Genomic DNA, 44,821 nt, shown 5'->3' on the forward strand with positions numbered 1-44,821 from the left:
ACACTACCAGTTGGCGCTGGAAATACTTGATGAATCGCCTCCAACACCTCATGGACACCCTGACCAGTTTTGGCTGAGATGTGGAAAATCTTAGCTTTAGAAAATTCCGCGCCAAGTGCCCGAATCTCGCGCTCGGTTTTCTCAATCTCTGCCGCAGCGTTATCGATTTTATTGATTACCGGCAAGATAGTGAGATGATTTTCACGTGCTAAGCGGAGATTGGCTACTGTCTGGGCCTGTACGCCTTGGGTGGCATCAACTAAGAGAATCGCACCATCGCTGGCAGCGAGACTTTTCGATACTTCATACGAAAAATCAACGTGACCCGGTGTATCGATTAAATTATATTCATATTCAATGCCGTTATCGGCTTGATAGAAGTTGCGTACGGTTCGTGATTTGACAGTTACCCCGTGTGCTTGTTCTACTTGCATGTCATCCAGTAATTGAGCTTTGCTTTCTCGTTCACTCACGGTTTGGGTTTGTTCCATAATACGGTCGGCCAGCGTAGATTTACCGTGGTCGATATGTGCAATGATTGCAAAATTTCGAATTTGATTCTGTTTCATGATTAATTACCTCTTGAATGTTTCGGGATACCTACCTGTTAAATAATTACGAAATACACTAACTGCATCATCAATGAGATCAATTTGAAAATTTTCAAAGTTAACCTTTGTCAACGGATGATGATTGAAGGCGTTCAAACTAGACATATTCATGAGCCACTGATGATGGCACTTTGAACCAACATTAACTGACTAACTTCTTTGACGGTCAATGATGGAATGCGTTCAATAACGGCCTCACCTAGTTCTTGGTTTTTAGCGTAGAGCTTTTCTCGGTATGAAACGGTTTGTTCCATGTTTGCGCCTTGTTCAAGTACGGGACCTCGTAATGCGTTTAAGCGTACCAATGTTGGTCGCGTCTCAATCAGTACTTTAGTTTGACTCAGTAGTAAGTCCATAAACGCCTTGGTGGACAATGTTGCTTGAGCTTCGATTAACTTAATGACATCATCAAAATACTGTTGGTAGCCTGTCAATAACAACGTCATAAAGAGACTCTCTTTACAGTCAAAATAGTTAAAAAGGGTGCCTTTTGATACATTAGCGTTTTTGGCAATTTCAGCCATTGTGATTTTGGTAAAGGGTCGCGTTTCAAAGAGTTGCCATGCTGCTTCGGCAATTTTGTTAGCGCGAACTGCTTTTTGCTTTTTAGTTAGGATGTTCATTCAAATTCCCCCAAAAATGACTTTCGGTCAATATGCGTATAAATAAAAATGACCAGTGGTCACTTTTACTGTACAGTAACTAAAATGAAATGTCAACGATCGGTAAAAAAGATGTAGGTGTGCTATTTGAAAAATAAAACGCTAAATCAGAAACCGAATAACTTAATCAGATGATGATTCGTCCAATCAGTGATCGTAGTTTGTGATGCCCCCTCCTAAGCAGGGAGGCACTGAATTTAGTTGCTTATCTGCTGAAGCGTGCGTGAAAAACTGCAGAGAAATGAGCATACGGACTCGTATCCAGAGTGAAGCACTCAAATAAAAACCAGATAACCATCGAGCAATAATTCGCTCAATGATCATCTGGTTTTTAGTTTATTTACGATCGGCATCCAGCAACACAATGCCATCGTCAGGATTGTGGTCGATGGCGCCGACAACTTTGTGTGGGAGATAAGCTTCTTCAAGGTACGCAATCTCGTTAGGAGAGAGTGTGACGTCAAATGCACCCGCCGCATCGGTAAGGTACTTTGACTTCGTCGCCCCGATAATTGGTGCGGCAACTCCCTTGGCCCATTCCCAAGCAATGCTGATTTGCGCCATGGTTGCGTGATGTTGTGCTGCCAGTTCCGCAACCCGTTGGGTGATCAGCAAATCAGTTGCTTTGGTGTGGTCGTATTTACCGGCTGCGACCCGGTCCGTGCGACTGCGCTTGGTATCCGTTGACCAGTTTGGACGAGCTAAGCGGCCAGCAGCTAGCGGGCTGTATGGCATCAACGAGACACCCATTTGTTGACATAGGGGAATCATTTCGCGTTCGTCTTCGCGATACAACAGGTTGTAATGATTTTCCATTGCTACAAAGGGTACCCAACCGTGGTCACGAGCTGCTAACTGCATATTGTAGAATTGGTAGCCATACATCGCAGAAGCGCCAAGTGCCCGGACTTTGCCGGCCCTCACGAGGTCGTTAAGTGCGGACATGGTTTCTTCGATTGGCGTATCGTAATCGAACCGGTGAATGATGTAGAGATCAAGATAGTCTGTTCCAAGCCGTTTCAAGGTTCCGTCAATTTCGCGGTTGATTGCCGCTTTAGAAAGACGGCCAGGATTGAAGTAGACTTTAGAGGCCAAGACGACCTTATCCCGGGTAGTTAGCCGTTTGATTGCTGCGCCTAGGTATTCTTCGCTGGTCCCAGCCGAATAGACGTTGGCGGTGTCAAAAAAATTGATACCGAGGTCTAAAGCGTGCTTGATGACGGCTTCACTTTGAGTCGGATCAAGCGTCCAATCGTGCATCGTGCCGGCCTGGCCGAAGCTCATGGCGCCGACGCAAAGTTTAGAAATGTTAATGTCTGTGTTGCCGAGTTTAGTATAGTTCATGGTTGATTCTCCTTAAATAGCGCGTTGATGATTGTAAAGGTTGCTTACAACTAGTAGTTTAGTGCAACTTTTTTGATGAGTACAATGCTTATCAACTATTTGCTTAAATGCTTAAAAAGCATATTAGTAGGAGGGGGGTAATGATGAGCAAAGCCCCAATCGGCCACTTGGCATTTTTCTTGGCGTTGTGATTGTTTACTTTGGTGTCAAAATGTTGATAACTGTGTAAGACCAATGTTCATTAGATGACTAATCCATTCGCTAATATTGTCCGTAGAATTTTGGACATTTCTTCAGGTGTTTGGCGCGGTGTTTCTTGAAGCCAATGCTGCAAGAAACCGAAAATGGCACTGGCATAAAAGTGTGCAGCATATTCTGCTGTCATTGGGTCCATAGCTGTGGTGGTTTGAAGTTGTGGCAACATCTTGGCTTGGAAGAAGCTCGCCATTTTTTCGCGAATCTGCATTTGCAAAGTTAAGGTCCCATGCTCGGATAGAAGTGCACCAAGCAGTTCAGCGTTGTTATCCAAATAACGGGCGAGGCGTTCAAAATACGTGAGAAGATCATGGTCGCTATTGGTCATTAAACGGTAAATTTGCGCCATGATGATTTTCTGATAGGCCACCACGATATCTTCTTTAGTTGCGTAATGGTGATAGAAAGTGGCTCTGCTGATGTGTGCTTCTTTGCAGATTGCTGCCACGGAAATTGTGTCGAATTCTTGTGATTGCATCAGGTTGGCAAAAGCTTCGAAAATTTTAGCACGAGTTTTTTGAATCCGGACATCTTCGTAATCAGTCATATAATCCTCCAATTTTAATTGACACATGTTGGTGTTGTGTATCGTAAATCGCAAGTCGTCGGTTGTGGCGTCTGTAGTTTGCTATACTAAGGCCATTCAAGATATTGTACACATTGTACAATAAGAAATGGGGAATTAATATGAAATTTTTACGCCAACATTGGTATGACATAGGCGCAGTTGTTATGGTTATTGCCGCTATTTTAACCGCAATTTATTGGCATGATATGAGCGTTCTACGTCGATTGGCAGCGATGAACTTTGTGGTGATTTTGTGGCACATGTTCGAAGAATATCGCTTGCCTGGTGGTGAAGGGGCCATCACGAATATGTTGATGCAGCCAAGCGACAAAGGTCCAGTCGATCGCTATCCACTGAATCAGAATAATGCGATGTTTATTAACGTTGTTGCGGCATATATCGTTTATTTATTCCCAGTTATCTGGCCAAACGTCATGTGGTTAAGTTTCATGCCAGTTCTCTTCGGAATGACACAAGTAATCATGCATGCCTTTATGACACCACGCAAAATGCACACGCTATATTCACCAGGTGAGTTAGCCTGTGTCCTTGGTCATTTGCCAATTGGGATTTACTGGTTCTACTACACGATTAGCACCGGTCGTTTGGACTGGGCGAATGTGATTGGTGGCGTGATCTATCAAGTTTTGTTTATTGTGGTCATCATGATGAAAGTTGGTTATGGTGTACTGGCAGACCCAGACTCAAAATACCCATTTCCAAAAGCAGAATTTGAACGTAGTGGTTATGCAGAACGTATTCGGAATTTGAAATAATTGAAAAGAGTGGCATTCACGTCGTGCAGGAGGATGTGACCGATAGTGTTGCGGACCTCGTTGTTAAATTGATTAATCAACCAGGTCAATTGATTGGAGAATCAGTTGGGATTCTTAAATCTCATACAGAAGGGCCTGCACCGTGTTGGTATCGAAATTAGTTTTCATGGATAAACAAAACCAGCATCTGGCAGATTTGTCAGATGCTGGTTTTTGTTGTTATCGGGTTAATACTAGCGCAGCCAATTGCTAATTTTCAAAAAGAATCTTACGTTAACGCTTCAATGCTTTAATCACAAGCTCGATAGACTGATTAATTGTCGCTTCGTCAACCACTGTGTTTGCCGTCTGTAAAACCAGCTGCGGCACGGTCGCAAAACTCGCCACGATGACCTCGGGTGCATCAATAAAGTCGGACGAAGCGGCAATTTGTTGATACAACTTCACTAGTGGCCCAGCCGCAGTTTGGCCATAGGCGCGAGCAGCATCGTCCAATAACTCTTGATTCGTCCATAGTGCGGAAACGAAGTGGGATTCTTTAGGATACTGCTGCGTCTGAGTGATTGAATAGCGCAACATTGCCCGGATCTGAGCTTCTAGGTCCGAACCGGCAGCCGCAATTGTCCCAGCGAGTCCTTTATGCAGATCATCTTTGACTTCCTCGTATAAGCGACTCAATAGGTCGGTTTTGTCTTGATAGTAGAGGTAGATGGTTGCGGGACTAACACCGGCGCGCTTGGCGACTTTGGCCGTGGTCAGGTTGGTGAAGCCGTCTGCTTCGCACAACGCGATGACGGCTTCTTTAATGGCTTTGATTTTATTTTCGTCTTTTGTTCTCATAGGCTAACCTTAACTGATTAATCAGTTTTCGTCAATCCAAGGTTGGATTTTGGCCATGCAGTAGTTCCACAGCATCAATTCTTTAGCAGGGGAGTATTCGCGGGTTGCGGGCTGAATTTGCCGCTTTTTATTATCAAAGAATTTGCCGTTAACGCCTTTTACTGCGTCATCAGAAGCTAGATAGACGTTGGTAACAGCGCCTTGCTCTGGGGTAGCAATGTGGAAAGTTTTACCAATTTTGATGGCGACTTTATAAATCAGGTTGTCCCAAAAGCCATTATCACTGTCTTGGCCGAAGTTGGTCGTTGCCATGCCAGGGTGCGAAACGTTAACCGTCACGTTGGTGATGCCAGCCTGTTGCAGTTGAGCGGCCAGGTGTTGCGTGTTCCAGATGACAAATAACTTGCTGATGCCGTAACGCGTTTGGCCCGAATCAACGTGTTCCAAGTTAAGGTCGTGCATATCAGGGCGTGCCATACGGTGAGTGCCGGAAGACATGTTGATGATCCGACCGTCAGTTGATTTGCGTAACTGCGGTAACAATAATTCGGCTAACAGCAGTGGCGCCATCACGTTTAAGGCCATCGTGCCTTCAATCCCATCTACGGTTTCAAACCGTTTGGCATCGAGAACCGCACCGGCGTTGTTGATCAAAACGTCAAGGTGGTCAAACTGGGCATTAAATTCAGTGACCATGTGCTTAATCGCCTTCATTGAGAAGAGGTCGGCAATCAAATAACTTACGTTTTGATTGCCAGTTGCGGCTTTGATTTCATCAACTACGCGTTGGGCTTTTTGTTCATTACGCCCGTGGATGATCACTTGGTTGCCTTTAGCAGCGAGTTCTTGAGCGGTGATTTTACCGATTCCATCGGTGGCACCGGTAATTAACATAATTTTAGACATAAAGTTACTCCTTGTTTGTTTGTGAGTTGGGGAAAGTTAATTGAATTGGGTGAGCTAATGAAACTAGGGGGATGTTAGATGATGGGGTGTTGTTGCGTTAAGGTCCAACGTTGATCAGTGTCATCGCTGGCTGGTTGTAGGACCAGTCGATCGTCAACGGTACTTGAGGTGCTGGTGATATACAGGTCACTACCAGCAAGTTGGATGGTGTAGGTACCATCATCTTGTCGGTTGAATTGCCAGTGTTGGTGCTTGTCGCCACCGATTGGGCGTTGTGCTAATTGGGTACCGGCAACGGGTTCACCAACCGGCGCAAATGATTTTTGAGTATAGAGATCCTTGAGGAGGTAGGTCTCCTCGTCAATTTTAATCATCTGCCAAGTGGTGCATTCCCAGTTTTGCGGCGTGTATTGAATGATTGGGACGCCATCAGCGATTCCGGCATCCTTTGGCCGAATAACTAGCCAGATTTCACGTTTTTGATCATGTAAGCGTCTGGGGTTTCAACTTTGCGGTGATAATTTTTGATGAGTCGGTGGCCAAAGACGGCTGCCAAACCGGCGACAATAACGGCGTCGGCGACTAGAATGGTGCTTGCGTGCATATGATTTTCTCCTATAACTGATTAGTTAGTCTTTTAAGGCTTAAAATAAATGGCGAGTTAATACTCACCGAATTAAGTAAAACTGTTTAAGTTATTTGTCGATGAATCAATAGTAACTGATTAGTCAGTTAAATGCAATGATTTTTTTTAATTAATGTTCAAAGAATCATTGTACCTAAAAAAGCCTAGTCCCCCAATGACCAGACTTTTTCAAATGACGTTATTTCAAATGGAACGTATTATTAGCCGTATACACCCCACAGATAATCACCACAGCACCAATTAACTGGGTGCTACTGAAGGCCTCACCAAGTAGCAGAATGCCAGCCACAATTGACACAACGGTTGATACCCCAATGAACGAGGCGGTCTTATTCACACCGATTTTAGCGATGGCGTAATTTGATAAAAACAGGGCTAGTACTGAACTGCTGATTCCTTGATATAAGACGGCGATGGTGAAACGCTTGTTGGTCATTGGCAGGCTCAGCAAAGATTGGAGGTTACCGTGAATCAGTGATTCACCAAGTGCCATGACGACAAAGACGATTGCACCAGCCGCCAGCATGATGTAGGTGATTTCGATACCAGTGTAAGCTTCGGCCTTTTCAACGTAGACGCTGTATAGCGCATAGGTGACGACCGCTAGAAATAAGAACAGGTAGCCAATGATAGACAGGCTAGCACTGGCCCCGGCGGCAATCACGGTGATGATCACCCCAATTAAGGTGATCAAGATGCCGATTATTTGTTGCCGGCTTGGGTATTTGTGAAGAATCAATGCTGAGGCAAGCAAGGCTGCCACCGGAATGCAGGCTAGAAAGACCCCACTTTCCGAGGCGGTCGTGTGGCTGATGCCAAAGGTTTCGCCAATGAAGTAGAGGACTGGATCAAAAATGGCGACTAAGAGGAGCGGTTGAAGTTTCTTCCCTGCCAGATTCACGTGAATGACGCCGGCAATGATCAAGCCAGTCATCACGATAAAGGCAATTAAGAAGCGCCAACCCAACAGTGCGATGGGGCTAGCGCTATTAGTCGCTTGTTTCGTGAAGATGTAGCTTAGTCCATATAAGGTTTCGCAACCAAGTGCAGCCAAACTACCTAGGACGATGGTGCGAGTATGTTGATGTGCCATGCTGTGTCTCCGTTCTGTATAAGCGATAAGGTTAATTATAGCTTATTTGTGGGGATTCAAAAAAGTCATTAATCGCCCAGATGGATGATCAGCGGTTCTACCGCCACCGCGCCAGCTTCTGTCGCAACTGCGCTCGCACAACTTCTGGCAACCGCACCGCATTCACCCCATCACCAAGAAACAGCACCCAATCCGCATACATCGCTACGGCATCCGGATTCGCAACGTTAACCGTATCCTGTAACCGTGCCCGTTGCTGATACGGATCTAAAAACTGTAGTCGGCGACCAGGTTGGTGCCATCGGCGGAAGCGTTGAATGGCGGTGGTATCTAACGTGAGGTCGACGTTGGGTGCAACGTCTCGGGTCCATTCGGCAATCGTCTGCTTCGTTAGTGGTTCGGCATCGTCATCTGCCATAAGTTGGGTGATGTGGTCGACCCGAAACAACCGCTTGGCGTGACGGTCGCGGTCTAAGCCTTCTAAATACCACCGGGCTTGTCGCTGGTAGATGTGTAGCAAGTAGACGTGACGGATGGTGACAGTGTTGTCCGGTTTCGTGTAGTTGAAGGTTAAGTTAGGCGTGGTTGTTGCCAGTTCAATCAACGGTGCCAACTGATCCGGCGCATGGTCGGTGAGCTCCAGTAGGTCGGGGTCGTCAGGGTTGGTATTTTCAAATATCAGAATCTGTCGGAGGGCAAGGAGCTGTGCGCGTTGAGCTGGACTCGCTTGGCTGAGGAGTTTTTCGACGATGGCCTGACGACTTTTCAGGAAGGGCAGTTGGGTGTTTGTTGACGCCTGCATGGCTGTGAAAAGGGCGGCCAGTTCAGACTGGTTGAACTGGACTTGAACCAACGTTTGATTGCGGAGCACAGCGTAACCGCCACCGTGCCCCGGTTGGCTGGTGAGCGGTAAGCCTAAGGTCTCGATTTCTTGGAGGTCACGAATTGCTGTGGCCCGTGAGATGTCAAATTCCGCCTGTAAATCAGCAATCGTAAACCGTTCCCGATTGTTGATGAAGCGCATTTCGGTTTGGATACGTAAACTTTTTTTCATGATTTTCTCCCAAAGGTCTCAAGTAATGATACGTTTGCGACTTATGATAGCACTATCAACTAAAGGGAGCTAACAATTATGACTTTTTCGATTCAACACAAAACTGCATTTAACCTCATTGGCTTTGGCCGCACCGTTCAATATGGGACCGGTGATGACAAATTCGCGCAAATTATTCGCCAAAAAGCAGAACTGTGGGCGGATGCGGAAGCTGATGGCCGGTTAAAGCAACTGAACGACCTTGCGCCAGATTCTAAGCTATTCGCCATCAATGAAGCCTACCAAGACGAAATGTGGTACTACGCCGGTGTGCAGTCCGATGCTGAAGCACCAGCTGGCGCGCGGAGCATTGCCTTTCCGGATGCACAGTACTTGGTGGTGACTGGGACTGCGGAAACGCCAGGGGAATTGTTTGGTCAACTGGAAGGCGAGGCGTTTGGGCAAGTGTTGCCAAATAACAGCGATTACGCCTACGTTGGCGGTCCAAACGCATCCGTGGAACTAAGTACGGATGCGGATGGGGTGCACGGTGAATTGTGGATTCCGGTGCAGGCGAAATAAATGTCGACATTAGCATCAATTTATTAATAGCGATTTGAAGGATAAGCCATGACAAATAAGCGGCTGAAGTCTTTCAAATCGCTATTTTTAAGTTGATGCTTAATTACCGCTTAATATATAAAACTGGAAAACATGAGTATTTTTGCTTGGATTTGCAATCAACTTGCAGTATAGTTGTCGAGGTTGATCAGCCAGTTTAGGTTTTTATTATAAATAGTATGATTTTTAGTCATTAAATAGCAATGATAATGCGGAGGTCAACGATAATGAGCAGTTTAAACTACGATGTTTTGAATAATCGGCGCAACGGGGTGACCCGTGGCGTCCCTGAAGACACGAAGGCCCTCCAGTGGGTGTCGAACACGTCGACTTTGATCTATGGCGACCAAGAGGCGGTGTTGGTTGATACGTACATGACGAAGGCCGCCAATCAAGAACTGATCGATTGGATCAAGGACCATCACGTGACTGTCAAATATATTTACTTAACGCACGCTCACGCCGATCATTTCTTCGGTGCAGGGATGGTCAAGGCGGCCTTTCCGGGTGCGCGGATCATTGGCACTCGCGCAACTGCTGATGGCATTCCTGCAGTCATGACGCCGGCCAACATCGCCGGGACGTGGGAACCACTATTTCCTGGTAGCCTGCCAAGCCCAATCGTTGGCGTTGATGACGTTGTGAGTGACCAATTTGAGTTGGAAGGACACCGCATCGAAGTGATTCAAGACGGCTTCACGGATACCCACGATACCACCAGCTTATGGGTACCAGATATTAAATTGGTTGTTGCGGGTGATGCCACTTACAACGGCATTCACGCCTACATGCAAGAAACCACTTTGGCTGCCCGGAATAACTGGATCAAGGCAAACGAGCACTTGAAGACGTTACAGCCACAGTTTGTGGTTGCGGGGCACAAGAACCCTGATAACGACGATAATCCGGCAATCTTAGATCAAACGATCAAGTACATCAGCGACTTTAATCGGCTTGCTGCAGATGCTAAAACGGCTGAGGAACTTTATCAAAACATGTTGGCACTTTATCCAAATTACGTGAATACGGGCTCACTTTGGAGTAGTGCGCATGCGGTTATTCGACATTAAATGGTTAATCAAATAAACCGTGCTCTAGAATTTCACTGCTGAAATTCTAGAGCACGGTTTTTAGATTACGGTAATAACGCCGGTTTCACCAATACCTGTACCTTATCCGAAATCACCCGCATCTTCAACGGCAGGCGGTCACTCGGATCGCCATCGATGCGACTTTTCAGTCGGGCGGTAGGGCTAGTGATTGTTAGTTGACTGGTTGCGAAGTAAGTCATCCCGGGAAGTTTGCTGAAGTTACCGGTTAGAAAGTACGGCATCAGTAATAGGGTTCGCCGCCAGGTCATTTTGGGTGCGACAAAAACGTGGAAGTAGCCATCGTCCGGTTTGGCCTGTGGTGCAAAGTTTAGGAAGCCACCAACGGAATTGGTCATGGTCACCAGCAGGAAAGTGGTATTGCGCTCCCACGTCCCATCAGCGCTATCGATGGTCAGGTGCCAGTGTTGATTCTTACTGAGGCTTCGCAGACCACGGGTGAGGAAGACGAATGGACCGAAGCGTTGTTTTTCCTTTTGGGAGACCGACACGGCGGCATTTGCCAGTACGCCGAGGGTCATGGTTGAAATCATGACTTGGTCGTTCACCATGCCGATGTCGAGTGGGTGTGGCTGACCTTCTAAGAGGTTGTCGAACGCAGCATCTGCCGTTAGCGGAATATGGAGCACGCGGGCGAGGTTGTTGACGGTGCCCTGCGGAATGATGCCCAACTTTGGTGGCTTGCGCCGTTTAACTAATCCGGCCGCGACTTCGTTAATCGTGCCATCTCCCCCAATGGCAACAGCAACGTCGGCTAGTGTGGTAAATGCTAAAGTGGTGGCGTCACCTGGCCGCGACGTTGGCTGCTTGTCGACTTGGTGACCCGCAGCTTTAATCCGTTTTGCGATTCGATCTGCCACCGCCGTTGCCCCGTTGTGGCCGGCGTGTGGGTTGAAAATCAAGGCGTATGATGTCATAACTGTGCCCCCCCTATATCAATTTGAGGATAGTGTAACATGTGGGGGTAGGAATGGGTGTTGGGAGGTACTGGGGTGGGGCGATTGGGTGAAAATGGGTTAGGAATTTTGGGGATATTTGTGGTGATGTGGGGAAGGGGGCGTAAAAAAGAAACCGCAACCCAATAGTTGAGTGCAGTTTCTTTAGGTTACTTGCTATTTAATCTGCCGATCCGCAATTGCTTCAATATACCCTTTAGCAATCTGATCCAAGTGCTTATTCAACTTGGTAAAATCGGACTTATTATCAATAAAGGCCGTCTCAATCAAACTGTAATCAATACCACGTTTCCGCAGAACGTTGCAGTTGTTTAGGTTGGTTCGGAAGCTATAACCTTGATAGGCTGGGTTTAAGCCAATGTATTTTTTAATCACACTCGCTAAACGCCGATCCCGAGCGGTTGGGGTCTTGCTATGAATGATCACGTGACCACCATGACCGCCGGCGGCATCCAAGTGGAACATGATAACCTTGGTCTTCTTGTTGATGTCATACGACCCTTTATGGTAGGTCAGCGTGTCCTTGACGATGTCGTGACTTGGGTTGTAGAACGTGATCTTGACGTTCGAGACTTCTGCAGCGTACTTTTTCAACTTTGGTAACATCTTGTTCCGGAGGTAAGTTGCTTCGGTCGTCCCGTTACCGCGAGCGCCCGCGTCACCGGCACCGTGGCCCATGACCAGTAAATACTGCGTTTTGACCTTTGGTGCTGGCTTCGTTTGCAGATTTTGCCACCAGACCCAGCCCTTGACTGATTTATTGGCGTTGTAAATGTAGCGATATTCCGCTTTTTTGCCGTTGGTTTTAAGTAGCGTGGTTTTTTCAGTTGAGTACCAAGTCGTGTTAGGATAGTTGGCCAGATTATGACTGTAATTCTTCAGATATCGCGACGTATAGACGTTGCCCGTCGTTAAATTAAACTTGGTATAGTACTTGGTTGCCTTGTAGGTTTGAACTGATTCAACTTTAGCGGTTTGAATTTTTGAACTCACGGTCGTCGCGTTGGCAGTTGTTGCCACCGCACCTAACCCCAATAACCCACCTGCGAAACCCAAAATAAGTGTTCTTAACGAATGTCCCATGATGCGCCCCTACTTTCCACAGTCGTTGAAAAACTGTCGGTTAATTAAGTTGTCGGTCAAAGCAGGCTGCGTTGATCGACTTATTATTAAATTAGCTCAATTTTATTACTATTTTCTATTAGTGTATAGGTCTCGGCGAAAAATAAGGGGACATCATTGCGAACGAGTGACGTCCGGACGATGATACTGGAATAACGGTTGAAATTTCACAGACTGGTCGAACGATACAGTTAGGTTTTAACGGAGAACATAACGTATATTGAAGACGGCGGTCAACAATATAAAAAGAGGTGAATAATCAAAAAAACGGCCAAACGACACACGACCTATTTTTCAATAGGTGCTATGTCATTTAGCCGTTTCTTGAAATTTAATTACTTACTTTCCTGATACAGTTCAATCAACCGTGCCCGCAAGGCATCATCATAAGCGGTCAGGTACAAGCCGTATTTACCACGCTTGATCAGTACGTTCAAGACGTTGGCGATGAAGGCCTTGTACTCGTCTTGCGTGAACTTGCGATCCTTACGCTTCTTGAAAATCTCCTTGTGGGAGTACTTTTCAGGAATGATCGTCATGGTGTCAGTGGCTTTATCATAGCCGAATGATGGGCCGATAATCATCCCCGCATAGTTTAGATCGAACCCTTGCAGCGTGTAGATCGTCCCAACCTGGGTGATTGAGCCTTCTCGCTTCGCCCAAGGCGTCCGTTGAGGATCCCATTCGTCCCAAGGCAGGTTGAAGGTGTCCATTTCAACGTTGTGACGGCCATCGATTCGTGGGAAACCAGAGGTGGCAATTACCCGGCTCATGCCGACTTCCTTGTTGCGCTTCTTGATGTTTTCAAACAAGTCACCGGCTTTGTCAAATACCTTAAACTCAAAGTCACTATTGTTCGGGAAGGGCTTCATTGGCTTTTCAGCAGTCAAATCATCCATCCAAGCGACTTGTTCGTTGCTGGCGACCATCCGGTACTGGAAGTTCATGCTAAACAGCTTGTAAGGGTGGCTACCAATGGTATCGAAGAGTAATTTTTGATCCCAGTACATCTTAGACTGGAACACTTGGTCGAAATCATACACCACGACAACGACTTTAGCGAGGTTCATTAAGTCGGTCAGTTGGTTTTCACCACGATAATGGGCGTAGGGTTCGGACTTTGAGTAAAGTAGGTGCGCTTCGTCAACGAAGATCACGTCGTAGTGCTTGTGGTTCTTTTGCGCGAAGTTGATCAGTGACGTTGGGCGGCGGATGGCCATCACGTCCATACCGGGAATGGCAGCGCCAATTTCACGGTATGCTTTGTAGAGTTCGGGGTGGTTAACCACCAGCGAAGTCTTGTAGCGCTTATCGGTCATGTATTGGCGAACCAATTCCATCAAGACAACTGATTTCCCAGTCCCAGCGGCGCCTTCGATAATGGCAACTGAGTGTTCTTTTCGGGTCAGGCCTTGGTTAATGTAGTCGTTGATGTTAGTGATCACAGCCTTTTGATCGTCGGACAGGTCGTCGACGAAGAACTGCTTTTTGAGAATCTTGTTCATTTCTTTCATTGTTTAAAACTCCTAGGTTGTAAGTTAGCAAGCGATAGTCATTTTAGCACAGTTCAGGGCGGAGAAACCATGTTGGGTGAAAAATGATTGGGGATTCTCATCGGTGATGGTTAGTTTGAAAACACAAGAAAAAGTCGTCAATCAGGTCGATAATGGCTGATTGGCGTCTTTTTAAGCTGCTTGTAGATAGCTAGTAAACTAGTTACTTTAATAAGAAGCCTTGTTGATGTAAGGCGGATAAGATTTCATGCCGCTTCCTAGGCGAAGTGGTTGCCGATTTCGTCAGGAGGTCAGTGAAGGTCTCCTCCCGGGCATTGGACGACCGGTTAGCGTAGTATTCACGAATCGTCCTATCGTAATCGCTGATGTTAGCCACCGCTACTTCTGGCGAATAGCTGTCAGTGAAGTGCATCATCGATTCTGGCATCCGGGGCTTGGGTTGCGTTGCCTGATCAGGATAACCTACCATGACGCCGAGGGCCGGGAAGGTGTATTTTGGCAACTTCAACAGCTCAATTAGGGCCAGTGGATCGTTTAAAATACTGCCCAGCACCACGGTGCCTAAACCGAGGTTTTCGGCCGCATTTACTAAGTTTTGCACCGCTAAAATGGCATCGGAAGCCGCTTGCATGAACTTATCAGCCGACCCTAACTCACTGACATCATCGGCCTGCGCCAGCGTTGCTGCGCGGTACTGGTCAATGACGAAGATGAACAGGTGCCCGTTGCCGTTAACGTAGGGCTGGCCACTAATCTCGGCGACTTGTTTGCGAATCGCGGGATCTTGGATGCTGATCACGCTAAACGACTGCAAAAAGTGCGAGGTTGCGGTGTGTTGCGCGACTTGGATCAGTTCTGACAGGGTGGTTTCTGGAAGAGCCTGTGCCTTGAAGTGGCGGACGGAACGGTGGTTGAGTTGGGTGGTGAGTTGCGTATCCATGTGATGACCTCCAGTTGATTGTGATTAGGGTCATCATAGCACGTTTTATCCGCAGTTATAAAGCGATTTCATCTCGATGATTAATGGTATTAGCGCTATTACTAGTGTGTTACTTTGATTTGAAGCGGAAAGCGGTTTAGTTGACCAATATTTGGTACAATTAACGTGATTATTTGAATTCATGCGTGCATGTTGAAGCTTAAACTCAGGGAGGGATTACCATGAAAGCCAAAATGATGGATGTTCTAGAAGCCTTTGAAATGTCGGATGACGAGCTGCATTACGTTTATAACAAGAAAACTGGCGAAGTCGTTATAGTTGCTGACGATAGTTCGGACTTTGAATCGGATGAGGATGTTGATATGGCAGAACTCGAAGCAAATGAGGATCAATACATTGCTTTGCCGGACAAATTCGACATTAACGACTATCACATCATGGAACAGTTTATTTGGCAATTACCAGCGGGCGAACAGCAAACTGAGCTTGAACGTAGTATTCAAGGACGTGGTGCCTTTCGGTATTTCCGCAACACGTTAGATCGGTTTGAGATGACTCAGGAATGGTACGATTTTCAGAATGAGACGTACCGGAAAATGGCCGTTGAGTGGGGCGAAGTGAATGGCGTGGAATTGGTGGAGTAGCCAGAATTAAAGCTAGAAAAAATATTGACGCATGATGGTTGCTTATTCATGCGTCGATATTTTTAATTAAAGTTGTTCGTGAACATAAAGCTCAGGTAAATCGGCTAAAAACTGCTGACGAACAGCATCCGTTGTAATGTTAGCTTCCCCAAAGTGAATCCAATTCGTGTTAGCAGGGGCGATGCCGATATCTGCAAATACCCGGTTGATCAGATTACCTTGAATCGGGTCACCCGAGGTCGTCATTAAATCGTTCTTAGTAATCGTTGCGGTCGTGATCACGGTCGCCTGATTAATGTAAGTCAGTAGACCACGCCATTCAGGATCCTCTTCGTACGCAAAGCCCTTCAACATGACCTTGTCAAAGAAGCCTTTTAATTCAGCAGGAATCTGGTGCCACCAAATCGGAGCGATGAATAGGAGTTCGTCAGATTGGGCAATCAAGTGTTGGTAGTGTTTAACGAGCTCGTAAGGCGTTTCGCCGCGACTAAACAGCCGTAACTCTTCTTTCGAATATCGGGGATTAAAGTCGTCCTTGTAGAGGTCGATCACCTGATAAGCCTGTTGCGTTTGGTTAAAGTAGGTGGTCAGCTTGGTCAAAATCGCATGATTAAAGCTTTTTTCGTAAGGGTGGGCGTAAATAATGGTCTTCATGAGAAGAACCTCCTTTGGTTTACTGAAATTTAGTGTATGGTATACTAAATCGGCAAACAAGTACGGTAATGAAAGTGCGGTACTCACCCAAAGGAGAGTGTAAGATGCCTGATATTGACTACATTAAGGATAATCAGCTCGAGGATACGGGCTTCGCATATACGCTACGGTTGATTGGCGGGAAGTATAAGATGCAGACACTTTACGCCTTGGTTCTCAACCATGGTCCGATTCGCTATAATGCGTTGAAGCGCGTCTTGACGCCAATTTCGTTTAAAACGCTGACCAACACGCTGCGAGAACTGGAAGCGGATGGCCTGATTCTGCGAAAAGAATATCCCCAGATTCCACCCAAGGTCGAGTATAGTTTGACGGCGTGCGGCCAGTCGTTGATTCCCGTGATGGATTTGATTTGTACGTGGGGGAGACGCAAATGGGGACGTCTGAAGCTTAGTGATATGCCAAAAAATACCGTGGCCTTCAATTTTGAAAGCCACGGTATTTGACGTTATGGTTTGAATTTAAATGAACCTACTTCACCGGTTCCGTCACCGGATCAGTTGCCACCAAGCCACCCGCAACGTTGTCGAGGTTTGGCTTGTCAGCTGTGACGATCAATTGTTCGTTGGTGAAGGCCATTTCGCCGATGTGGCTCATTTCACGGCCGTAGCCGGAGAGTTTCACACCACCGAATGGTAATTCTGGTAAGGTTACCATGAAGTTGTTGACGAAGACCATCCCGGTTTCGATTTGAGCTGCGACTTCAGTGCCGTGATCAGGGTCGCCGGCGAAGACGATGCCGCCTAAACCGTATGGGTTGTCGTTAGCCAATTGAATGGCTTCGGCTTCAGAGTGTACCTTGTAGACGGCAGCGACTGGGCCAAACATTTCTTGGGCGTAGGCTGGGTTGTTGCGGTCGATGTCGGTCAAAATGGTTGGCATGAAGAATTGACCTGGTAAGTCAATTGGTTCGTTACCGTAAACCACGTTGGCACCGGCAGCAATGGCGTCGTCTAATTGTTTCTGGAGTTTTTCCTTAGCGCGTTTGGTGTTCATTGGCGCAAGGGAAGTGTTTGGATCCAGTGGGTCGCCAGGAACGACCTTGCTGAACTTCTCCTTCAGAGCTTCTACGAATTCATCGTAAACGTTATCTAGCACGATAAACCGCTTGGATGACGTGCAGACTTGGCCGGTGTTATAGAGCCGTGCCCGCCATGCGATGTCGATCACGTCGTCCATGTTGGCGTCGTCGAGCACGATGAATGGGTCCATCCCACCAAGTTCCATGGTGTTCTTTTTCAAATTCTTCCCAGCAGCTTGGGCCACAGCAGTCCCACCACGTTCGGAACCGGTCAACGCCACGCCCTGAACCCGAGGATCTTCGATGGCTTCGGTAACTTGGTCGTATGACAGGAAGAGGTTAGTCAACGCGCCCTTAGGTGCACCGGCTTCAAGTACCACGTCAGCAAACATTTGCGCTGAGGTTGGTGTGTTAGCGGCGTGCTTAAGAATCATTGGGTTCCCAACGATGTAGTTTGGTGCAAATACCCGCATGATTTGGTAGTATGGGAAGTTCCATGGTTCCACCATCATCACGACGCCGGTTGCGGAATGCCGAATCTGGGCGTGACCAGTGGCAATCGTGTCGAGGACTTCTGGGGTCAAAATTTCTTCGCCGTGATCAGCGAACCAGTCGGCAATCATGGCACAGAGTTCCACTTCACCTTCGGATTCACGGAGTAACTTCCCCATATCAATGGTACAAGCGCGGGCGAGTTCAGCAGCATGTTCACGTAGTTTAGCCGCAACGTTGTGTAAAATCTTTGCGCGTTCGGCAACGGGTTGGTGACGCATGGTCTTATAAAGATCGTGACCAACCGTTAACGCTTCGCGGAGTTCTTCATCGGTTGCGTAAGGATATTCTTTAACGACTTCGTTATTGTACGGATTAATAGTTGCATAGGCCATAGTATGATCCTCCTAATCAGTTTATCAACGATATCAAGATTGATGGTGCTCGATGTCTAAGCTAGCTAGCGATGCGTATCTCATCACATTGGTGTTATAGCCGGTGTCGATGGGACTATATTGGTAGGATAACTGGTTTTGTATGCGGTTACAATTATTTTGATTGTGATGTTAAATACATACGGCGGCTTAACCGCATCATGCAGATTATTAGGGCGCTATCGGCGGTTAAGGTTAAGTTGCGGGCGTGAACCGTTGACGATAACCAGAAAGTCTGTTTAACTTGTGAGGTAAAGTGTCACTTTTTAGGACATTAACGGAAAGAATGTTTAATTTGGACGCCTTATTAAGAATTTTTATCATATAATAGTTGAAGAGCGACTAACTGTTAACCAGATGCCGCTGATTCATGGGTGGGATGTGGGTGAGAAGTCGATGACGGCGACGTTAAACCGCGTTGGCTGGGTGACCGTGGGCCGGTTACGTTGTTCAAATGAACCAACGTTTGTATAACCCGCGGTCGGTTTGGATAAAGAGGAGTATACCAAATTGATATGGATCGATTATTTTAGAGAAATGTTTTTCGTGGTGATTGGTACCCTGGGATTTGCGACGGTCAATACGCAGATTGCTTTGGGTACCCAACGCCAGGTTCGGGTGAGGCGCGACCTTAATTTAACCCGACAAGTCATACCGCAGATTGTCTATGTCTGCATTGTGCTGGTTCTGTTGCGCGTGTTGGAGATTAACGCATCGATGTCACAGAGTTGGATTTTGCTAAACCTACAACTGGTCGTGTTGCTATCAGCTAGTATGATTGTTGAGACGTTTGGTAGTTTCTTACTGATTCAGGTCGTGGGGGCGTTGTTATTTGCGACAACCAACGCCCTAACGTTAAAAATCGTGCCGTTTTACTTTTTATCCTTTTTGCTGATTTATAGTATGCACTGGTATGGCGAGGTCCTGAATCGCCATCCAAGTTTGCTTATCCTGCCACCGATGATCGTGGGGGCCATCTACTGGACCGTGATCGGCATGTACTACCAGCCGCGAGCAACGGTGATGCAGATCGTGGTGAACTACGTGGGGTTCGTTTGGGCCTACCTCGCGTTCGTCGACTACGACCAGTATCAGCAAAAGGATCAGCGAATCGTCGCGAAGTTGACCCGGGAGGTGCAGTATGACGCGTTGACGCAGGCCCGAAACTGGGGCACGTTCCAGTCCGACCTCAACGACAACTTCGCGCGCCAAACGGAGCGGCCAGCACTGATTGTCTTTGACATTGACTATTTCAAGTCCATTAACGATACGTACGGCCACTTAACCGGCAACCAAGTCCTGATCACGTTATCGGGTCAAATGATGCAGTTCTTACAGTCGAAAAATACCGACTATCAGTTCTACCGTACCGGTGGCGAGGAGTTCGCCATCATTATGCCGGACACCACGATCGAACAGGCGACTGCAGTTGTTAAAGCTTGCCAGCAACTGGTTCGCCAGATGGTGATCCTCACCAGTAAGGGCGATGCGGTTCACATCACCTGTTCCTTTGGCGTAACGTTGGCGCAAGCAACGGATCCTAATCCGACAGCGCAGTTTAAACGCGCGGACCACTACTTGTATCAGGCTAAGCGTGAAGGTCGGGACTGTACTTCGGTTGAGGGGACCGTTTTGGCGGCGTAACACTTAATATTGAATCCGCATTGGCGCAATGACTTTTTAGTCGTTGCGCTTTTTTAGAAAATTTGACGATTCCGTATCTGAGCGCATGCCCCCAAAACGGTCTCATAGTAACCCATTCGACAACACCTAATTCGGTTGCCGTGAAACTGACGGTTGAGTGGTGTACCATGGTCTTATGGCATAAAATTTTGAAGAGCGAGGTAATGACATGGAAACGACACAATTAAGCAACGGTGTGACCATCCCCATGTTGGGATTTGGTACTTACTTAATCGATAGTAAGGACGTCCCTGCAGCAATCAAAACGGCGTTGGATGCTGGTTACCGGCATCTTGACTGCGCCCACATTTACGGCAATGAACCAGCCGTTGGCGCAGCAATCAAGGCTTCTGGAATCAATCGTTCCGACCTATTTATCACATCCAAGGTCTGGAATGCCGATCAGGGCTACGACAAGACGTTAGCGGCCTTTGACAAGACGTTGACCGACTTACAGCTAGACTATCTGGATCTCTACTTGATCCACTGGCCAAATGAGGACAACTTCGACCTGACGCTGGACACCTGGCGTGCACTGGAAACCCTCTATCAACAAAAGAAGGTCCGGGCCATTGGGGTCTCCAACTTCTCAGAAGACCAATTGGAAAAGGTATTTGCGATGGCCAAGGTTAAGCCGATGGTCAACCAGATCGAACGCCACCCCTACAAGGTCCAGGCTAAACTGGGCAAATTTGACACGGACAACGGCATCGTCAATGAAGGTTACTCGCCAATTGGCCACGGCCACTTGATCCTCGAAGACCCAGTCATTACCAAGTTAGCTGATAAATACGGCAAGTCACCAGCTCAAATCGTCTTGCGTTGGCAAGTTGACACCGGCTTCGTGGTCTTCCCGAAGTCATCAAAGCCAGCCCGGGTACGGGAAAACTTTGAAATTTCTGGGTTCAACCTGACCGCAGCCGAAATTGCTGAAATTAACGCTTTGGATCAAGATAAGCACTTAAATTACGACTGATAATGAGTGAGCAAAAGCTCGTTTAAATCTGCCACTAAAACAGCCCCCGACAACCAACCGTCTAAGTTGATTGTCGGGGGCTGTTCCATTAAACTAAAAGATAACCATAAACTGGACGAAAAAGAGGCTATTAAACAATATGACAGACATTATTACGGGCATCGTGGCCCACGTGGATGCCGGTAAGACGACGCTGTCAGAGGCGTTGCTTTATCGCGCTGGGACGGTGCGAGAACTTGGCCGGGTGGATAAGGGTGACGCCTTTTTGGATTCGGATGACTTGGAGAAACAGCGAGGCATTACGATCTTTTCCCATCAGGCACAGTTAAAATACCAGGATTTGAATTTAACGTTACTGGACACCCCGGGGCACGTGGACTTTGCGAGTCAGACGGAACAGGTGCTGAGTGTGCTGGACTACGCAATTTTGGTGGTGTCGGCGACCGATGGGGTTCAGGGCTACACGCGGACGCTGTGGCGCTTGCTGGCGCGATACAACGTGCCCACGGTGATTTTTGTGAATAAGATGGACGCGGTTGGGGCTGACCGGGACGCAATTTTGTCGCAGTTGCAAGCAGAGCTGTCGGATGGCTGTGTGGCGTTTGATGCGCCCAAGATGACGAGCGTTTCAACTGAGTTGCCAGAGGGTACGGATGAGGAAATTGCGTTACATGATGACCAGTTGCTCGATAGCTTCCTTGAAACCGGCGAGCTAGCGGATGATAGCGTACGTGATTTGATTCAACAACGGGCGATCTTTCCGTGCTACTTTGGCGCTGCGTTGAAGTTGGACGGGGTTGATAATTTCTTAGCCGGACTGGCAAAGTGGACCCGGGAAACGCCGGTAACTGAAGCCTTCGGTGCGCGGGTGTTTAAAATTTCTCACGACGAGAAGGGCGAACGCTTAACCTGGCTTCGGATGCTGGGCGGCAGTTTGAAGCCGAAAGCGGTGATCCTCGACGACCAAAAGGTGAACCAGCTCCGGACCTATAATGGGACCAAATACACGGTTCAGCCAGAAGTCACCAGTGGCATCTGCGTGATTCCAGCCCTCACGGATACCTATCCCGGTCAAGGATTGGGGAACGTTGACGATGCGCTGGCGCCGGCTATGCAACCGGTGCTGACTTACACACTGGATCCGAAAGCCCACGATATTCACGACTGTTTGGCGGCACTGCAACAGTTAGCGGATGAAGATCCGCAGTTGCACGTGGCGTGGTCGAGTCAGTTGCAGGAGTTACGGGTGCAGTTGATGGGGACCGTTCAGTTGGAGATTTTGCAGCAGTTGTTGGCAGACCGCTTCCAGTTGGATGTGGGCTTTGATGCTGGGAGTATTTTGTACCGCGAGACGATTACCGAAGCCGTTGAAGGGGTTGGCCATTTTGAACCGTTGCGGCACTATGCTGAGGTGCACTTGTTGATGCAACCGGCACCGCGGGGGAGTGGGCTGACGTTTGCGGCGGATTGTTCGCTTGAGGTACTTGGGCGTAACTGGCAGCATCAGGTACTGACCAACTTACGGGCGAAGGAACAACTTGGCGTCTTGACCGGGTCGCCGATTACGGACATGAAGATCACGCTTGTTGGCGGTCGGGCCAGCATCGTGCACTCCGTGGGTGGCGACTTCCGGGAAGCCACTTGGCGGGCGGTTCGGCAGGGCCTGATGACGTTGCGGGAACGTGGCGGTTGTCAGCTGTTGGAGCCGTGGTACCAGTTCCGGTTAGTGGTGGCGCAGGAACAAGTTGGTCGTGCCATGACGGATATTCAGCGGATGAACGGGACGTTTGAGACGCCAGAAACGGACGCAACAACTGGCCTGACGACGTTAACCGGAACGGCCCCAGTCGCCACGATGCAGGGCTATTCGCAAACGGTCAACGCCTACACTCACGGTAAGGGGCAACTAGAGTGCTTAGTGGCTGGTTATCAACCAGCGCATGATGCCGAAGCGGTTGTCGCCGACCAAGGGTATGATCCGGTGGGGGATGTGCCAAATACCCCGGATTCTGTATTTTGTGCCCATGGCGCCGGTTATCCGGTACGTTGGGACCGGTTGCCGGAGATGGCGCACTATCCGTACGTGTTTACGGCGGCTGAGTTGGCGGCAATGAACTAAATTGATTGGGGGACGAAACGATGCGACCAGTCTACTTTTACGGTGCAATGAGCCTAGATGGGTACTTGTCAGATGAACAGGACAACTTACAGTGGTTGTTTGATACCAATTTAGACGGCCAATCGACTTACGAGGCGTTCGAGCAAAAAATTGATACGTTAGTGATGGGCCGAGTGACCTACGAGACCACATTAGCGCTGTTGGGTGACGGGGCACCGTTTTATCCCGGCAAAGAAAAGGTGATTTTCTCGCGGACCAAGACGGGAACGATCGATGAAGGGCGTTACGTCAATGATGATCCGGTAGCGGTTGTTCAAGCGTTGCGACAACAGGCTGGTAGCGGCATCTGGATCGTTGGTGGCGGTGAGATTTTGACGGCACTACTAGCGGCGGGGTTAGTTGATGACCTCTGGGTTCAAATCGCGCTAGTCCTGTTAGGCCGAGGTAAGCGCCTGTTTCCAACTGGTGATTACGGTCAACGGTTGGCGCTGGTTGAGACGACGCGGATGGGCGAGTTGACGGAATTGCATTTGAAACGACTTTAGGACATCAAAAAAGCTGATTCAAACGACCACGATTGGCGTTTGAATCAGCTTTTTTAGCATTTAAAGGTACTATTCCGCTTCAATTCCCAAAATCTCACGGATCTCATCCTCAGTCAACGCACCCTTATTCTGGGTACCGCTGAGGATCTGATCCACAAGATCACGTTTCTGTTCTTGCAGTTTGTAGATCTGTTCTTCAATCGTGCCTTGGGTGATCAACCGATAAACGTCCACTTGGTGGTGTTGGCCGATCCGATGTGCCCGGGCGGTGGCTTGGTCTTCGACGGCAGGGTTCCACCAGAGGTCAACTAGGATCACCATGTCGGCGCCGGTTAGGTTAAGCCCGGTCCCACCGGCTTTTAGCGAAATCAGGAAGATCGATTTTTCGCCGGCGTTAAAGGCGTCCACCATGGCCAACCGGTCCTTGGGTTTCGTATCACCCTTTAGGACGTAAGTGGGTAACTTAGCTTGTTGGAGGTGGTCTTCAATGATGCCTAGCATGCTAGTGAACTGTGAAAAGATCAGCACGTGGCGGTTGTTATCGACTGCTTGATGCAGTAATTCGATCAGCTGCTCCAACTTGCCGGAAGTGCCGTTGTAGTCGTCCATGTAGAGGCTGGTGTGTCACAAATTTGCCGGAGTCGGGTCAACCCGGCCAGGATTTCGATGCGGTTCTTCACGAATTTGGAGGACGACATCCCCCGGACTTTGACCTGCATCTGTTGCAGCTGCGCGAGGTAAACGGTCTTTTGTTCCGGTGTCATGTCGTTGGTGAGGTTGGTTTCGATCTTTGGCGGCAAGTCGGTCAAAACGGCTTCCTTTTCCCGTCGTAAAATAAACGGCTTGACCCGGATGGCGATGTCATCGGGGGTCAGCTTGTGGAAGGCCTTCTTGTTTGGTAACAGGCCTGGCATCACGAGTTCGAAGATCGACCAGAGTTCTTCCGTCCGGTTTTCAATTGGCGTCCCAGAAAGGGCATAGGTGTTGCGCCGGGAGAGTTGCCGGAGCTCTTGATGGGTCTTCGTGCTACTGTTTTTAACGAATTGCGCTTCATCGAGCACGAGGTAGTTGATGCCGCGGTCGTTGTATAACGCGATGTCACGCCGGGCGCTGTTGTAGCTGGTGATCAACACGGTGTTAGTCGTGTCGGCGATGATTTCGCGACGCTGTTCCTTATTGCCATCCACCACGGCGACCTGAATATCCGGTGCGAATTTATGAAATTCAGCTAACCAGTTGTAGATCAGTGAGGCGGGGGAAACCACCAAATCAGGGTGGTCAGCGTCCAAATGATTGTTCAAGAAGGTGATCATCTGCAGCGTTTTCCCAAGCCCCATTTCATCGGCTAAAATGCCGCCAAAGCCGTGACTATTCAGCATTTCAAACCACTTGACCCCGGTTATCTGGTAGGGACGCAACGTGGCTTGAACTGGCGCTTCATCGCTGATGTCAAATGCTTCTGGATGCGCGAGGTCTTGCGACAATCGTTTAAAGTTGGCGTCAAACTCCGCTGTATCGCCAACGGCTGCTTGAACCGCCAGCGCTTGAGCGGCGTTGACTTTAATTTGACCGTTATGCAGTTCACCTTGGTGCCGTAAGCTAATCAACGCCTGGTTCAGTTGCTTGAGGTCGTTTTCCACCAACATGATGCTGCCATCTGAACGGGCAATGTAGGGGCGGTTAACGTCCAACTGCTGGAGCACTTGGTCAACGTCCTGTTCATCGATGCCCTTCAGTGAGAAGTTCACGGACAGCAGGCCGTTGTCTTCACTAACGTTGATGGCGGATTCGATGTCACTGCCGGAGCGTAAGCGTTGTTGCAGTTCATCGGTGACCGTGGTGACCCCGTTACTTTGCAGGTTCGGTAGTTCAGCCACGAAGAACTGGTAGAGCGTTTCGGGGTCGGTGAAGTCCTTCTCCCAAACGTCATCTTGCTCGGTGAAGCCAAGGGAGCCGAGGTAACTTTCGGCCTGGGTTTCCTTGTCAAACAGCCGTTTTTCATCGGGCACTTGGTGTAACTGGGATTTGGTGTATAACGTACCATCATAGTCATAGGTTAGTTTGAGACGGAGAAGGCTACCAGTCGTGGTGAGGTCGAAGTGTGGTGTCATTTGCGGTTGAACAAGGGTTTCCGGCAAATCGTTAATGGTGCCGAATTGCTGGAAATAGGTGATTAACTGCAGCAGACTGTCAACTTCGCCGGCCGTAAATTGGAGGCCATAACTGCCATCGTCATCGCGCTCAGCGGTTTGGTCGTAGCGGTCAAGGAACTCGCTGATCATCGTGTACTGCGGTGCGGTAAGTTGGAAGAAGTGGTCAGCGCTGGTGAAGAGGTTTTCCTCAGCCAGAGCACCGTCATAGTGGTTGGCCAAGATGAACTCAAACCCGCTATCGGTTGTTGTGACCGTTGCGGTGAGCAGGCCGTTATCGGGCTGATAATCTGTCAGGTCGATTCGGCCGTAAACGGCGTGATCGGATTCGTAGCGAAAACTGGTGACCTGCGAGAGTGCTGGAATGATGCGGGCGAGGTCGCCGGTATTTAACAAGCGTTGCTGGTTTCGGTCGTTGCCGGTGCCTTGGTAACGCTGACTATCGGGTTGGGTGCCGTGGCTCAGGATCGTCAGCACTTGGTTCTCGGCTTCGGAAAAGACCTCTGGCGTTAACCGGAACCGGGCCTTACCACCGGTTTGGTAGTCGGTTTCCGTGAGGTATTTGGTCAGAAAACTGTCGATGTTGCTGATTTTGTAGAACTTGCCCTGCTGCTGGCTGGCGATTCGAAGGCTGACGAAGGCGCGGTAGTCCGAGTTACCCCAGTAGATGCTGTAGGGGAGGAACCGGAGCGTGACTTCTAGCGCCAGTGGCATCTCTGTCGTCTCGTTTTCAGTCAGGGGTTTGAAATACTGCGGTTCTGGCAGGTTAATATTTTGCAGGAATGACGCCCCACTGGAAATCTGTTTTTGCGGTTGGTACTGGGCGAAGTAGCGCTCGATGTCGGGATCGAGGTAGGGCTTGGGTTTGTCATCGAAAGTCGATGGCTCGGCTGATTCGGGATATCGCTCGAAAAAGGCGTTCCATTTTTTAGGATGGAAGCGTAAGTCGTTGTAGGTTTCCTTATTTGGGTAAACGTGGGCAGCTGCAGCTGGGTGTTCGGCGAGCGCTTGCTCAAAGGCCATACTGTTGCCGAGGTAGTCGCCGGAAAAGTCATTTTCGTAGTGATCACGATCATCAACGTCGGAAAAGAGGCGCTCGATTGGCCGCTTCTGCGTCTTCAACAAGGAGAGCACTGCGCAATGTGCTTGCAGTAACCGTGCTCCGGAAAGTAGGGGCATTCGCAGTAGTCGTTTTGGCCAGTAAAGCTGACGGTCACGCCGTAGTCGTAGGTGCCATAAACGGTGGCGTTCACCTCTTGCTGTACATTATCGATGTAATCAATATCCAAGTCGCCTTCACGCGCGATTTCACGCCCGCGGGCTAGGATCTTATTGGGAATGTCACGGTTATTCAAATTGACAGCCTCCATTTATGTCGTTCAAAATTTTGCGTGATTCCATTATACCAAGTTTTAGGGGGAAAGGTCTAAGCATCAATTTATCAGGATAATTGGTGAAATGCCGCAATGTCATGGTAAAATGGGAAAAACAGGCGTTGCGAGTCGGTTGGACTGGCTTTAAAATATAAGCTAGTTTAAATTAACCGATAAGGACGCAGAGCGAGTCACTACTTAAGAGATGATTAGTCTAGGAGGACATCAACGTGGATCAAGGAAAGGTACTTCAACTTAAAATTACACTAACGGACGCAGCCGACAAGCCAGTTTGGCGCGAAATTCTGGTGCCGGATACGGTGCGGTATGACCAATTACACGCCATTATCCAGGTGTTATTTGACTGGCAAAATGCCCACTTGCACTCATTCCGCCCAAGTACGGACGATAACGTGGAATACGGCATCGTGATGGCCGACGATGATTTCGGCATGGTGGAAACCAAGCCAGAGGGCGAATTCGCGGCACTTCCTGATTTGAAAAAGGGCCCAGTGACGTACACCTACGATTTCGGCGATGACTGGCGACACGTCATCGAATTAGAAGAGACGCTGAACTACGACAAAGTCGTTGCAGCGGGTCACCAACAACTCCCAATCAGCATCAACGGCGAGGGCGATGCCCCAGCGGAAGACTCACGAATGGCGGATCCAGCAGAACTGGCAGCGGCTGGGATTACTGGGACGGCTTATGATGAGAAGAAGATTAATGCGCAGTTGATGAAGTTGATGAGTTGGTGGAATTAGAGAGCGCAAAAATAGGCGTTTAGAAGATGGAGTATAAGGGCGACCCAAGCAAACCTACCGGTTTTTGGTAGGTTTGCTTGGGTCGCCCTTATATGCAATCTTCTGCCTATTTTTGCGCATTTCGGCGTGGTGGCCTAAAAACACTAACGCTGACAAACTTCAAAATAGAAACGATTATCCAGAACGAAAAGAGTCACCAAAGCGCCGAAACAAACGTCGCCAACACCACTCAATCATAGTGTCGCCAAACCAGTCACCTTTATAATATAACCATCCATTAACATGCACTACCCAAAAAAACAACACTTCCCCCGTACCATCCCAATTCCCCAACCTCAAGCCAACATCATTGACACCACCCACATACCGAGCATAATAGGGGCCACATTCAACCGAGAAAGGTGGTATCCCACTATGACAACCTTAACGTTAGTCGTCCCAGTGCATAACTTGGCGCTTACCTCCCAGAAACGTTAGCCACGCTCGAACAGCAAACCGCGCCCTTTGAACTTTGGTTAATTGATGATGCGTCAACGGATGATTCAGCAGACCAGCTACGTCAGTTTGCAGCTAGTCGGTCTGAGACGCACGTTGCGGTATTTCCCAACCACCGTGGCGTTTCGGCGGCCCGGAACTATGGCATTCAGCACGCAACTGGTGATGTTGTGGCGTTTGCGGATGGTGATGATCAACTACATCCTGATTACGTGAAGACGTTGTTGGATGGCTTTCGGCCGGGTGTTGTGGCCGTCACGGTGGGTTACCGCTGGTGGCACGTGCCAATCAGCAAAGAAAACCACTACGAACGGCTGACGCAACGCGAAATGTTTACGCAGGTTAGCCACCGTGGCACCGAAGTCGGTGGCTACGTTTGGAATAAGGCCTATTCGTTAGACGCAATTCGACAAGCTGACCTTGAGTTTGATGAGTCACTGTCGATTGCCGAGGATTACCTGTTTACGGCTCAGTTTGTGGCACGGACGCGGGGGACGTATTTGTACAACCCGGTTCTGCGATACACGAAGGTCAATCGCCCGGATAGTACGATTCATACGCGACGGATGCAGGAACGGCAGATTGAGGCCGAGTCTTTGATGAAATTTATCGGTTAGGAAAGACGATTTAAATTTGCGCTACCGTGAATTGCTCAGCTTGACTATAATAAAGCTGAGGTGAGCGAGATGACTAGGGACGAGCTAATTGCGTATTGTGAAAATGAATATAACATGGAAGCTGATCGACCGTTCAAACACTATCCGGACTACGTGGCACTGCGCCATCCAAATGGCAAATGGTTCGGCCTGATTATGAACGTTCCAGCGGATAAATTAGGACTTCCCGGAATGGCAGAGATTGAGATTGCCGACTTCAAGGTAGAACCGGAACTAAATTCGATTCTGCAAGTGCAACCGAATTTTCTACCCGGTTATCATATGTCAAAGGTCCACTGGATCACGGCGATTTTGGAGCGGTTTGAGTCCGTGGCTGAGCTGGCGGATTTGATTGAGGGAAGTTATGAGGCGACGCAGTAACGGTCATTGATGCATTTTCCCACGTTATTATGTTTCACGTGAAACATCCTAGGAGGTTGTTAGCAATGGCTCAGTTACCAACGGTCATTGATCAGATGGCTTCACAAGAGTTAGCGAAGAAGTAAGAAGCTAAATTGATAAAACAGTACCATGAGTTGAAAAAATAAAAAGAAGTTCATCCATGATGTTGTCATGGGTGAACTTCTTTTGTGCTATACATCAATTAAAAGCGATTGAGATGCGTCCTTGTTGGGAGGGTGGACTAGTCCGACCTATTTTCCGCCTTGACGATTGGTCTACATTGGGTGTTCCCAGCCACCGCGAGTATCAACTTGAGCAGCGTCGGCAAGTTGCTCTAGCGTTTCAATTTGCTTGTCAGATAAGGTGATCTTTAGTGCGCGCATCTCGGAATCAATATATTCTGGTTTGGTGATACCAATGATTGGCGTTGTACCTTTTGCGATTGCCCATGCGGTTGCGACTTCGGCAGCAGTTGCACCTTGTGAGTTACCGATTTTTCCAAGCTCAGCAGTTAGGGTTGCTAGTTCTGGTAAGATTGGGTTGTAGATTGCGGCACGATCAGAGCCAGCAGGTAGCGGATTTTCTGGGTTGTATTTGCCGGTCAATGCACCTTGTTCTAAGACCATGTAGGCAAAAAATTGGATGCCATTTTCACGGCAATACTCTAAAATGCCGGCTTGTTCAGATGAACGATACAGTAAGGAGTAGTGATTTTGAACGGCTTCAACTCGAAAACCTGCTTCATTGAGAATCTCATTAGCCTGTTTGATTTCATCGATATTATGGTTTGATACGCCGACATGCTTAATCTTCCCAGCTTGTAATAGTGGAATCAGTTGTGGTGTCCACTTGGCAACATCTGCAGGATTGTGAATCCAATATAAGTCGATGTAGTCTGTGCCGAGTCGGTCCAAACTGTCTTCTAACATATCGGCAACAGGAGTTGTGCTTGTACTGGCAATTTGTGGCGTAAATTTAGTTGAAAGCTGGTACTCAGAGCGACTGTGAGTCGCCAGAAGCTTTCCCAAGACAGCTTCCGAGTGACCCATACCGTAAACAGCGGCGGTGTCCCATAAAGTTAACCCATTATCAATAGCGTTATCAACGACTTCTTGTAGATCAGTTTGGGTCATTGTACTACCAAAATAGCCATTACCCGTTTGACCGTTATCACCCCAAGCCCACGTGCCTAGAGCGATTTTCGGTGTTTTTAAAATTTTAGTCATGTTTTCCTCCATTAAGTTGTATTTTGGTTTGCGTTACATCCAAGCGGGTTGGTCGCCATCGGTGTTTGGTTTGTTCAACCCGATACTGTCATTTGGATATAAAGCGGGTGCTTTGATTAATTTCACGATGAAATCGGCAACACTTTGTCGAGAAACTTCTGTCCCTTTGAATGGCTCGTTGGCTTCAGTGGTCTCGTAGGCAATTTCGTCTTGATTGGTCAACCAAGCAGGGCGGATTTGGGTGGTATTGATTTCATTGTGGTCATTTAGAATTCTGTCGGATTCACGGAAGCCTGGCAGGTAGGCACCGATTGCTTGTTCATTCCATTCACCGAACTTACCCGGAACTTCATGAAGAGCACCAAGAGCGCTATAAAAGATGAGGCGTGAGACTTTGGCCGCAGTCATTGCGGCAATCAGCGCCTTCGTGTATGTCGCTAGAGCCGTTCCGCCGAGATTAGAATAGATAATATCAATATCTGTCATTGCAGCGGTCATAGCATTTACGTCAGTCGCATCACCGTCGATAATGGTCACGCGATCATTGTTTTCATATTGTGATAACCGCTTTGCATTTCGTAAATACAGGGTTAAATCATCGGCGGTTTCATTCAAAAGCCGATCAATTACAATCTTTGCAGTGGCGCCATTTGCACCGAGAATTAAAACTTTAGTCATTTATTAAACCTCCTAGATTACCAAGGTTGGTCAGTTGGGCCAACGGTAAATTCACTGACGTTGGTATCGGCTGGCATGTCGATCACAAACGAGACGACTTTTGCGACCCGGTCAGCACTGATTTCGTAATGGTCATACATCTGTTGCGCACCTTGAGCGGCATCTTGATCGGTGATGGTACTCAACAGTTCGGTCTTAATGGCGGCAGGGTAAATGGTGGCCGTCCGAATGTGGGAGCCTTCTTCAGCGGCCTCCATCCGTAAGACTTCCATCAAGTCACGCACAGCCCACTTGGTTGCGCCGTAAACCGCACCGCCGGGGTAGGCTTGAGACCAGCAACGGAACTGGTAGCAACGAAGTGACCGGCTTTTTGTGCTTTAAAGGTTGGCAGAGCAGCGGCGATGCCGTTCAACACGCCCTTGATATTGACGTCGATCATTTTGTCCCATTCACCGACGTGCAGTTTAGACATCGGTGCAACGGGCATCAAACCAGCGTTGAGAAACATCACGTCGATCCCGCCAAATGCATCCTTGGCTAATTGAACGAGGTTTTCGTTATCTTCGGGACGCACAACGTCGGTCACGCGGTAAACGGCCTGCCCACCAGCGTCGATAATTTCGGTTGCGAGGGCTTGAAGCTTTTCTTCACGGCGGGCACCAAGGACGACTTTGGCACCTTGGCTGGCGAGTAACTTAGCAGTTTCGGCACCAATACCGCTAGAAGCACCGGTAATGACAACAACTTTATCTTTGATCATAATTGAATTCCTCCTACTAGTGGGTGTGAACGGGGCGGATAACTTTGGCTGGTACGCCGGCGACCATGGTGTTGGCCGGGACGTCCTTGGTGACAACGGCCCCGGCAGCCACGATAGCATTTTCGCCAACGGTAACGCCGGGAACCACCGTCACGTTTGCGCCGAGCCAAGCGCCGCGACAGATACGGACTGATTTGAGAACGAGGTCGCGACGGTGCGCGGGTATCTCGTTATGGTTAACGGAAATGAGGGTGACGCGGGGGCCAAGGAGCACGTTGTCTTCAATCGTGATGCCGCCGAGATCGACGAAGAAGTTCTCACGGTTGATGAAGACGTGGTCACCAATGGTGGTGTGGCGCTCGAAGTCGGTTTGAAAGGGTGGGTTAATGACGCTGGTTTCGGGAAGCTCAGTTCCTAAAATCGTGGCGAGTTGCGCCCGTCGTTCAGTATCAGTAGTTGCTTGATTAAGGGCAATCAAGTGATTGCTGGTTTCGGCAACAACGGCATCAACGGTTCGAGCGGTTTCACCGGACCAACTGATGGGTCCAGCATTGATTAAGGTTTCTAAATTCACGTGGTGACCTCCTTTTGATGAGTTAATCTTATGTCGATTAGATTAATATGTCTAATACCTAATCGCGATGGTATACTATGCTTAAAATGAATAGAAGGTGAGCGAATGGAACTGCGAGTTTTACGGTATTTTTTGATGGTGGTTAACGAACGTAATATCTCACGGGCTGCCGAAAAGTTGCATGTGTCACAACCGACGATTTCACGCCAACTGAAAGATTTGGAAGATGAATTAGGCGTGACGTTGTTTGACCGCGGTAGCCGGAGTATTGATTTAACTGAGGCTGGGACGTATTTTGCCGATCAAGCCCGCCAAATCGTGGTGCTGGCGGATAAGACGGTGGCCAACGTTAAGCAGACGCAAGAGTTAACCGGTCGAATCTTGATTGGCAGTGCTGAGGCGCCCATGATGGTGACCGTTGCCAAGGCCATTAACGCTTTAGCGCAAGTGGCACCGAAAGTTCAGGTGGGCATCCATAGTACTGATGCCAATGATGTAAACCAACGGCTGCATGCCGGGGTCTTTGACTTTGGCGTCGTGATGGAACCAATCGCCAAGGACGAGGAGGACTTTATCAGTTTGCCGGGAACGACCGCTTGGGGCGTCCTCGTGCGGCAAGATTCAGCACTTGCACAAAAAAATAGCGTGACGGCAGCCGACCTCGCCAATCAGCGGTTGATCATGCCCCAGCAACACGGTAGCATCGATTATCTGGCTGACTGGATCGGCACCAGCGATTTAAAATTAAACGTGGCCGCAACCTATAACTTGCTCTACAACGCCTCGATCATGGTTGAAGCGGGAGTTGGCACGGCGTTGTGCTTAGATGGCATCATTAACACGGCCAATACCGATTTACGGTTTGTGCCGTTAGCGCCGCGACTGGAAGCCCACTCGAGTTTGATTTGGCCACAACACCGACCGTTATCACCGGCGGCAACAGCATTCCTAAACGTAATGCGGGAAGTGTTGCCAGAACATTATTGAACGACCGACATGTTGTGTAACCGATAAGCTTCCTGACAGGTTGCCACGTCTAAAATCAGTGGTTTACCGGTATCAAGGGTCGCGATGGTTGCCATATCGGTTTCGCTCAGGGTGAAATCATTGATGGCAAAATTTTGGCGAATTCGAGCTAAGTGGACGGATTTAGGAATCGCGATCGCGTTAATTTGCTGGAGCCAGCGGAGGCTGACTTGAGCAGGGGCCTTACCGTACTGGTCACCGATGGCGGTTAACGTTGAGTCGGTGAAGAGGTCGTGCTGTCCTTCCGCAAAGGGCGCCCAGGCCATTGGGGCAATCCGGTATTTAGTCATTAAATCCCGTAACTCACGGCGTTGCGAGAAGACGTGCAATTCAATTTGGTTAACCGCTGGCACGATGTCGAAGGCTTCAATCAGGTCAACTAACCGATCCGGCAAAAAGTTGCAGACCCCAATCGCGCGAATTTTACCCGCTCGGTACAGGTCCTGCATGGCCCGCCAACTACCGTAGTAATCGCCGTAGGGCATGTGAATGAGGTAGAGGTCGAGGTAGTCAGTCTGGAGGTTGTCGAGGGTCTTTTGAAAGGACGCCATCGTCTGGTCGTAACCGGTGTCTTGGATCCAGACCTTACTTGAGATGAAAATGTCGTGCCGATCGATGCCGCTTTTGGCGATGGCGTTGCCAACCGCGGTTTCGTTACCGTAAACGGCTGCCGTATCAATTAACCGGTAACCGGTTTGTAGTGCGTCAAGGACGCCCTGTTCGCACTGGGTGAGATCATCGATTTGGTAGACCCCGTAACCGAGTTGGGGCATGGTGATGCCGTTGTTGAGTTGTAATTGTTTCATTGTGTTAGCCTCCGTAAGTGGTTTTGTGATTAGCTTACGGGGAGCCGGTGAGAATGTCTAATGCTTATGTTGGTGAGTAAACTATGTGTTTTGGTTATGATGTATTTGAAAAACCGCAGAGTGTTTCACGTGAAACACCACTCGCCCATAGAAAAAAACTATCGCATGGTGATGAAAGCAACGCTGATATTGTCGGGTTCGACTCGGTAATCAAAATGACGACCGGCGCCCTGCGATAGAACTTACATATCAACCAGCAATTGACCAAGCGGGCGGCACATTATATCATGATGAAAATATTATGATAATGCAATGAGGAGAAGAGTAGCTCATGCGCGTGCACGTTAGAGATCCCGGATGGTGCAAAAGGGAACGCACGCAACTGAGTGAAGATGAGCTCTGAGCTGTGAGGTGGTTCACGCTACTTCACCGGGTGCAGCCGTTAAACCTGCCACGTTTCCGAAGTGATCAACTTCGGGCACGGTTGAGGTATTGAACGTTAATACAAAATAGGGTGGTACCGCGCGTATCAGTTGAAAGCGCCCCTTTGGCTAGTCGTAGTCAAAGGGGCGCTTTTTGTGTTAATTGCCCCCGCATTGCAATAAGAGAGGATTGAGGATCATCAGACAATTTAAGGAACGTTACTGGATCAGCATCATCACTGTTGCCGTCATTTTACTAGCGTGGAGTTTAGTTACCGCTAATCATCAAGTGTCACAATTGATCATTCCATCGCCAAAGCAGATTTGGGTCTGCTTCATGCAGTTGATTCAAAACGGCTACAAGGGCAACTCCCTGTGGGCGCACATGTGGGCGAGTCTACGACGACTGTTTATCGCGTTTGCGATTGCCGTGGTCACCGCCATTCCGGTGGGGTTGTTAAGCGGGTATTCGGTGAAGGTGCGCGCGGTATTTGAACCAATCATCGCCTTTATCCGGCCACTGCCGCCATTGGGCTACTACACGATTATCATTTTGTGGATGGGGACTGGTGATACGTCGAAGATCTTCCTGCTGTTTCTGGGGGCCTTCGCACCGATTTTTGTTTCCTGCGTCTCCGGTGTTACGCGGGTCAATCAGGACTACATCAACCATGCGCGGACGTTAGGCGCTAATCAGGGCCAGATTTTCGTGCACGTCATCTTACCAGCCTCGTTACCGGAAGTTTTCGTGGGCTTGCGAAACGCCATGAGCATCGCTTACGCCACTTCGGTTGCGGCTGAAATGGTCGCCGCCGTTTCCGGCATTGGCTGGATGGTGTTGGATGCGTCAAAATACCTCAGAAGTGATGTGGTTTTCGTGGGCATCATTCTCATGGGCATCACCGGGATCATTCTCGATAAAATTTTACTGTTGTTGGAACACCAAATCGTAGGCGGGAGGGAACGGCATGCGTAGAAATGGCATCTTATTAGGGTTGTTGTTAACGTTGAGTTAGTGGTGTTAGCGGGTTGTTCATCGACTAGCGGTGGCGCGCAGGCGGATGCTACTAAGGCGTCCCGTTATCCAGAAACGGTGCGGGTCGGCATCATTGAAGGTGGCCCAGAATCCGCCATTTTGGCCAAGGAAGGTATTTGCAAAAATACATTAAAACCAAGGTCAAAGTCACCACGTACTCGGCCGGAACCGACATCAATAACGCGTTCATCTCCCGGGACCTTGATCTGGCCTCGTTCGGGTCATCGCCCGTCACGTTGGGTTTGGTCAATGGGGTCAGCTACAAGGCGGTCGGTATCCCGTACAACGAAGGCGGTAATATTGAAGCGCTAGTTGCTCGAAACGGCACTGGCATCAAAAAGGTCGCTGATTTGAAAGGCAAAACGATCGGGGTGCCATTCGGGACAACTTCCCACTACGCCGTGCTCCAAGCGCTGAAGTTAGCGGGCTTGAGTGCTAAAGACGTCACGTTGATGGATCTCTCCGGCCAAAACATCGTGGCCGCTTGGAAGCGGAAGGAAATCGATGCTGCCTATACGTGGAGCCCCGGTTTGGACGAATGTGTGAAGACGGGGACCATCATCACCAACGATGGCCAGTTGTCGCAACAGGGCATCAAAATTCCCGAAATCGCGGTGGCCTCGGATAACGTGATCACCAACTATCCGGCAGTGACCCGCGATTACGAGCAGGCAATGCTGGCAGTAAGTCGGCTGGTACACGAACACCCACAACAAGCAATTGCGGACGTTGCCAGTTGGGAAGGCATCACCAAGGCTAGTGCGAAGAGTCAAATTGTTGATAACCAGTGGCTGACGGCTGCTGAGCAACGCCAGGCATTTGGCAGCAACGGGAACGGCGCTTTTGCGAAGACGTTGCAGATCACCGCGCAGTTCCATAAGGCGCAGGAAAACATTACGACCGTCCCAAGTCTGAGCGCGTTAAGTCAGGACATTGACGGCAGTTTCTTGAAGGGAGACGACTAGATGAGTGAACAAGTACTATTGGATATTCAAAACGTATCAATGAATTATCAGAATCATAAACAAAACATCGCGGCCTTGGGCGAGGTGAATTTGAAAATTTACCCGGGCGAGTTCGTTTGCGTCATGGGCCCCAGCGGGTGCGGCAAGAGCACGCTGCTCAACATCTTAGCGGGCTTCATGGCGCCGACAACTGGACAGGTGCTCCTGAACGATCAACCCATCAAAGGGACTGATGCGCAGCGGGGCGTCGTCTTCCAAACGCCACCCCTGTACGACTGGTACACGGTGCGTCAAAACATCGCCTTTGGTCCCAAAATGAACCACGTCCCAAAGGAACAGGTCGATGCCGATGTTGACAAATACCTCGCCGCAGTCGGCCTCAGCGAATTTGGCGACAAACGAATCTACGAACTCTCCGGCGGGATGCGCCAACGCGCCAATATCGCCAGTTCGCTGATCAACAATCCAGATATCCTGCTGATGGACGAACCTTTGGGGCGTTGGATGCCCTGACTCGCGAACAGATGCAGGCGCTGGTCCGGAACCTCTGGGTCGAGACCGGTAAAACGATCTTCTTCATCACCCACGATGTCGATGAAGCTCTGTTGTTGGGCACCCATATTCTGGTGATGTCCAAGCATCCTGGCCAGGTCATCGCTGACTTTCCGGCGGACTTTACCCAGAGCATCGTTGCGGATCAGGACCAATCGATTCGCTACACGCCGGAATTTGGTGAGAAGCGGCAGTACGTGTTGGATTTGATTAATGGACAGTGATTGAGTGATGTCAAACAGCCTAAGAAGTGATTTCTGTTGAGAAATCATTTCTTAGGCTATTTTTATGATAGTGAGTTGACGTTGAACTGTTTTGAGAAATGAACGGTATTCTGGGCGTAATGAGTCTAATCCTAGTACATCGTTTTCCGTTAATATGCCGTTTCACGCATCGAAACCGGCCAATCCTTAATAGAATGATGTTGGTCGAACTTATTAAGGCGAGCTAATTCTGCGGGTGTCAGATTAAAGTCTAAACTCTCAAAGTTAGATGCAACGTGGTCAGCGTTTAATGATTTAGGAATCGCAATAATTTGTTGCTGGGTTAAGAATCGGAGCAATACTTGGGCGGGTGAAGCATTATATTTTTGAGCGAGTGATTTGATTTCTGGTAAAGCCATCATTTCAATACCCATGTTCTCGCCAAGTGGGGCCCAAGCCTCATGAGCGATATGATGATCAAGTAGATAGGGGTGTAATTTAGTTTGTTGCCAATAGAGATGAGTTTCAATTTGGTCAACCGCTGGCGTAACAGTGCTATGTTGTATCAGATTATCAATTTGGGCACTGTTAAAATTGCTTAGGCCAATGGCACGCGTTTTACCAGCTTTAAGGGCGTCTTCCAATGCACGGTAGGTTTCCAAGCTACCACGAGTTGGCCAGTGAATGAGTAACAAATCGAAATGATCACTGCCTAAGCGTTGAAGAGAGTCGTCGATGCCGCGACGAGTTGCTTCGAAACCATCAGTTTGCGTTTTGGAAGTAATGAAGACATCATTGCGGGATAAACCACTCTGTTTAAGTGCGTCACCCACGCCCTGTTCATTGCCATAAACTTGAGCAGTATCAATACTGCGATAACCAATTTTTAGTGCAGTTTCAACGTTTTTGGCGGTTGATGCCGGTGGTGTTTGGAAGGTACCATAACCCAAGATAGGCATTTCAACGCCGTTATTTAATGTCATATATTCCATAATTGAGTCTCCTTAAAAAGTCGATTAGTCTTGAATCGTTAAAATTGCATCAAGTGGCATCCGGTCCGCGACAATTTGGTTCACTGGCGCTTTGGTATCTCGTAACCTAAACCAATGCCTAAGATAAGTCTTCGTCCGAGGTTACCGATAAGTGTTCTCGTAGCATTTGAGGGTACTTGATAAACTGATAGGCCGGCATCGTATCAATGCCACGTTCTTGCGCTGCTAACATTAATGACTGACCAAACGCACCGAGATCGTATAATGCCCAAGGTGAATAGCCTTTGGTTAGGGCCAAATACACCACAGCTTGTGCGTTATAAAGGTTAGCGGCTTCTTGATCGATTTTGGCTCGGAAGTCAGACCCCAGCGTTTTAACCAAGCCGGCGTTCCAATCCTGCATGTTTTGTTGCGCAATCGTTGACCAGTCACTGCGATGTCCCATTGGTAGATCAGAATTTAATGGCGCATTGCTAGTAACGAGATCGTGTTGAGCGGTTCGAATTGACGAAAGGGTGTCGCCCATCGCAACGTAAACGCGTTGTGATTGGGAGTTGACCCAGGTTGGCGTAGTCTGTGCAAGTTGGACAATAGCTTCAATATCAGTGCGAGTAACTTGTTGATCTGTAAATTTGCGAATTGCTTTGCGAGTAGTTAGGGCTTTATTAACTTCCATTATGAGAGACCTCTTTATTTTTTTGTTAGTCTAAAATGACGTTAGTTTGGAACGTAAGTAATCAATTTGGGAAATCTGTCGTTCATAATCATGGACAGTTGCAAGTTTTGCATCACGAAGCTGGTTAAGGAGCAACGAACGCTGATTATCCGAAACTGCCAGATAGTGATCAGTATCAATTCCCATAATTGTCATGGCACGAATGTCACAGTCTGAATACATTAAAATCACCTCGAAAAAAGCACGTGTGCGGTAATCATTACCTCATCACGTGCTTTAGTATAGGTGCAATTCAAAAAAAGTGAAAATGCTTCTTTTGTAGGGTGTGCCATACAGTTATTGCATGGCACTAGTCTGAAGCGTATCAATAAAAGCTTTGGTCGCTTTACTGTGGGGCTGTTGGCCACGCCAAGCAACGATTGAATTTAGCGTTAACTGGGGTTCCAGTGGAATGAAACGAAGGTGTTCGAATTGTTGGTTGAGTTGCAGGCAAATCACAACGCCACAGTTTTGTTGAGCTAACATGGCGGCGTTGTAAAGCAGGTTATACCGCGCCCAGTTCCCCATGTGCTTAGCGTATTTTCCCGACCAACGTGCGAGTTCTTTTTGGACAACGGTATCCAGAATGGTAATAACTGGTGTGCCAACGAGATCGCCAGGGTGAATCGCATCATAATTAGCGAACGGAGAGTCTTCGTGGGCTAAGATGCCCCACGTTTCCTTTTGATGTAGTCGAACTGATTCATAGCGGGTTGCATCAACGGGCTCAATTAATAGGCCTAAATCAATGATGCCTTGTTCAAGCCAAGTTTTGATATCTTCGTTGTTGCCGCTATGTAGGGCAAAACGAACGAGGGGGTGTTGGCGTTGGAACGCGCCCATGATTTGAGCCAATTCGGCCATACTTTGCAGTTCGGAACAACCAATTGCGATTTCACCGGTTATTTCGGAAGCTGACTGTACTTCGTCTTTAGCTCGAGTCGCCATATCAACGATATCCTGAGCACGTCGCCGGAATAGGAGGCCTTCATTGGTGAGTGAAACGCTATGATGGTGACGCTCAAATAAGGAGACACCGAGTTCTAGTTCTAATGCCTTGAGCTGGCGCGATAGGGTTGGTTGAGTTAAATGTAGTCGTTCAGCCGCTCGGGTGATATTCTCCTCTCGGGCAGTTAATAGGAAGTAATTGAGTACGCGAATATCCATAGTAGTGTTCCTCCGATAGATGGTTAGGTTTATCATACCGCATCGCCAGTTGAGTAGCGCCCCCAATCGCCGTATACTAATAAAAAATAGGGGGTGGGGCAACATGTCAAAACCAGTTTCGATGATCGAGCTGTTCTACGATCTGGTGTTTGTCTACATGATCTCCAAGGCAACGGGGCTGATTCACCATCTGCATCATGGGGTAGTCGAACCATTTTCGTTGATTGTCTTTGCGTTTGTAGTAATCGTGTTCATCAATTCGTGGATGGTACAAAGCGTGTTCGTGAACCGTTATGGGGAGTCGTCGTGGACTGATATTGGGTTTTCGCTCATTAACATGGTCATCGTGTTATATATGTCAAATACCTTTTCATCGGAGTTAAATGCGAATTTACGACCGTTCTTCTTAGCAGCTGGGCTACTGTCGCTAACGCTGTGTCTGCAGTATCTGATTGTTTACTGGCGGACGAAGGTGAAGGATGACCGGGCAATCGCCCGGATATTTGCGGGAATTTTAGGGGTCAGAACGATTGCGCTATTGGGGGCAGCGTGGTTGCCGCCAACGGTTGGCATTATCGTTGCGGTGATTGGCGTTGGTATTAGTTGGGTGGCGCCGGGCTTCACCGGTCGTTATACGCACAAGCACCCAATCATCTTCGCTCACTTACTGGAACGGTTGACCGAATTATCGATCGTGATGTTCGGCGAAACCATTGTGGGAATTGCGAATTACTTCACGCGAACATCATTTTCGTTCATTTCAATTCTAATTTTCGTGATTGTCGCCAGTTTATTCTTTGCGTACATCACTCAGTTTGACCACTTTATTGATGAACATCGGCAAGGGGAAACGGGCAATCTGCTGATCTATCTGCATTACCTGATTATCTTCGGTATCAGCATGGTCACCGTAGCGCTGAAATTCGTGGCCGAACCTGAGGCGGACACCACATTTGCAATTAGCTTCTTGTACGTCGGTATCGGGCTATTCTACCTTGGTTTGCGGATCGCTCGACACTACAACTTAGTGCAATTTCGGCAGTCGTCACGATTTTATTGGTGGATTCTATTCTTGATCGTAGTCGGTTATGGCTGGTGTATCGGTGCCGATAACTTTACTGTTACGGTTAGTGTAACGGCGGTTGTCTTAGTCATTAGCTGTGGCCTGCTGGTCCGGCAAGTGTATCGGTATGGAAATGTTAGTTATCATTGATGCCAAGATTTCTACCATCATAATCGTGCGGATCTTGCAAAATATCGTCAACGAGATGAGCAAGATTAGCAGGTGATACTTCACGACCACCAAAAGATTTGCCTTTTTCAGTTACTTCATATTCAGGTGCTGGTTGGCCTTGCTTAATCCAACCTGGTCGAATTATTGTATAATGATTGACGCCAGATTCGACTAAATCAGCAGCCTTACGGTAAGGCTTTAGAATGGAATTTTCATCTAAATTCCATTCAGCACCCATACTTTGCGGAATTTCATTATAAATGCCGAGTGATGAGACTAAGATAACATGTTTATTTGTTTGTTTCGTTAAAGCACCCAGATTTTGAGTGACTTGAATAATCTGTTGACCGCTGACAGCGGAAAAAATATAATCACTGTTTTGGACTAAAGGGCGTAAAGTATCAATATCAGTTGCATCACCTGCCATAACTGTTTCACGAGACGTTTTAGGAAGTAGTTTCCCCGCTGAACGAGAAAAAAGTGTCACATTAAAATCGGTTTTATCTTGTAAGCTCGCTCGTAATGCTGAACCAAAACTGCCAGTAGCGCCAATGATTAAAATATTTGTCATAAAATTGCTTCCTTCCTGTTGCTAATTTACAATGATGTTGATATTTAAATACTTAATTTAGGAGACAAATTTTGAATAAAAATCGACTTGAGGCATTTTCAGACGGTGTTTTTGCGATTATTATTACGATCATGGTGTTAGAGTTGAAAGTTCCTGAAACTTACAACTGGTCTGCGATTAATGCACTGATACCGACGTTTTTCGCTTACTTGATGAGTTTTATCTTTGTTCTATCCTTTTGGGTCAGTCACCATAGAATGTTGCTTAGATTAGAAAAGGTAGAAGCTTCCACGTTATGGTTAAACGGCCTATTCCTATTCACTTTATCACTTTTACCATTTTCAACCGGTTGGGTTTGGGCGGTTTCCATTAGCTGTTGCGCCTGAAGTGACTTATGGTATTTCATTTGTCATTAGTAACTTAGCATTTCGTTGGTTGGCCGGTGATATCCATCATCAAAAGGCTAAAAACGGTATGACTGATCTAGAATACCGCAAAATAACCCTTGAGGTTTTTGTTTTGACTGGCGTACAGGCTATTCTAACTGGCATCGGGTTTTTTATGCCAATTATTGTTTTTATTGGTGTTTCAGTGATTGCTATCTATTGTGCAATCTCTCAAGGACGAATTACTCGTAAATGACCTCGTTTGATTCTCTTTGGGTATATAACTGCCAATACTTTTCTGCAATATTTGCTGGCGAAAAGTGCTCATCTTGACCAATCTGTCCTGTAATCGTAACAATACCACTAAAGATACCATCTGATTTGAGCGCTTGTGCTAAAATCATCGTTAAATTATGTAGCGCTGCTTTATCTAAGGACATGGTGGTATTAGTTGCCGCTGGAAAACTAGCAAACCCACCACCTGTGAATAGTAAGGTTCCTGCATGAGCTTCTTTTTGCATCGGAATCACTTGTTGTGCTGCTGTTAGTGCTCCGGCAACATCTGTTTGGTAATGAGTCAAGAGTTCACTAGCAGTTAGTTCAAGTGGTCGATTTGCTTGCATCATTGCCACGTTGTAGACCATAACATCAATTCGACCATATTTATTTTTTGCTTCATTAAAACTGCTTTTAATCGAATCATCACTTGATACATCAATAGTTTGATACTCGGCATCAATTCCCTCTGATGTCAATTCAGTAACATAATGTGCCAATTTGGTAGCATTTCTGGCCATTAAAATCACTTTAAAGCCTTCTGTACCAAATTTTCTGGCAATATGATTACCTAGTCCGGGACCAGCACCAACAATTGTAATTGTTTTCTTCATGTTATTCACCTTGCCTCTTCTTAATATGTAAATTGTATTAAGGAAACATGCTTTAATCAAATACCTATTCAGAAATGGGAGGATAACCATTTGGCTATTAATATGCATTGGATAAATATTTTTATTACAGTCGCAAGTACTAAAAGTTTTACCGAAACTGCTACCGAAATGTATATCTCTCAACCTAGCATCAGTAAAGCTATTCATAATTTGGAATCAGAATTACAAGTGAAACTATTTGTTCGTGACCGAAAACAAGGATTATCGTTAACGGATTCCGGTCAAAGGATACTTAAGATTGCAAAAGAGCTGTCTAAAAATGAAGCTACTCTCTTTCAAGTTGCATTTGACGCCAACCATCAACTAAGTGGTCGGTTACGCGTTGGCTCAATTCCGATTATTAGTACAACCATTCTAGCAAAAGTCTTTGGTTACTTTAAAGCTAATTATCCATTGGTGAATATTGAATTGTCAGAAGGCAATTCCCGAGAGATTAAACAACTACTTCGAGCCAATTCAATTGATGTTGGCATTACCACTTCACCTAATCAATGTCAAAATAAGCAATCACTATTTAGCGACCATATGGTTGCACTTTCAGCTAACAATAGTGATGCGATTGATTTAACCAATAGTGATGAAACCTTCATATTTTGCAAAGCAGGTTCAGAAACGGTCATTGATTTATTAGATCAGAACCAAAACTTTAACTTCAAGAACTGGCTAATTGTTGATCGTGGTGAAACGGTAATTGCTATGGTTGAACAGAATGTGGGTGTTGGGATCATATCCAATTATGTGCTAACAAATACACCACATTCAGATAAACTCTACGTGAACGAAATATCACCCAAACTTGAGCTTAGTTATGATTTGATCACAAATAACGATGCTCAAAAGTCACCCATAATTTCAAAATTTATCGAAACAGTTAAATTCAATGCATTAAAGAGTTAGTTACAAAACGATTCACTAGTCATTAACAAACGGGTTGGCGAATTATCTTGGGATTTATGTACAGCAAACGAGGGGCTGTGACAGAACCCCGATAAAAAGGACTAAGTTTCGAAAACCACGAAGATTTTCGGTGTACATTGAACGTTTGTTTAGCTGTCTTGGCTGATTGCTGAGAGGGCTTTTTTTGCTGTCGC

48 protein-coding genes and 2 pseudogenes are annotated in these 44,821 nt (G+C 47.7%); 21 read left to right on the forward strand and 29 right to left on the reverse strand.

The genetic code is table 11. The features are described 5' to 3' along the window. The 4 genes from JCM2765_RS06340 to JCM2765_RS06355 form a co-directional block, all read right to left on the reverse strand. A partial coding sequence (locus JCM2765_RS06340) for a GTP-binding protein (RefSeq protein ID WP_156301698.1) occupies nucleotides 1-569 on the reverse strand: 569 nt, incomplete at its 3' end. Between the two features lie 149 nt (nucleotides 570-718). After that, nucleotides 719-1,234: a TetR/AcrR family transcriptional regulator gene (locus JCM2765_RS06345; protein ID WP_054735084.1), complete on the reverse strand. Its 516-nt coding sequence runs from the start codon at nucleotides 1,232-1,234 to the stop codon at nucleotides 719-721. Between the two features lie 375 nt (nucleotides 1,235-1,609). Continuing rightward, a complete protein-coding gene (locus JCM2765_RS06350; protein WP_054735086.1) occupies nucleotides 1,610-2,617 on the reverse strand; it encodes an aldo/keto reductase in 1,008 nt (335 codons plus the stop codon). A gap of 241 nt (nucleotides 2,618-2,858) precedes the next feature. Next, entirely contained in the window at nucleotides 2,859-3,419 is a 561-nt protein-coding gene (locus JCM2765_RS06355; protein ID WP_054735090.1) for a TetR/AcrR family transcriptional regulator, read from the reverse strand. A 140-nt stretch (nucleotides 3,420-3,559) separates the two neighbouring features. Between JCM2765_RS06355 and JCM2765_RS06360 the strand changes: the two genes are divergently transcribed. Then, nucleotides 3,560-4,216: an HXXEE domain-containing protein gene (locus tag JCM2765_RS06360; protein WP_082405015.1), complete on the forward strand. Its 657-nt coding sequence runs from the start codon at nucleotides 3,560-3,562 to the stop codon at nucleotides 4,214-4,216. 273 nt (nucleotides 4,217-4,489) lie between these two features. On the opposite strand, the gene JCM2765_RS06365 is transcribed toward JCM2765_RS06360, so the two are convergent. The 6 genes from JCM2765_RS06365 to JCM2765_RS06385 form a co-directional block, all read right to left on the reverse strand. Continuing rightward, nucleotides 4,490-5,056 carry a TetR/AcrR family transcriptional regulator gene (locus JCM2765_RS06365; RefSeq protein WP_054735096.1) on the reverse strand — a complete coding sequence of 189 codons (567 nt, stop codon included), beginning with the start codon at nucleotides 5,054-5,056 and terminating at the stop codon, nucleotides 4,490-4,492. A gap of 21 nt (nucleotides 5,057-5,077) precedes the next feature. Next, the gene (locus JCM2765_RS06370) at nucleotides 5,078-5,962 is read right to left on the reverse strand and encodes an SDR family NAD(P)-dependent oxidoreductase (protein ID WP_054735099.1); all 885 of its coding nucleotides are present in this window, start codon (nucleotides 5,960-5,962) and stop codon (nucleotides 5,078-5,080) included. Nucleotides 5,963-6,036: 74 nt separating this feature from the next. After that, the gene (locus tag JCM2765_RS06375) at nucleotides 6,037-6,336 is read right to left on the reverse strand and encodes an RICIN domain-containing protein (protein WP_054735102.1); all 300 of its coding nucleotides are present in this window, start codon (nucleotides 6,334-6,336) and stop codon (nucleotides 6,037-6,039) included. Nucleotides 6,337-6,422: 86 nt separating this feature from the next. Further along, complete coding sequence (locus JCM2765_RS17070) at nucleotides 6,423-6,566, reverse strand: hypothetical protein (RefSeq protein WP_156301699.1); 144 nt, start codon at nucleotides 6,564-6,566, stop codon at nucleotides 6,423-6,425. Between the two features lie 220 nt (nucleotides 6,567-6,786). Further along, the gene (locus JCM2765_RS06380; protein ID WP_054735103.1) at nucleotides 6,787-7,701 is read right to left on the reverse strand and encodes a DMT family transporter; all 915 of its coding nucleotides are present in this window, start codon (nucleotides 7,699-7,701) and stop codon (nucleotides 6,787-6,789) included. A gap of 97 nt (nucleotides 7,702-7,798) precedes the next feature. Then, nucleotides 7,799-8,755, reverse strand: coding sequence for a helix-turn-helix transcriptional regulator (locus JCM2765_RS06385; protein WP_082405016.1), 957 nt, complete (start codon nucleotides 8,753-8,755; stop codon nucleotides 7,799-7,801). A 78-nt stretch (nucleotides 8,756-8,833) separates the two neighbouring features. On the opposite strand from JCM2765_RS06385, the gene JCM2765_RS06390 reads away from it, so the two are divergent. Both JCM2765_RS06390 and JCM2765_RS06395 read left to right on the forward strand, forming a co-directional pair. Further along, nucleotides 8,834-9,316, forward strand: a complete 483-nt coding sequence (locus JCM2765_RS06390; protein WP_054735108.1) for a GyrI-like domain-containing protein — start codon at nucleotides 8,834-8,836, stop codon at nucleotides 9,314-9,316. A gap of 266 nt (nucleotides 9,317-9,582) precedes the next feature. Continuing rightward, a complete protein-coding gene (locus tag JCM2765_RS06395) occupies nucleotides 9,583-10,425 on the forward strand; it encodes an MBL fold metallo-hydrolase (RefSeq protein WP_054735110.1) in 843 nt (280 codons plus the stop codon). A 65-nt stretch (nucleotides 10,426-10,490) separates the two neighbouring features. On the opposite strand, the gene JCM2765_RS06400 is transcribed toward JCM2765_RS06395, so the two are convergent. From JCM2765_RS06400 to JCM2765_RS06415, 4 genes are all read right to left on the reverse strand, one after another. Further along, a complete protein-coding gene (locus tag JCM2765_RS06400) occupies nucleotides 10,491-11,381 on the reverse strand; it encodes a diacylglycerol/lipid kinase family protein (protein ID WP_054735113.1) in 891 nt (296 codons plus the stop codon). Nucleotides 11,382-11,576: 195 nt separating this feature from the next. Continuing rightward, nucleotides 11,577-12,503: an N-acetylmuramoyl-L-alanine amidase gene (locus tag JCM2765_RS18035; protein WP_225352013.1), complete on the reverse strand. Its 927-nt coding sequence runs from the start codon at nucleotides 12,501-12,503 to the stop codon at nucleotides 11,577-11,579. 374 nt (nucleotides 12,504-12,877) lie between these two features. Beyond that, on the reverse strand, nucleotides 12,878-14,047 hold the full coding sequence (locus tag JCM2765_RS06410; protein WP_054735199.1) for a DUF2075 domain-containing protein: 1,170 nt from the start codon (nucleotides 14,045-14,047) through the stop codon (nucleotides 12,878-12,880). A 211-nt stretch (nucleotides 14,048-14,258) separates the two neighbouring features. After that, the gene (locus JCM2765_RS06415; RefSeq protein ID WP_054735116.1) at nucleotides 14,259-14,996 is read right to left on the reverse strand and encodes an NADPH-dependent oxidoreductase; all 738 of its coding nucleotides are present in this window, start codon (nucleotides 14,994-14,996) and stop codon (nucleotides 14,259-14,261) included. A gap of 221 nt (nucleotides 14,997-15,217) precedes the next feature. Between JCM2765_RS06415 and JCM2765_RS06420 the strand changes: the two genes are divergently transcribed. Then, nucleotides 15,218-15,640: a UPF0158 family protein gene (locus JCM2765_RS06420; protein ID WP_054735118.1), complete on the forward strand. Its 423-nt coding sequence runs from the start codon at nucleotides 15,218-15,220 to the stop codon at nucleotides 15,638-15,640. 66 nt (nucleotides 15,641-15,706) lie between these two features. Here the strand turns inward: JCM2765_RS06420 and JCM2765_RS06425 are convergent, their stop codons facing one another. Further along, a complete protein-coding gene (locus JCM2765_RS06425) occupies nucleotides 15,707-16,294 on the reverse strand; it encodes an NAD(P)H-dependent oxidoreductase (protein ID WP_054735121.1) in 588 nt (195 codons plus the stop codon). Between the two features lie 104 nt (nucleotides 16,295-16,398). On the opposite strand from JCM2765_RS06425, the gene JCM2765_RS06430 reads away from it, so the two are divergent. Then, nucleotides 16,399-16,800, forward strand: a complete 402-nt coding sequence (locus JCM2765_RS06430) for a winged helix-turn-helix transcriptional regulator (protein ID WP_054735126.1) — start codon at nucleotides 16,399-16,401, stop codon at nucleotides 16,798-16,800. Between the two features lie 25 nt (nucleotides 16,801-16,825). Here JCM2765_RS06430 and JCM2765_RS06435 read toward each other — a convergent pair whose 3' ends face one another. Beyond that, a complete protein-coding gene (locus JCM2765_RS06435; RefSeq protein WP_054735136.1) occupies nucleotides 16,826-18,262 on the reverse strand; it encodes an NAD-dependent succinate-semialdehyde dehydrogenase in 1,437 nt (478 codons plus the stop codon). Between the two features lie 549 nt (nucleotides 18,263-18,811). On the opposite strand from JCM2765_RS06435, the gene JCM2765_RS06440 reads away from it, so the two are divergent. The 4 genes from JCM2765_RS06440 to JCM2765_RS06455 all read left to right on the forward strand — a co-directional run bounded on the left by JCM2765_RS06440 (nucleotide 18,812) and on the right by JCM2765_RS06455 (nucleotide 23,624). Further along, complete coding sequence (locus tag JCM2765_RS06440; RefSeq protein WP_054735139.1) at nucleotides 18,812-19,945, forward strand: GGDEF domain-containing protein; 1,134 nt, start codon at nucleotides 18,812-18,814, stop codon at nucleotides 19,943-19,945. A gap of 208 nt (nucleotides 19,946-20,153) precedes the next feature. Beyond that, nucleotides 20,154-20,960 carry an aldo/keto reductase gene (locus JCM2765_RS06445; RefSeq protein WP_054735141.1) on the forward strand — a complete coding sequence of 269 codons (807 nt, stop codon included), beginning with the start codon at nucleotides 20,154-20,156 and terminating at the stop codon, nucleotides 20,958-20,960. 139 nt (nucleotides 20,961-21,099) lie between these two features. Next, nucleotides 21,100-23,079 carry an elongation factor G gene (locus JCM2765_RS06450; protein WP_054735143.1) on the forward strand — a complete coding sequence of 660 codons (1,980 nt, stop codon included), beginning with the start codon at nucleotides 21,100-21,102 and terminating at the stop codon, nucleotides 23,077-23,079. 20 nt (nucleotides 23,080-23,099) lie between these two features. Continuing rightward, on the forward strand, nucleotides 23,100-23,624 hold the full coding sequence (locus JCM2765_RS06455; RefSeq protein WP_054735146.1) for a dihydrofolate reductase family protein: 525 nt from the start codon (nucleotides 23,100-23,102) through the stop codon (nucleotides 23,622-23,624). Between the two features lie 69 nt (nucleotides 23,625-23,693). On the opposite strand, the gene JCM2765_RS18040 is transcribed toward JCM2765_RS06455, so the two are convergent. Genes JCM2765_RS18040 through JCM2765_RS18045 form a run of 3 tightly spaced genes read right to left on the reverse strand, consistent with a single transcriptional unit; the run spans nucleotide 23,694 to nucleotide 27,129 of the window. Further along, nucleotides 23,694-24,233, reverse strand: a complete 540-nt coding sequence (locus JCM2765_RS18040; protein ID WP_225352014.1) for a DEAD/DEAH box helicase — start codon at nucleotides 24,231-24,233, stop codon at nucleotides 23,694-23,696. Then, nucleotides 24,191-26,899, reverse strand: a complete 2,709-nt coding sequence (locus tag JCM2765_RS06460; RefSeq protein WP_225352015.1) for a DEAD/DEAH box helicase — start codon at nucleotides 26,897-26,899, stop codon at nucleotides 24,191-24,193. Before JCM2765_RS06460 ends, JCM2765_RS18040 begins: the two co-directional genes overlap by 43 nt. Further along, the gene (locus tag JCM2765_RS18045; protein ID WP_225352016.1) at nucleotides 26,893-27,129 is read right to left on the reverse strand and encodes an SWIM zinc finger family protein; all 237 of its coding nucleotides are present in this window, start codon (nucleotides 27,127-27,129) and stop codon (nucleotides 26,893-26,895) included. The genes JCM2765_RS06460 and JCM2765_RS18045 overlap by 7 nt, the downstream gene beginning before the upstream one ends. A 248-nt stretch (nucleotides 27,130-27,377) precedes the next feature. Between JCM2765_RS18045 and JCM2765_RS06465 the strand changes: the two genes are divergently transcribed. The 3 genes and pseudogenes from JCM2765_RS06465 (at nucleotide 27,378) to JCM2765_RS06475 (ending at nucleotide 29,446) form a co-directional block, all read left to right on the forward strand. Continuing rightward, a complete protein-coding gene (locus JCM2765_RS06465) occupies nucleotides 27,378-27,914 on the forward strand; it encodes a plasmid pRiA4b ORF-3 family protein (protein WP_054735148.1) in 537 nt (178 codons plus the stop codon). A 414-nt stretch (nucleotides 27,915-28,328) separates the two neighbouring features. Continuing rightward, nucleotides 28,329-29,040 (forward strand): annotated as a pseudogene (locus JCM2765_RS06470) (glycosyltransferase family 2 protein). 55 nt (nucleotides 29,041-29,095) lie between these two features. Beyond that, nucleotides 29,096-29,446, forward strand: coding sequence for an MmcQ/YjbR family DNA-binding protein (locus JCM2765_RS06475; RefSeq protein WP_054735151.1), 351 nt, complete (start codon nucleotides 29,096-29,098; stop codon nucleotides 29,444-29,446). Nucleotides 29,447-29,742: 296 nt separating this feature from the next. Here JCM2765_RS06475 and JCM2765_RS06480 read toward each other — a convergent pair whose 3' ends face one another. The 4 genes and pseudogenes from JCM2765_RS06480 to JCM2765_RS06495 all read right to left on the reverse strand — a co-directional run bounded on the left by JCM2765_RS06480 (nucleotide 29,743) and on the right by JCM2765_RS06495 (nucleotide 32,705). After that, nucleotides 29,743-30,693, reverse strand: a complete 951-nt coding sequence (locus JCM2765_RS06480; RefSeq protein WP_054735152.1) for an aldo/keto reductase — start codon at nucleotides 30,691-30,693, stop codon at nucleotides 29,743-29,745. Between the two features lie 33 nt (nucleotides 30,694-30,726). Continuing rightward, entirely contained in the window at nucleotides 30,727-31,371 is a 645-nt protein-coding gene (locus JCM2765_RS06485) for an NAD(P)H-binding protein (protein ID WP_054735156.1), read from the reverse strand. A 17-nt stretch (nucleotides 31,372-31,388) separates the two neighbouring features. Continuing rightward, nucleotides 31,389-32,131, reverse strand: a pseudogene (locus tag JCM2765_RS06490) (SDR family oxidoreductase). Between the two features lie 16 nt (nucleotides 32,132-32,147). Further along, entirely contained in the window at nucleotides 32,148-32,705 is a 558-nt protein-coding gene (locus JCM2765_RS06495) for an acyltransferase (protein WP_082405019.1), read from the reverse strand. 105 nt (nucleotides 32,706-32,810) lie between these two features. On the opposite strand from JCM2765_RS06495, the gene JCM2765_RS06500 reads away from it, so the two are divergent. Further along, entirely contained in the window at nucleotides 32,811-33,692 is an 882-nt protein-coding gene (locus JCM2765_RS06500; RefSeq protein WP_054735158.1) for a LysR family transcriptional regulator, read from the forward strand. Here the strand turns inward: JCM2765_RS06500 and JCM2765_RS06505 are convergent. Further along, nucleotides 33,686-34,537, reverse strand: a complete 852-nt coding sequence (locus JCM2765_RS06505) for an aldo/keto reductase (RefSeq protein ID WP_054735161.1) — start codon at nucleotides 34,535-34,537, stop codon at nucleotides 33,686-33,688. The two genes, JCM2765_RS06500 and JCM2765_RS06505, sit on opposite strands and share 7 nt — an antisense overlap. Before the next feature lie 612 nt (nucleotides 34,538-35,149). On the opposite strand from JCM2765_RS06505, the gene JCM2765_RS06510 reads away from it, so the two are divergent. From JCM2765_RS06510 to JCM2765_RS18050, 4 genes are all read left to right on the forward strand, one after another. After that, on the forward strand, nucleotides 35,150-35,935 hold the full coding sequence (locus JCM2765_RS06510) for an ABC transporter permease (RefSeq protein WP_225352017.1): 786 nt from the start codon (nucleotides 35,150-35,152) through the stop codon (nucleotides 35,933-35,935). Between the two features lie 176 nt (nucleotides 35,936-36,111). Beyond that, nucleotides 36,112-36,960, forward strand: coding sequence for a taurine ABC transporter substrate-binding protein (locus JCM2765_RS06515; RefSeq protein ID WP_054735164.1), 849 nt, complete (start codon nucleotides 36,112-36,114; stop codon nucleotides 36,958-36,960). Continuing rightward, complete coding sequence (locus JCM2765_RS06520; protein ID WP_225352018.1) at nucleotides 36,961-37,473, forward strand: ABC transporter ATP-binding protein; 513 nt, start codon at nucleotides 36,961-36,963, stop codon at nucleotides 37,471-37,473. Beyond that, on the forward strand, nucleotides 37,461-37,736 hold the full coding sequence (locus JCM2765_RS18050; RefSeq protein ID WP_225352019.1) for an ATP-binding cassette domain-containing protein: 276 nt from the start codon (nucleotides 37,461-37,463) through the stop codon (nucleotides 37,734-37,736). The genes JCM2765_RS06520 and JCM2765_RS18050 overlap by 13 nt, the downstream gene beginning before the upstream one ends. A gap of 149 nt (nucleotides 37,737-37,885) precedes the next feature. On the opposite strand, the gene JCM2765_RS06525 is transcribed toward JCM2765_RS18050, so the two are convergent. The 3 genes from JCM2765_RS06525 to JCM2765_RS06540 all read right to left on the reverse strand — a co-directional run bounded on the left by JCM2765_RS06525 (nucleotide 37,886) and on the right by JCM2765_RS06540 (nucleotide 40,589). Continuing rightward, on the reverse strand, nucleotides 37,886-38,707 hold the full coding sequence (locus JCM2765_RS06525; RefSeq protein WP_054735167.1) for an aldo/keto reductase: 822 nt from the start codon (nucleotides 38,705-38,707) through the stop codon (nucleotides 37,886-37,888). Nucleotides 38,708-38,825: 118 nt separating this feature from the next. Further along, a complete protein-coding gene (locus JCM2765_RS06530) occupies nucleotides 38,826-39,383 on the reverse strand; it encodes a nitroreductase family protein (protein ID WP_054735170.1) in 558 nt (185 codons plus the stop codon). Nucleotides 39,384-39,719: 336 nt separating this feature from the next. After that, on the reverse strand, nucleotides 39,720-40,589 hold the full coding sequence (locus JCM2765_RS06540; RefSeq protein ID WP_054735176.1) for a LysR family transcriptional regulator: 870 nt from the start codon (nucleotides 40,587-40,589) through the stop codon (nucleotides 39,720-39,722). Between the two features lie 103 nt (nucleotides 40,590-40,692). Here JCM2765_RS06540 and JCM2765_RS06545 point away from each other — a divergent pair, with 103 nt between their 5' ends. After that, nucleotides 40,693-41,802: a low temperature requirement protein A gene (locus JCM2765_RS06545; RefSeq protein WP_054735179.1), complete on the forward strand. Its 1,110-nt coding sequence runs from the start codon at nucleotides 40,693-40,695 to the stop codon at nucleotides 41,800-41,802. Here the strand turns inward: JCM2765_RS06545 and JCM2765_RS06550 are convergent. After that, a complete protein-coding gene (locus tag JCM2765_RS06550; RefSeq protein ID WP_054735182.1) occupies nucleotides 41,789-42,394 on the reverse strand; it encodes an NAD(P)H-binding protein in 606 nt (201 codons plus the stop codon). The genes JCM2765_RS06545 and JCM2765_RS06550 overlap by 14 nt on opposite strands. Nucleotides 42,395-42,465: 71 nt before the next feature. Here JCM2765_RS06550 and JCM2765_RS06555 point away from each other — a divergent pair, with 71 nt between their 5' ends. Further along, nucleotides 42,466-42,780, forward strand: a complete 315-nt coding sequence (locus JCM2765_RS06555; RefSeq protein ID WP_054735186.1) for a TMEM175 family protein — start codon at nucleotides 42,466-42,468, stop codon at nucleotides 42,778-42,780. A gap of 1 nt (nucleotide 42,781) precedes the next feature. Then, nucleotides 42,782-43,036: a hypothetical protein gene (locus JCM2765_RS06560; RefSeq protein WP_054735188.1), complete on the forward strand. Its 255-nt coding sequence runs from the start codon at nucleotides 42,782-42,784 to the stop codon at nucleotides 43,034-43,036. Here the strand turns inward: JCM2765_RS06560 and JCM2765_RS06565 are convergent. Continuing rightward, the gene (locus tag JCM2765_RS06565; RefSeq protein WP_054735191.1) at nucleotides 43,023-43,670 is read right to left on the reverse strand and encodes an SDR family NAD(P)-dependent oxidoreductase; all 648 of its coding nucleotides are present in this window, start codon (nucleotides 43,668-43,670) and stop codon (nucleotides 43,023-43,025) included. The genes JCM2765_RS06560 and JCM2765_RS06565 overlap by 14 nt on opposite strands. Nucleotides 43,671-43,760: 90 nt before the next feature. Here JCM2765_RS06565 and JCM2765_RS06570 point away from each other — a divergent pair, with 90 nt between their 5' ends. Next, on the forward strand, nucleotides 43,761-44,627 hold the full coding sequence (locus JCM2765_RS06570; protein ID WP_054735195.1) for a LysR family transcriptional regulator: 867 nt from the start codon (nucleotides 43,761-43,763) through the stop codon (nucleotides 44,625-44,627). Nucleotides 44,628-44,821 lie beyond the last annotated feature (194 nt).

It is taken from the genome of Secundilactobacillus similis DSM 23365 = JCM 2765, from assembly GCF_001311075.1.
GTDB classification, from domain to species: Bacteria; Bacillota; Bacilli; order Lactobacillales; family Lactobacillaceae; genus Secundilactobacillus; species Secundilactobacillus similis.

What these genes read in the sequence shown, in the direction of transcription:
- JCM2765_RS06345 (WP_054735084.1), bottom strand. Translation starts at nt 1,234, where the DNA reads ATGAACATCCTAACTAAAAAGCAAAAAGCAGTTCGCGCTAACAAAATT.
- JCM2765_RS06350 (WP_054735086.1), bottom strand. Translation starts at nt 2,617, where the DNA reads ATGAACTATACTAAACTCGGCAACACAGACATTAACATTTCTAAACTT.
- JCM2765_RS06355 (WP_054735090.1), bottom strand. Translation starts at nt 3,419, where the DNA reads ATGACTGATTACGAAGATGTCCGGATTCAAAAAACTCGTGCTAAAATT.
- JCM2765_RS06360 (WP_082405015.1), top strand. Translation starts at nt 3,560, where the DNA reads ATGAAATTTTTACGCCAACATTGGTATGACATAGGCGCAGTTGTTATG.
- JCM2765_RS06365 (WP_054735096.1), bottom strand. Translation starts at nt 5,056, where the DNA reads ATGAGAACAAAAGACGAAAATAAAATCAAAGCCATTAAAGAAGCCGTC.
- JCM2765_RS06370 (WP_054735099.1), bottom strand. Translation starts at nt 5,962, where the DNA reads ATGTCTAAAATTATGTTAATTACCGGTGCCACCGATGGAATCGGTAAA.
- JCM2765_RS06375 (WP_054735102.1), bottom strand. Translation starts at nt 6,336, where the DNA reads ATGATTAAAATTGACGAGGAGACCTACCTCCTCAAGGATCTCTATACT.
- JCM2765_RS17070 (WP_156301699.1), bottom strand. Translation starts at nt 6,566, where the DNA reads ATGCACGCAAGCACCATTCTAGTCGCCGACGCCGTTATTGTCGCCGGT.
- JCM2765_RS06380 (WP_054735103.1), bottom strand. Translation starts at nt 7,701, where the DNA reads ATGGCACATCAACATACTCGCACCATCGTCCTAGGTAGTTTGGCTGCA.
- JCM2765_RS06385 (WP_082405016.1), bottom strand. Translation starts at nt 8,755, where the DNA reads ATGAAAAAAAGTTTACGTATCCAAACCGAAATGCGCTTCATCAACAAT.
- JCM2765_RS06390 (WP_054735108.1), top strand. Translation starts at nt 8,834, where the DNA reads ATGACTTTTTCGATTCAACACAAAACTGCATTTAACCTCATTGGCTTT.
- JCM2765_RS06395 (WP_054735110.1), top strand. Translation starts at nt 9,583, where the DNA reads ATGAGCAGTTTAAACTACGATGTTTTGAATAATCGGCGCAACGGGGTG.
- JCM2765_RS06400 (WP_054735113.1), bottom strand. Translation starts at nt 11,381, where the DNA reads ATGACATCATACGCCTTGATTTTCAACCCACACGCCGGCCACAACGGG.
- JCM2765_RS18035 (WP_225352013.1), bottom strand. Translation starts at nt 12,503, where the DNA reads ATGGGACATTCGTTAAGAACACTTATTTTGGGTTTCGCAGGTGGGTTA.
- JCM2765_RS06410 (WP_054735199.1), bottom strand. Translation starts at nt 14,047, where the DNA reads ATGAACAAGATTCTCAAAAAGCAGTTCTTCGTCGACGACCTGTCCGAC.
- JCM2765_RS06415 (WP_054735116.1), bottom strand. Translation starts at nt 14,996, where the DNA reads ATGGATACGCAACTCACCACCCAACTCAACCACCGTTCCGTCCGCCAC.
- JCM2765_RS06420 (WP_054735118.1), top strand. Translation starts at nt 15,218, where the DNA reads ATGAAAGCCAAAATGATGGATGTTCTAGAAGCCTTTGAAATGTCGGAT.
- JCM2765_RS06425 (WP_054735121.1), bottom strand. Translation starts at nt 16,294, where the DNA reads ATGAAGACCATTATTTACGCCCACCCTTACGAAAAAAGCTTTAATCAT.
- JCM2765_RS06430 (WP_054735126.1), top strand. Translation starts at nt 16,399, where the DNA reads ATGCCTGATATTGACTACATTAAGGATAATCAGCTCGAGGATACGGGC.
- JCM2765_RS06435 (WP_054735136.1), bottom strand. Translation starts at nt 18,262, where the DNA reads ATGGCCTATGCAACTATTAATCCGTACAATAACGAAGTCGTTAAAGAA.
- JCM2765_RS06445 (WP_054735141.1), top strand. Translation starts at nt 20,154, where the DNA reads ATGGAAACGACACAATTAAGCAACGGTGTGACCATCCCCATGTTGGGA.
- JCM2765_RS06450 (WP_054735143.1), top strand. Translation starts at nt 21,100, where the DNA reads ATGACAGACATTATTACGGGCATCGTGGCCCACGTGGATGCCGGTAAG.
- JCM2765_RS06455 (WP_054735146.1), top strand. Translation starts at nt 23,100, where the DNA reads ATGCGACCAGTCTACTTTTACGGTGCAATGAGCCTAGATGGGTACTTG.
- JCM2765_RS18040 (WP_225352014.1), bottom strand. Translation starts at nt 24,233, where the DNA reads ATGGACGACTACAACGGCACTTCCGGCAAGTTGGAGCAGCTGATCGAA.
- JCM2765_RS06475 (WP_054735151.1), top strand. Translation starts at nt 29,096, where the DNA reads ATGACTAGGGACGAGCTAATTGCGTATTGTGAAAATGAATATAACATG.
- JCM2765_RS06480 (WP_054735152.1), bottom strand. Translation starts at nt 30,693, where the DNA reads ATGACTAAAATTTTAAAAACACCGAAAATCGCTCTAGGCACGTGGGCT.
- JCM2765_RS06485 (WP_054735156.1), bottom strand. Translation starts at nt 31,371, where the DNA reads ATGACTAAAGTTTTAATTCTCGGTGCAAATGGCGCCACTGCAAAGATT.
- JCM2765_RS06500 (WP_054735158.1), top strand. Translation starts at nt 32,811, where the DNA reads ATGGAACTGCGAGTTTTACGGTATTTTTTGATGGTGGTTAACGAACGT.
- JCM2765_RS06505 (WP_054735161.1), bottom strand. Translation starts at nt 34,537, where the DNA reads ATGAAACAATTACAACTCAACAACGGCATCACCATGCCCCAACTCGGT.
- JCM2765_RS06520 (WP_225352018.1), top strand. Translation starts at nt 36,961, where the DNA reads ATGAGTGAACAAGTACTATTGGATATTCAAAACGTATCAATGAATTAT.
- JCM2765_RS06525 (WP_054735167.1), bottom strand. Translation starts at nt 38,707, where the DNA reads ATGGAATATATGACATTAAATAACGGCGTTGAAATGCCTATCTTGGGT.
- JCM2765_RS06530 (WP_054735170.1), bottom strand. Translation starts at nt 39,383, where the DNA reads ATGGAAGTTAATAAAGCCCTAACTACTCGCAAAGCAATTCGCAAATTT.
- JCM2765_RS06540 (WP_054735176.1), bottom strand. Translation starts at nt 40,589, where the DNA reads ATGGATATTCGCGTACTCAATTACTTCCTATTAACTGCCCGAGAGGAG.
- JCM2765_RS06545 (WP_054735179.1), top strand. Translation starts at nt 40,693, where the DNA reads ATGTCAAAACCAGTTTCGATGATCGAGCTGTTCTACGATCTGGTGTTT.
- JCM2765_RS06550 (WP_054735182.1), bottom strand. Translation starts at nt 42,394, where the DNA reads ATGACAAATATTTTAATCATTGGCGCTACTGGCAGTTTTGGTTCAGCA.
- JCM2765_RS06565 (WP_054735191.1), bottom strand. Translation starts at nt 43,670, where the DNA reads ATGAAGAAAACAATTACAATTGTTGGTGCTGGTCCCGGACTAGGTAAT.